Origin of the sequence: Marinicrinis lubricantis (assembly GCF_042658665.1) — a bacterium.
GTDB lineage: Bacteria > Bacillota > Bacilli > Paenibacillales > KCTC-33676 > Marinicrinis > Marinicrinis lubricantis.
The window spans coordinates 115,344-165,097 of record NZ_JBHSQV010000035.1 but is presented as its reverse complement, the minus strand read 5'-3'; the positions used below and the strand labels follow the sequence as shown (position 1 = coordinate 165,097).

59 protein-coding genes and 1 tRNA gene (1 of these 60 only partly in view) are annotated in these 49,754 nt (G+C 46.5%); 58 read left to right on the top strand and 2 right to left on the bottom strand.

Annotation, left to right across the window (positions count from 1 at the left end):
• Positions 1 to 251 precede the first annotated feature (251 nt).
• From ACFPXP_RS06770 to ACFPXP_RS06735, 8 genes are all read left to right on the top strand, one after another.
• Positions 252 to 431: a DUF2768 family protein gene (locus ACFPXP_RS06770; RefSeq protein WP_379893462.1), complete on the top strand. Its 180-nt coding sequence runs from the start codon at positions 252 to 254 to the stop codon at positions 429 to 431.
• A gap of 48 nt (positions 432 to 479) precedes the next feature.
• Complete coding sequence (locus ACFPXP_RS06765; protein WP_379893461.1) at positions 480 to 773, top strand: 2Fe-2S iron-sulfur cluster-binding protein; 294 nt, start codon at positions 480 to 482, stop codon at positions 771 to 773.
• A gap of 14 nt (positions 774 to 787) precedes the next feature.
• A complete protein-coding gene (locus ACFPXP_RS06760) occupies positions 788 to 1,423 on the top strand; it encodes a nucleotidyltransferase domain-containing protein (protein WP_379893459.1) in 636 nt (211 codons plus the stop codon).
• Positions 1,398 to 1,757: a 2Fe-2S iron-sulfur cluster-binding protein gene (locus tag ACFPXP_RS06755; protein ID WP_379893458.1), complete on the top strand. Its 360-nt coding sequence runs from the start codon at positions 1,398 to 1,400 to the stop codon at positions 1,755 to 1,757. Before ACFPXP_RS06760 ends, ACFPXP_RS06755 begins: the two co-directional genes overlap by 26 nt.
• On the top strand, positions 1,748 to 2,500 hold the full coding sequence (locus ACFPXP_RS06750; RefSeq protein WP_379893457.1) for a hypothetical protein: 753 nt from the start codon (positions 1,748 to 1,750) through the stop codon (positions 2,498 to 2,500). Before ACFPXP_RS06755 ends, ACFPXP_RS06750 begins: the two co-directional genes overlap by 10 nt.
• Before the next feature lie 315 nt (positions 2,501 to 2,815).
• The gene (gene spoIVA, locus ACFPXP_RS06745) at positions 2,816 to 4,294 is read left to right on the top strand and encodes a stage IV sporulation protein A (protein ID WP_379893456.1); all 1,479 of its coding nucleotides are present in this window, start codon (positions 2,816 to 2,818) and stop codon (positions 4,292 to 4,294) included.
• A gap of 143 nt (positions 4,295 to 4,437) precedes the next feature.
• On the top strand, positions 4,438 to 4,710 hold the full coding sequence (locus ACFPXP_RS06740) for an HU family DNA-binding protein (protein ID WP_379893455.1): 273 nt from the start codon (positions 4,438 to 4,440) through the stop codon (positions 4,708 to 4,710).
• Positions 4,711 to 4,903: 193 nt separating this feature from the next.
• A tRNA-Pro gene (locus tag ACFPXP_RS06735) sits at positions 4,904 to 4,977 on the top strand.
• A gap of 79 nt (positions 4,978 to 5,056) precedes the next feature.
• Here ACFPXP_RS06735 and ACFPXP_RS06730 read toward each other — a convergent pair.
• The gene (locus ACFPXP_RS06730; RefSeq protein WP_379893454.1) at positions 5,057 to 5,209 is read right to left on the bottom strand and encodes a hypothetical protein; all 153 of its coding nucleotides are present in this window, start codon (positions 5,207 to 5,209) and stop codon (positions 5,057 to 5,059) included.
• A 305-nt stretch (positions 5,210 to 5,514) separates the two neighbouring features.
• Here ACFPXP_RS06730 and mtrB point away from each other — a divergent pair, with 305 nt between their 5' ends.
• The 37 genes from mtrB to ACFPXP_RS06545 all read left to right on the top strand — a co-directional run bounded on the left by mtrB (position 5,515) and on the right by ACFPXP_RS06545 (position 36,663).
• Complete coding sequence (mtrB, locus tag ACFPXP_RS06725) at positions 5,515 to 5,739, top strand: trp RNA-binding attenuation protein MtrB (protein ID WP_379893453.1); 225 nt, start codon at positions 5,515 to 5,517, stop codon at positions 5,737 to 5,739.
• Between the two features lie 76 nt (positions 5,740 to 5,815).
• Positions 5,816 to 6,349, top strand: a complete 534-nt coding sequence (locus tag ACFPXP_RS06720; protein ID WP_379893452.1) for a hypothetical protein — start codon at positions 5,816 to 5,818, stop codon at positions 6,347 to 6,349.
• A gap of 123 nt (positions 6,350 to 6,472) precedes the next feature.
• Positions 6,473 to 7,300, top strand: a complete 828-nt coding sequence (locus tag ACFPXP_RS06715; protein WP_379893451.1) for a heptaprenyl diphosphate synthase component 1 — start codon at positions 6,473 to 6,475, stop codon at positions 7,298 to 7,300.
• A gap of 58 nt (positions 7,301 to 7,358) precedes the next feature.
• Positions 7,359 to 8,090, top strand: a complete 732-nt coding sequence (locus ACFPXP_RS06710; RefSeq protein WP_379893450.1) for a demethylmenaquinone methyltransferase — start codon at positions 7,359 to 7,361, stop codon at positions 8,088 to 8,090.
• A complete protein-coding gene (locus tag ACFPXP_RS06705) occupies positions 8,074 to 8,946 on the top strand; it encodes a UbiA-like polyprenyltransferase (RefSeq protein ID WP_379893449.1) in 873 nt (290 codons plus the stop codon). Before ACFPXP_RS06710 ends, ACFPXP_RS06705 begins: the two co-directional genes overlap by 17 nt.
• Entirely contained in the window at positions 8,943 to 9,566 is a 624-nt protein-coding gene (locus ACFPXP_RS06700; RefSeq protein WP_379893448.1) for a UbiX family flavin prenyltransferase, read from the top strand. The genes ACFPXP_RS06705 and ACFPXP_RS06700 overlap by 4 nt, the downstream gene beginning before the upstream one ends.
• Positions 9,550 to 10,413, top strand: coding sequence for a menaquinone biosynthetic enzyme MqnA/MqnD family protein (locus ACFPXP_RS06695; RefSeq protein ID WP_379893447.1), 864 nt, complete (start codon positions 9,550 to 9,552; stop codon positions 10,411 to 10,413). Before ACFPXP_RS06700 ends, ACFPXP_RS06695 begins: the two co-directional genes overlap by 17 nt.
• 7 nt (positions 10,414 to 10,420) lie before the next feature.
• Positions 10,421 to 11,395 (top strand): heptaprenyl diphosphate synthase component II, encoded by a 975-nt coding sequence (gene hepT / locus ACFPXP_RS06690; RefSeq protein ID WP_379893446.1) that lies wholly within the window; start codon positions 10,421 to 10,423, stop codon positions 11,393 to 11,395.
• Positions 11,396 to 11,581: 186 nt separating this feature from the next.
• Positions 11,582 to 12,025, top strand: coding sequence for a nucleoside-diphosphate kinase (ndk, locus tag ACFPXP_RS06685; protein WP_379893445.1), 444 nt, complete (start codon positions 11,582 to 11,584; stop codon positions 12,023 to 12,025).
• A gap of 73 nt (positions 12,026 to 12,098) precedes the next feature.
• Entirely contained in the window at positions 12,099 to 12,884 is a 786-nt protein-coding gene (locus tag ACFPXP_RS06680; RefSeq protein WP_379893444.1) for a CheR family methyltransferase, read from the top strand.
• Positions 12,885 to 12,937: 53 nt separating this feature from the next.
• Complete coding sequence (locus tag ACFPXP_RS06675; protein WP_379893443.1) at positions 12,938 to 13,102, top strand: hypothetical protein; 165 nt, start codon at positions 12,938 to 12,940, stop codon at positions 13,100 to 13,102.
• A gap of 173 nt (positions 13,103 to 13,275) precedes the next feature.
• On the top strand, positions 13,276 to 14,439 hold the full coding sequence (aroC, locus tag ACFPXP_RS06670; protein ID WP_379893442.1) for a chorismate synthase: 1,164 nt from the start codon (positions 13,276 to 13,278) through the stop codon (positions 14,437 to 14,439).
• Between the two features lie 2 nt (positions 14,440 to 14,441).
• Positions 14,442 to 15,542, top strand: coding sequence for a 3-dehydroquinate synthase (aroB, locus tag ACFPXP_RS06665; RefSeq protein WP_379893441.1), 1,101 nt, complete (start codon positions 14,442 to 14,444; stop codon positions 15,540 to 15,542).
• Position 15,543: 1 nt separating this feature from the next.
• Entirely contained in the window at positions 15,544 to 15,915 is a 372-nt protein-coding gene (gene aroH / locus ACFPXP_RS06660; RefSeq protein ID WP_379893440.1) for a chorismate mutase, read from the top strand.
• Positions 15,916 to 16,003: 88 nt separating this feature from the next.
• Positions 16,004 to 16,174 (top strand): hypothetical protein, encoded by a 171-nt coding sequence (locus ACFPXP_RS06655; RefSeq protein ID WP_379893439.1) that lies wholly within the window; start codon positions 16,004 to 16,006, stop codon positions 16,172 to 16,174.
• Between the two features lie 412 nt (positions 16,175 to 16,586).
• Entirely contained in the window at positions 16,587 to 18,125 is a 1,539-nt protein-coding gene (trpE, locus tag ACFPXP_RS06650; RefSeq protein ID WP_379893438.1) for an anthranilate synthase component I, read from the top strand.
• A gap of 63 nt (positions 18,126 to 18,188) precedes the next feature.
• Complete coding sequence (gene trpD / locus ACFPXP_RS06645; protein ID WP_379893437.1) at positions 18,189 to 19,229, top strand: anthranilate phosphoribosyltransferase; 1,041 nt, start codon at positions 18,189 to 18,191, stop codon at positions 19,227 to 19,229.
• Positions 19,219 to 20,028 carry an indole-3-glycerol phosphate synthase TrpC gene (gene trpC, locus ACFPXP_RS06640; RefSeq protein WP_379893436.1) on the top strand — a complete coding sequence of 270 codons (810 nt, stop codon included), beginning with the start codon at positions 19,219 to 19,221 and terminating at the stop codon, positions 20,026 to 20,028. Before trpD ends, trpC begins: the two co-directional genes overlap by 11 nt.
• Positions 20,025 to 20,693, top strand: coding sequence for a phosphoribosylanthranilate isomerase (locus tag ACFPXP_RS06635; RefSeq protein WP_379893435.1), 669 nt, complete (start codon positions 20,025 to 20,027; stop codon positions 20,691 to 20,693). Before trpC ends, ACFPXP_RS06635 begins: the two co-directional genes overlap by 4 nt.
• Complete coding sequence (gene trpB, locus ACFPXP_RS06630) at positions 20,690 to 21,883, top strand: tryptophan synthase subunit beta (RefSeq protein WP_379893434.1); 1,194 nt, start codon at positions 20,690 to 20,692, stop codon at positions 21,881 to 21,883. The genes ACFPXP_RS06635 and trpB overlap by 4 nt, the downstream gene beginning before the upstream one ends.
• Positions 21,883 to 22,689: a tryptophan synthase subunit alpha gene (gene trpA / locus ACFPXP_RS06625; protein ID WP_379893433.1), complete on the top strand. Its 807-nt coding sequence runs from the start codon at positions 21,883 to 21,885 to the stop codon at positions 22,687 to 22,689. The genes trpB and trpA overlap by 1 nt, the downstream gene beginning before the upstream one ends.
• Positions 22,690 to 22,714: 25 nt before the next feature.
• A complete protein-coding gene (gene hisC / locus ACFPXP_RS06620) occupies positions 22,715 to 23,821 on the top strand; it encodes a histidinol-phosphate transaminase (RefSeq protein ID WP_379893432.1) in 1,107 nt (368 codons plus the stop codon).
• Positions 23,822 to 23,858: 37 nt separating this feature from the next.
• Positions 23,859 to 24,950, top strand: a complete 1,092-nt coding sequence (locus ACFPXP_RS06615; RefSeq protein ID WP_379893430.1) for a prephenate dehydrogenase — start codon at positions 23,859 to 23,861, stop codon at positions 24,948 to 24,950.
• A gap of 432 nt (positions 24,951 to 25,382) precedes the next feature.
• Entirely contained in the window at positions 25,383 to 25,976 is a 594-nt protein-coding gene (locus tag ACFPXP_RS06610; protein ID WP_379893429.1) for an RNA polymerase sigma factor, read from the top strand.
• Positions 25,973 to 26,581 (top strand): hypothetical protein, encoded by a 609-nt coding sequence (locus tag ACFPXP_RS06605; RefSeq protein WP_379893428.1) that lies wholly within the window; start codon positions 25,973 to 25,975, stop codon positions 26,579 to 26,581. Before ACFPXP_RS06610 ends, ACFPXP_RS06605 begins: the two co-directional genes overlap by 4 nt.
• Positions 26,582 to 26,722: 141 nt before the next feature.
• The gene (locus tag ACFPXP_RS06600) at positions 26,723 to 27,832 is read left to right on the top strand and encodes a hypothetical protein (RefSeq protein WP_379893427.1); all 1,110 of its coding nucleotides are present in this window, start codon (positions 26,723 to 26,725) and stop codon (positions 27,830 to 27,832) included.
• A 73-nt stretch (positions 27,833 to 27,905) separates the two neighbouring features.
• Entirely contained in the window at positions 27,906 to 28,424 is a 519-nt protein-coding gene (locus ACFPXP_RS06595; RefSeq protein ID WP_379893426.1) for a gamma carbonic anhydrase family protein, read from the top strand.
• Between the two features lie 59 nt (positions 28,425 to 28,483).
• Positions 28,484 to 28,699, top strand: a complete 216-nt coding sequence (locus ACFPXP_RS06590; RefSeq protein WP_379893466.1) for an IDEAL domain-containing protein — start codon at positions 28,484 to 28,486, stop codon at positions 28,697 to 28,699.
• 132 nt (positions 28,700 to 28,831) lie between these two features.
• Positions 28,832 to 29,260, top strand: coding sequence for a DUF2487 family protein (locus ACFPXP_RS06585; protein WP_379893425.1), 429 nt, complete (start codon positions 28,832 to 28,834; stop codon positions 29,258 to 29,260).
• A gap of 215 nt (positions 29,261 to 29,475) precedes the next feature.
• A complete protein-coding gene (locus ACFPXP_RS06580) occupies positions 29,476 to 30,021 on the top strand; it encodes a ubiquinol-cytochrome c reductase iron-sulfur subunit (protein ID WP_379893424.1) in 546 nt (181 codons plus the stop codon).
• A gap of 14 nt (positions 30,022 to 30,035) precedes the next feature.
• Positions 30,036 to 30,707, top strand: a complete 672-nt coding sequence (gene qcrB, locus ACFPXP_RS06575) for a menaquinol-cytochrome c reductase cytochrome b subunit (RefSeq protein WP_379893423.1) — start codon at positions 30,036 to 30,038, stop codon at positions 30,705 to 30,707.
• 21 nt (positions 30,708 to 30,728) lie between these two features.
• A complete protein-coding gene (locus tag ACFPXP_RS06570) occupies positions 30,729 to 31,610 on the top strand; it encodes a c-type cytochrome (RefSeq protein ID WP_379893422.1) in 882 nt (293 codons plus the stop codon).
• Positions 31,611 to 31,742: 132 nt separating this feature from the next.
• On the top strand, positions 31,743 to 32,402 hold the full coding sequence (locus ACFPXP_RS06565; protein ID WP_379893421.1) for a DUF1405 domain-containing protein: 660 nt from the start codon (positions 31,743 to 31,745) through the stop codon (positions 32,400 to 32,402).
• Positions 32,403 to 32,459: 57 nt separating this feature from the next.
• Positions 32,460 to 33,332: a sporulation protein YpjB gene (locus ACFPXP_RS06560; protein WP_379893420.1), complete on the top strand. Its 873-nt coding sequence runs from the start codon at positions 32,460 to 32,462 to the stop codon at positions 33,330 to 33,332.
• A gap of 244 nt (positions 33,333 to 33,576) precedes the next feature.
• Positions 33,577 to 34,872, top strand: a complete 1,296-nt coding sequence (locus ACFPXP_RS06555) for an ABC transporter substrate-binding protein (protein WP_379893419.1) — start codon at positions 33,577 to 33,579, stop codon at positions 34,870 to 34,872.
• Positions 34,873 to 34,928: 56 nt separating this feature from the next.
• Positions 34,929 to 35,801: a carbohydrate ABC transporter permease gene (locus tag ACFPXP_RS06550; protein ID WP_379893418.1), complete on the top strand. Its 873-nt coding sequence runs from the start codon at positions 34,929 to 34,931 to the stop codon at positions 35,799 to 35,801.
• Positions 35,791 to 36,663 carry a carbohydrate ABC transporter permease gene (locus ACFPXP_RS06545; protein ID WP_379893417.1) on the top strand — a complete coding sequence of 291 codons (873 nt, stop codon included), beginning with the start codon at positions 35,791 to 35,793 and terminating at the stop codon, positions 36,661 to 36,663. The genes ACFPXP_RS06550 and ACFPXP_RS06545 overlap by 11 nt, the downstream gene beginning before the upstream one ends.
• 71 nt (positions 36,664 to 36,734) lie before the next feature.
• Here ACFPXP_RS06545 and ACFPXP_RS06540 read toward each other — a convergent pair whose 3' ends face one another.
• Positions 36,735 to 37,607, bottom strand: a complete 873-nt coding sequence (locus ACFPXP_RS06540) for a YitT family protein (RefSeq protein ID WP_379893416.1) — start codon at positions 37,605 to 37,607, stop codon at positions 36,735 to 36,737.
• Positions 37,608 to 37,834: 227 nt separating this feature from the next.
• Here ACFPXP_RS06540 and ACFPXP_RS06535 point away from each other — a divergent pair, with 227 nt between their 5' ends.
• The 13 genes from ACFPXP_RS06535 to dinG form a co-directional block, all read left to right on the top strand.
• On the top strand, positions 37,835 to 38,179 hold the full coding sequence (locus ACFPXP_RS06535; RefSeq protein WP_379893414.1) for a nucleotide pyrophosphohydrolase: 345 nt from the start codon (positions 37,835 to 37,837) through the stop codon (positions 38,177 to 38,179).
• Between the two features lie 62 nt (positions 38,180 to 38,241).
• Positions 38,242 to 38,748: a tetratricopeptide repeat protein gene (locus tag ACFPXP_RS06530; protein ID WP_379893413.1), complete on the top strand. Its 507-nt coding sequence runs from the start codon at positions 38,242 to 38,244 to the stop codon at positions 38,746 to 38,748.
• A gap of 25 nt (positions 38,749 to 38,773) precedes the next feature.
• Positions 38,774 to 39,574, top strand: a complete 801-nt coding sequence (dapB, locus tag ACFPXP_RS06525; RefSeq protein ID WP_379893411.1) for a 4-hydroxy-tetrahydrodipicolinate reductase — start codon at positions 38,774 to 38,776, stop codon at positions 39,572 to 39,574.
• 58 nt (positions 39,575 to 39,632) lie between these two features.
• The gene (locus ACFPXP_RS06520) at positions 39,633 to 40,064 is read left to right on the top strand and encodes a methylglyoxal synthase (protein ID WP_379893409.1); all 432 of its coding nucleotides are present in this window, start codon (positions 39,633 to 39,635) and stop codon (positions 40,062 to 40,064) included.
• Positions 40,057 to 40,749: a bacillithiol biosynthesis deacetylase BshB1 gene (gene bshB1 / locus ACFPXP_RS06515; protein ID WP_379893408.1), complete on the top strand. Its 693-nt coding sequence runs from the start codon at positions 40,057 to 40,059 to the stop codon at positions 40,747 to 40,749. The genes ACFPXP_RS06520 and bshB1 overlap by 8 nt, the downstream gene beginning before the upstream one ends.
• 24 nt (positions 40,750 to 40,773) lie before the next feature.
• On the top strand, positions 40,774 to 41,946 hold the full coding sequence (bshA, locus tag ACFPXP_RS06510; RefSeq protein WP_379893406.1) for an N-acetyl-alpha-D-glucosaminyl L-malate synthase BshA: 1,173 nt from the start codon (positions 40,774 to 40,776) through the stop codon (positions 41,944 to 41,946).
• Between the two features lie 63 nt (positions 41,947 to 42,009).
• Positions 42,010 to 43,314 (top strand): CCA tRNA nucleotidyltransferase, encoded by a 1,305-nt coding sequence (locus ACFPXP_RS06505; protein ID WP_379893405.1) that lies wholly within the window; start codon positions 42,010 to 42,012, stop codon positions 43,312 to 43,314.
• Complete coding sequence (locus ACFPXP_RS06500) at positions 43,314 to 44,288, top strand: biotin--[acetyl-CoA-carboxylase] ligase (RefSeq protein WP_379893404.1); 975 nt, start codon at positions 43,314 to 43,316, stop codon at positions 44,286 to 44,288. Before ACFPXP_RS06505 ends, ACFPXP_RS06500 begins: the two co-directional genes overlap by 1 nt.
• A 347-nt stretch (positions 44,289 to 44,635) precedes the next feature.
• Entirely contained in the window at positions 44,636 to 45,490 is an 855-nt protein-coding gene (gene panB, locus ACFPXP_RS06495; RefSeq protein ID WP_379893403.1) for a 3-methyl-2-oxobutanoate hydroxymethyltransferase, read from the top strand.
• 13 nt (positions 45,491 to 45,503) lie between these two features.
• The gene (gene panC / locus ACFPXP_RS06490; RefSeq protein WP_379893402.1) at positions 45,504 to 46,373 is read left to right on the top strand and encodes a pantoate--beta-alanine ligase; all 870 of its coding nucleotides are present in this window, start codon (positions 45,504 to 45,506) and stop codon (positions 46,371 to 46,373) included.
• A gap of 76 nt (positions 46,374 to 46,449) precedes the next feature.
• Positions 46,450 to 46,833 carry an aspartate 1-decarboxylase gene (gene panD / locus ACFPXP_RS06485; protein WP_379893401.1) on the top strand — a complete coding sequence of 128 codons (384 nt, stop codon included), beginning with the start codon at positions 46,450 to 46,452 and terminating at the stop codon, positions 46,831 to 46,833.
• Between the two features lie 139 nt (positions 46,834 to 46,972).
• Positions 46,973 to 47,614, top strand: coding sequence for a tetratricopeptide repeat protein (locus ACFPXP_RS06480; protein ID WP_379893400.1), 642 nt, complete (start codon positions 46,973 to 46,975; stop codon positions 47,612 to 47,614).
• A gap of 83 nt (positions 47,615 to 47,697) precedes the next feature.
• Positions 47,698 to 49,754, top strand: the 5' portion of a protein-coding gene (dinG, locus tag ACFPXP_RS06475) for an ATP-dependent DNA helicase DinG (protein ID WP_379893399.1). Its footprint extends 826 nt past the window's final position; the window shows 2,057 of its 2,883 coding nt (coding positions 1-2,057); it begins with the start codon at positions 47,698 to 47,700; its stop codon lies beyond the right edge, outside the window.

The window sequence follows — 49,754 nt, the reverse complement described above, 5'->3', positions numbered from 1 at the left end:
GAAAGCGACAAATTACACTGAGCCTGAACAATTTTATTGTCAGGCTAGCGTCTTTAGGCGCAGTTTGGCAACAGGGGGTTATACCCCCAGAGCAAACCACCCGTTGGACGGGTGGTTATGATTTTCTGTCCTTTTATTCTTAACTTGTTCAAGAAAAAGAACATAAGATCACGTATTTGAATGTCGATTTATGCTATAATATTCGTTAGTTTTATTCGAAAAATAATGATATATATTGGAGTCGTAAACGTATGGATGCAATGGATAAAATGTGGCTTTCTTTAATTGCGATCATACTGATGGTTGTTGCCTCGGTTCTCATTACTGTGGCCAGAACCAAAACGAAGGGGTGGATTCGCAGAATACTAAGCTTAGTTGCTTTTATTGTGCTTTTCTACGCTGTCGTTCTAGGTTTTATATCCATCGTATAGCGGAATAAGGGAAGGAATTATTTTTACGGTAAAGGATGAATTTCTCACATGATCGAACTGCGCGGAAGAACCAAAAACATCGTGATTGAACCGGAAACGGGAAAAAGTATATTGGAGCTCGCGATGGAGCATAACGTCGATTGGGGATTTTCCTGTACAAGGGGAACATGCGCACGCTGCCGTTGTTACGTGGAAACCGGCAGAGAGCTTCTGAGTGAGCCGACCGATGCAGAATGGGCCAGGCTGGACGAGGAAGAGCTGGAAGAAGGTTATCGATTAGGCTGCCAGGCTGTCGTGACCAAGTTAGGGACGTTGAAAGCGTTGAACAAAACTTATTTTTAGAGAGGGTGACTTTCTTGAGTGGATACCTTCTAGATGAACCGATGGAAAGTGCCCTTGTTCAAGCAGCCGAAGTATTGGAAAAGCTCCCCTTCACCTGCATGGTCGGTGGAAGCAGCGGCTTGCTGCTGCAAGGCGTGGAGCTTGAAGTAAGACCGAGGGACATCGACTTGTATGTCGATATGCGTCACGCGGACCAAGTTCACAGCCAGCTAAAACCTTATGCTACGGATGAGCCTCAGTTTAGCGAGACCGCCATGTACAGCTCGCGTCTGAGCCATTACAAGCTAAACGGTATGGTATTAGAGTTGGTCGGCGGATTTTGTGTCAAATCCGGCGGCTCCTCCTATGAAATTCGGATTGAAGGCGGTCTGGATGCTTATGGGACGGTTCAATCCGTAGGAACCCGTTCACTAATGGTCATGCCGCTGGCTCATGAATTTGTATTCAATATTTTGAGAAACAGGCCGGATCGGTACATCCCCATCGCAAAGGCGATGAATGAAGCGCCTGCGTTCCACCACGGGGCGTTAACTTGGATTGTAGAGCACAATCATTTTAATGAACAGCATATCGCGGCGATGAAAGAACTGGTTCATGCAGTTTACAACAGCGAAGGAGTTTCCCATGCCCAAAGTAGGCTTTTTACCTAATGAACGGACCGTCGATGTCAAAGCAGGCACCACATTGCTTGAGGCGTCGAGAAAAGCAGGCGTCGCCATTCGCACCCGCTGCGGGGGGAACGCCTCCTGTCTCATGTGCAAGGTTCATGTGGGCCCGGGGCAAGGGGTACTGGAGCCGTCCGCAAAGGAGAGCTATAAAATGGGGGACTGGACGAAGCATCATCAGCGATTGGCCTGCCAGACTAGAGTAATTGGCGATGCGGTGGTGACCCTGCCGGAGGATCCGTTGAAAGCTGCAGTGCGTGCGAAGTTGGAACAATTGAAGAAGGAAAAACAAGAGAAAGACAATGACCGATGGGAATGATGAAAACGATGAAACGCCGGCTCATGTCTGCAGCCGTTGCAGTTATTTTTCTATTTGCACTGACTGGGTGTTTGTATCCTGATGAACAGAGGCAGGCTCACGTCAGACCGAGTCAGGAATACATAACATTAGTACAAATTGCAGTTAATCAATTTCAGGAGAAGAGCGGGGTTCTCCCGATTAAGAACAGCACGATGGAGACACCGATCTATGAGAAATACGTCATTGATTTTAAGAAGCTGATGGAACGAAATTTATTGAATGAACCGCCGCCAAATGCATTTGAAAGCGGAGGGAACGATTATTATGTTTTAGTTCATGTCGAGGAAGAGCCTACCGTGAAGCTGATGGATATCGCGGCAATGCAGTCCGTCATTGATATTCAGCGTGCGGTCGACAGCTATCGTTCAGAGCATGGCGGACGGATCCCGGCTGCGGAGGCACTGACGCCAGGCTGGTATTCTATCGATTATGACCTGCTGAAGATGAAGCCTCTCCAGATTCCTAGTCCTTATTCCGTGCAGTCGCTTAGTTTAATGGTGAACGAAGCAACGGGAGATGTAATGATTGATTACAGTTCGGAAATGATGAAGCTGATTCAGCAGCAGGGAAAGGTTTCTTTTCCCGAAGGTGAGGATCTAAGAGAGCTTCTAGTTCAGTCTTCTCCGTACATACCTGTTCGTTCGTATCCGTACGATTGGAACGGGGAGAGGCCCGTGCCTGCACTTGAAAATCAATATTAACCGATTAAAAAACCGTCCTGAAGGGCGGTTTTTTAATTGGCGATAAAACCTGCCCCTAAACGTGGGTGCTCATCACTTAAGAAGCCTCGATAGAGGTTTTCTCATGTCATATTGGAAACACCCGTCTTTGATGGTTTATTTTACGCGGAAAACGTATCTCTCTTCTAGCGATCGCATATATTTTAGAAAATGCGGCAGACAAGGGGGGCAGCACAAACTTTCAATAATAAAAACTTGAACGGAGTCATATTCATAGTCTAGGTACATATATTTAATACTAGTCCAAATGAATGTACGAGTTAGGAGGGTTTCTCATTGGAAAAAGTGGATATTTTCAAGGATATCGCTGAACGCACCGGCGGAGACATCTATTTGGGAGTCGTTGGTGCGGTCCGTACAGGAAAATCCACCTTCATTAAACGATTTATGGAAACCGTAGTGCTTCCCAATATCGTCAATGAAGCAGACAGAGTGCGTGCCAAAGATGAACTGCCGCAAAGCGCAGCAGGCAAGACGATTATGACAACGGAACCGAAGTTCGTTCCTAATCAGGCTGTGAAAATCAGCGTTGCCGAAGGCTTGGAAGTCAATGTGCGCATGGTGGATTGTGTAGGTTATGCCGTACAAGGCGCTAAAGGATATGAAGACGAAAATGGACCGCGTATGATTAATACGCCATGGTTTGAAGAGCCGATTCCTTTTCAGGAGGCGGCAGAGATTGGAACCCGTAAAGTCATCCAAGAACACTCTACATTAGGTGTCGTTGTAACGACGGACGGATCAATCGCGGAGATTCCGAGAGAATCGTATGTAGAGTCGGAGGAGCGGGTAATCGCTGAGCTGAAGGAAGTTGGAAAGCCATTCATTCTGCTCGTGAATTCCACCAATCCGGAAGGCACCTATGCTCAGGATCTGCGCAGTCAATTGGCAGAGAAATACGACATCCCCGTCATGGCGATGAGCGTCGCGAATATGGATGAGAACGATATGATATCCGTGCTTAGAGAAGTCCTCTACGAGTTCCCGGTTCATGAAGTTAATGTAAACCTGCCTAGCTGGGTGATGGTTCTGGAGGAGAGGCATTGGCTCCGCCACAACTTCGAGGAATCGGTGCGTGAAACGGTGAAGGATATTCGCCGGCTTCGTGATGTAGATCGGATCGTGGAAAGCTTCCACGAGTATGAATTTATTGATCGAGCAGGGCTCGCGGATATGGATATGGGTCAAGGCATCGCAGAAATTGATTTGTATGCTCCAGACGAGCTGTACGATCAAATCTTAATGGAAGTCGTTGGCGTAGAAATTCGAGGCAAAGATCATCTGCTGCAGCTGATGCAGGAATTCAGCATTGCCAAGAGGGAATACGACCGTTTCTCCGAAGCATTGGAGATGGTCAAACAAACCGGATATGGTATTGCAGCACCGCCGCTTGAAGAAATGTCGCTAGACGAGCCGCAATTAATTCGTCAAGGTTCCCGCTTCGGCGTTCGCCTGAAAGCGACGGCCCCTTCAATTCATATGATCCGAGTCGATGTTGAATCCGAATTCGCTCCGATTATCGGGACGGAGAAGCAAAGCGAAGAGCTCGTTCGTTATCTGATGCAGGATTTTGAAGAAAATCCAACGAAAATATGGGAATCGGATATATTTGGGCGCTCTCTGCATTCGATTGTCAGAGAAGGAATTCAAGGCAAAATTGCGATGATGCCGGACAATGCGCGTTATAAGCTTCAGGAAACGCTTGGGCGCATCATCAACGAAGGTTCAGGAGGACTCATCGCGATTATCCTATAAGCTTACGGATGAAGAAAGCTGTCAGGGAGCCATCCCTTTCAGCTTTTTTTGTATATTTTTGTGTCATCGACGTATAATTTTGATGAATTCGGTAAAGACAGAGAATATAAGCAGTTCCTTCTTGTGGGGGGAGGTGAAGAAGAATGAATAAAACCGAATTGATCGCAAAAGTGGCGGAAACAGCAGAGCTTTCCAAAAAGGACGCAACCAAAGCGGTAGATGCGGTGTTTGATGCGATTTCCGAGGCATTGCAGAGCGGTGACAAAGTGCAGTTGGTTGGTTTTGGAAACTTTGAAGTAAGAGAGCGCTCTGCAAGAAAAGGGCGTAATCCGCAAACCGGTGAAGAAATCGACATCCCTGCAAGTAAGGTTCCCGCCTTTAAGCCCGGGAAAGCATTGAAAGACGGCATTAACTAAATGACATACTCTATCTAGATGGAAAATACGTCTGAACGTTTCGTTCAGGCGTATTTTTTGTATTCAGGGTTATGGGTGAAAACTATTGCGGGGTCTATTGTTTTTTGATACTATATTTTTTACATAGCAAGGCTGCATCCAGTCTTTTCTAATTGCAGAACAAGAATGGACTGCACCCCGATTTTATGTTTTTCGGGCCGTGGCTCAGCTTGGTAGAGCGCATCCTTGGGGTGGATGAGGTCGCAGGTTCAAATCCTGTCGGTCCGATACTTTTGTCGTACCTATGAAGAAAACGCCTCGATCTGGTTTTGTAGTCCCAATCGGAGGCGTTTTCCCCTGTGAAGACTTATTCTTCAGGTGTCTGGTCCAGAGAAAGACGAGTGACTTCCGTGTAGTCCCCTTTTTTGATCTCCTGTTTGGAAGCTTTTTCTTCTAAGGGATCATGCATGTTCATACCAGGAGCAATAGTGGGCTCTGTTGTGTCTTGTTTTTGCTGCATTGTACTTCACACCTTTCGCATCGTATACCATCGTTAGGGTGCCGTGCAGGAGCAGGATTCATGCAGATGAGAAACTGTACAGATGTGAATTTACGAATCGATTATTCGTCCCATGTCGTTTAGGATGAAGATCGTCGCTGGCGATTCGTACCAGTGGAGATCGTGATCGGTTGCAATGGTAAAGACAGGCACTATATAATGGAAGCAACCGCTGGTACCATAGATTTTGTGGCTGCAAGTATGCTTTCGCTTTGGAATATGGTAACGGTCAATTTATTATGGATAAAGGAAAGGCGGCCTTCGATATGGATTCGATGTATTCCGAGTATATGGTCATTAAAGCAAAGGAAAACGGTGTTCATGTGATCGGGTTAACGCGAGGTACGGATACCCGGTTTCATCATACGGAGAAATTGGATAAAAATGAAGTCATGATCGCACAGTTTACCGACCACACATCCGCCATTAAGATTAGGGGAAATGCGAAAATATATACAAAATACGGAATCGTCGATACAGATGAGGAATAATGGAATTGGCAGGCATAGCCTGCCTTTTTTTTATGTACAATGGTAAGGAGGGATTGTCTGATAGGGAGGAATTCCTATGAAATGGTTGAAGTTAGCTGCCTCTACTTTTCTTCCAGCGATTGCGGCAGCTGTCGTGCTGACTTTCGTCATGAATTGGGGGAGCTTCGATTTAAAGGGCTGGGGTGCAAAAGGCCAAGAAGAGCTGACAGAAGAAAATTTAGTGGACCGGATGCTTGAACTGCAGCTGGCTAATCCATTAACGAAAGTCTCATGGAATCATCATATTTTATCGATAGATTTGGAGTGGGACAGTGGGAACAGCGGGCTGCTGGAGACGCTGGGTGACTTGAAGAAGATTGCTGCCTTCTCTTTTGAGCGAACGAACAATGCTGGGCAGGTACTGGTGCGGGTGCTGCAGCGTGGCGAGCCTCCGAGACTGTTGGTCGCAATGGATGTGAAAAGAGAGCAGTGGTCTGAGCTAAATGGGTCACAGGAATCAGCGGAGCAGCTGTGGCATGAATTGGATAAGCGAACGAATCTGCTCATGACAGGGATTGGAAAGCACCATTTTATGAAGACCCAGGAAAAGGTTGAAGATTCACATTTATAAAGCAAAGTGGATGTATAAAGGGATATTTTACAAACCGTGCGCTTACGATAGGGATATGATATAATATTTTAGACATTGCAGCATGCAGGTACGTAAGTGCAGGTAAGGATCGGAGGAAAGTAAGTGAAAGCGGTACTCGACGCAGCGCAAAAATATATGAGCCATGACATGATCACAAAGCATACGGAGCTGCCCCAGTTTCCTCATTGCAGAAGTGAACTTTTGTATACTTTCTTAAAGCACGAGCTTCCTCAGCGGGAAGATATTTATACATTAGCAACTTCGCTAATTCAAATGGCTCTGGACACGCATGACTTGGTTGAGTTAGACAACGTGGAAGATATGCGGGAGCAGAGAGCCAAACAATTGAAAGTATTGGCCGGCGATTATTTCAGCAGCCGATTTTATTATTTATTATCTTATGCAGATCAAATCGAAACGGTAAAACAGCTTGCAGCTGCAATCTGCGAAGTAAACCGTTTGAAGGTTAATCTGTATATGAAATTGAAAAACTTCGCGCTTACAGCTGAAGAGTATTTGAATCAGACGGTTCAAATCAGAAGTCAGCTGTATTTATCATTTTCCAACCTGTTCCGTTCGGGGAAGGAGAAGCTGTGGCAGGATCTTTTGATTGGCTTTACCCGCTGTGAGCTGCTGCGAGATGAAATTCGCAGGACAGAGACAGAAGGTCTGCCGTATGCAGGATACGGATACTGGATGTTATTGGAACGGGCTGATACCGAAGAAACAGAACGGATTAAGCAAGAGGACAAGCCGCAAGGACTCACGGCCCTCGTTTCCAAATACAATGTGTTTGGACAAATGCAGGACATGCTTCATACGCATTGGAAAGAGTTGAGCTTTAAGCTCAAGCAGCTGGAGCCTACGGTTCTCGTGAAGGATTTGCTTAAAATGGGCGAGAAGCTCGTATATACGCCTCAAAAAATATAGCTTGCAGCTGAACGAAAGTTCGTTTATTGGCTTACATAAAAAGCGGGAGAGATGGAAATTGGCGAATCCAAATTCGAAAGAACAATTTGTTCATTCGGTGTTTGAAAAAATTGCACCCAAGTACGATTTGATGAACAGCCTGCTGAGCTTTCGCCGTCATAAGGCATGGAGAAAATTCACCATGAAAAAGATGAATGTCCAGCCGGGACAAACTGCGATCGATCTCTGCTGCGGTACATGTGATTGGACCATTAGTACGGCGAAGGCGAGCGGCAGCGGAGAGATTGTAGGATTGGATTTCAGTGGTCAAATGCTGGAAATCGGTCGGCAGAAGGTTGAACGGGCGGGGTTGAGTAAGCAAATTCGCTTGATACAAGGCAATGCGATGGAGCTGCCCTTCCCGGATAACAGCTTTGATTACGCAACGATTGGCTTCGGGCTTAGAAATGTGCCGGATTTAGTACAAGTGCTTCAAGAAATGCAGAGGGTCGTCAAGCCTGGCGGAAAAGTATTTTGTCTAGAGCTGTCTAAGCCAACTTGGCAGCCGTTTAAAGGGATTTATTATTTTTACTTCGAAAAAGTGCTGCCGCTGCTTGGAAAGTTGTTTGCAAAAAGCTATCAGCAGTACAAATGGCTGCCGGAATCGTTGGCTGCTTTTCCGGATCATAAGCAGCTTGCTGAGATTTTTAGACAAACGGGTTTAGAACAAGTGGAGGCTCATCCGTTAACCGGAGGAATAGCAGCGCTGCATATTGGGTTAAAGGGGAATGGAGATGTCTCGAAAACTTAAAATATTTTTAGAAATGATCAAGTTTGAGCATACGCTGTTTGCGATGCCATTTGCTTTTATGGGAGCGATTTTGGGGTCGATTGTGGTGGCGGACAAGCTTCCATCTTGGGAGCAGATAGGATGGGTTACATTGGCGATGGTCGGGGCAAGGAGCGCTGCGATGGGTCTGAATCGGCTCATCGACAAGGTGTTCGACGGTAAAAATCCACGGACCGCGATGCGCGCCCTTCCTGCAGGACTGCTAACCTCGATGGAAGTGGTCCTGTTCGTCGCCGTGTCGATGCTGATTTTATTTTTTGCCGCATTTAGGCTTAGTGATTTAGCTGTGAAGCTGCTGCCCGTTGCAGTTTTTTTTCTTGTTTTTTATTCTTATACGAAAAGATTTACTTGGCTCTGCCACCTTATCCTTGGACTGACGATCGGACTGGCCCCATTAGGTGGTTGGGTTGCGGTGACCGGAGAGTTTAGCTGGATTGCACTTATCTTTTATATTTCGGTCGCTTTCTGGACAGCAGGCTTCGATATCATTTATGCTTGTCAAGATATGGAATTCGATCGCTCTGAAGGTCTTCATTCTATACCAGAACGATTTGGCCTGTCCAAGTCGCTTTGGATTGCGAAAGGGTTTCATTTGATCACGGCTATTGGCTTCATCAGCATGATGATCATGACAGATTTAAGCTGGTTTTACTTGATCGGAATTGTCATCGGCATTACCTTGCTTTATTATGAACACAGTCTGGTCAAGCCTCACGATTTGTCCAAGATCAACATCGCCTTTTTTATGATGAACGGCATATTTAGTTCCGTCGTATTCATTTTTACTTTAATTGATGTGGTGGTGCTGTACGGATGACAGTACAGAACAATGATCAAAAATGGGTCATCGGTATAACGGGGGCCAGCGGAGCGATCTATGCCGTGACCCTCTGCAAGGAACTGCTGAAGCTCGGCATGCACATACATCTTGTAATTACCGATGCGGGCTGGCGGGTGCTCAAGGATGAGCTGAGCTGGCCGGTTCATAAGCGAGCGGACTGCTTGGAGGAGCACTTGGGCGGTTTGCCCGGCACGTACGAATATCATCCTATACAGGATATTGGCGCATCCATTGCCAGCGGTTCCTTTCGAACACGAGGGATGGTCGTTGTGCCTTGCTCCATGGGGACTCTTGCGGGTATTGCCCATGGATTGTCCGACAATTTGTTGAAACGCAGTGCAGACGTCATGCTCAAGGAAGGCCGGAAGCTGATCCTGGTTCCAAGAGAGACACCGCTGCATGCGATTCATCTGGAGAATATGTTAAAATGCAGTAAAGCAGGCGCCGTGATTCTTCCGGCCATGCCGGGTTTTTATCATCGACCGGCGAACATGGATGAAGTCATCCGGTTTTTAGTTGGGAAGATCATGGATGCGATGAACATTGAGCATGAAATCTACCAAAGATGGGGAGAACACCATGAACATCTCAACTAACAACATAGAATCACCGATACGAATCGGCCAAATTCGCTATACGAACGTGTGGCCGATATTTTATCATTTCCCTTTCGAATTTTTCGACGAGGAGATCGAGTTTGTAGAACAAGTACCATCCGACTTGAATCGTGCTTTAGCAGAAGGGAATATCGATTTAAGCGTTATTTCTTCATTCGCCTATGCACAGCATGCAGACAACTATGTATTATTGCCGAATGTATCGGTGAGCGCTCACTCTCAGGTAAAGTCGATTTTCCTTTTTCATAAAAAGCCGCTTGAAGAGTTGGATGGCTGCAGAATTGCACTTACGAATACGTCAGCGACCTCCGTTCATTTGCTGAAAATCATATTGGAGCGTTTTGTCGGTGTTTCGCCAGACTACTTTTATGAGCAGCCGGATTTGGATACGATGTTACAAGAGGCAGATGCAGCGCTGCTCATTGGAGACGATGCGATCAAAGCATCATGGGGCGAAACGGACATGCTGGTTACCGATTTAGGAGAGCTCTGGCACCATTACACAGGAACATCGATGACATTCGCGGTATGGGCGGTACGCAAGCAAATGGTTCAGGAACAGCCTGAGCGAATTGAACGCATTTTCCACGCTTTTCAGATGAGCAAAGAATTGAGCACACGATTCCCAGATGAGGTCGCGGATAAAGCGTTTCACCGCATAGGAGGGACGAAGGATTTTTGGCTCGATTATTTTGGCAACTTGTGTTATGATTTCGGGCCAGAGGAACAAAAGGGGTTGCTCAAGTATTACCAGTACGCATACGAGCTCGGCTTTTTAGACAAGCCGGTGGAGTTGGAGTTCTGGACTCATAAAACAACGGTATAGGTGAAGCATGAAACTGATAGATATTTATGCCCGTTTAAAATCGGATATCCAAATCATTGAAAAAGAGCTTGAAAAAAGCATTACCAGTGAGCACCGTTTGCTGCACGATGCGTCACTGCATTTGTTGAAGGCCGGCGGAAAAAGGTTAAGACCCGTATTTGTTCTGCTTGCCGGTGAATTCGGTCATTACGACATCGATCAATTAAAATACGTCGCGGTTCCCTTGGAGCTGATCCATATGGCTTCGTTAGTGCATGATGATGTTATTGACAACGCCGATACCCGCAGGGGAAAACTGACGGTAAAATCGAAGTGGGATAACCGAATTGCGATGTATACGGGAGATTACATATTTGCCAAGGCACTGCATATGGCGACAGAGCTTAAAAATCCGCTCATTCACCAAATTTTATCTAAAGCGATGGTGCAGATGAGCATTGGCGAAATGGAGCAAATCCGCTTTTTCTACAATACAGAACAGCGCATTTATGATTATTTATTGCGTATTCGTAGAAAAACGGCGCTTCTGATCGCTGTAAGCTGCCAATTGGGTGCGATTGCTTCCGGTCTTGGGCACGCGGAGATGCGAATGCTGTATGCTTATGGCTACAATGTCGGCATGGCGTTTCAAATTCGGGACGATGTCCTCGATATTTGTGGTACGGAAAAAGAGCTGGGCAAGCCGCCAGGAAGCGATATTCGCCAGGGCAACATTACACTGCCGGTCATCTATGCTCTGCAGAATGAATCGGCAAGAAGCAGCTTGCTTGATGAAATCCAAAAAATATCGGAAAATGCGAAGCGGCAGGACATCCGGACCTTTATCGATATTTTGAAGGAAACAGATGGTCTTCAGAAGGCAGAGGAGCTGTCTTCCCGATATATCGATAAAGCGATTGCGGCACTTGACGACTTACCGAAATCAAAAACGAAGAAGAATTTGATCGATATCGCTTATTTCGTAGGAAATCGATCACATTAATGGAATGAAATTTATGCTAGGATCAAAGAATAACAGATCACTTCGTTATTTGAAGATTCAGCGACCGGCCGATCCATTCAGATTGCTGCGAATACAACTCAGAATGAAACTTCAGGCGCGTGGATCCCGTTGGACTTGGATGATAACGGACTTTTATTAATCCAAATTGGAGGAGGAGTTCTGACGATGGAAAGAACGTTTCTGATGGTGAAACCGGATGGAGTACAAAGAGGACTGATGGGAGAAGTTATTCGCCGCTTCGAAAGAAAAGGGTTTCAAATGATTGGCTGCAAGTTTCTCCTTCCTACGGTAGAACAGGCCAAATTTCATTATGCAGAGCATGAAGAGAAGCCGTTTTTCGGAGATTTGGTAGACTTTATCACTTCCGGTCCCGTGCTTGCAATGGTATGGCAGGGGGATCAAATCATTGAATTATCCCGTATGGTCATTGGAAAGACGAAAATCACTGAAGCTCTGCCGGGGACGCTGCGCGGCGACTTCGCACTGCATACGAACCGAAACGTCATTCATGGATCAGACTCTCCGGAAAGTGCGGAACGGGAGATCCATAATTTCTTCAAGGAAGAAGAGCTCGTTTCCTATCGCAAGCTGATTCACGAATGGATGTAAGTAGAAGCAGGATTTTGGCGTTTTTTGTAGAATTGTAGAAAAGGTATATTCATGATGATCAGGAGTGTGCACCATGGAGGATATGGACTTTTCTGCGTTCGTTAAAAATATGAAGTCATTAACGAATATCGATTTATCCCAATATAAAGAAGCACAGATGAAAAGACGATTGACGACGCTTCGATTAAAGAGAGGCTATCCTTCCTTCAAGGCATATTTTGATGCATTGAAGCAGAGTACGGAGCTCATGGATGAATTTCTAGATCGAATGACGATCAATGTGTCTGAATTTTGGCGCAATCCGAATCGCTGGAACGTGCTGGCAGATGTATTTCTGCCTTCCTTGTTGAAGGAAAACCCTCGGCTCAATTGTTGGAGCGCTGCATGTTCTACAGGTGAAGAACCATATACCCTGGCAATGATTTTGTCTGAGCTCGGCGCATTGAAGCAAGCTAAGATTACGGCGTCGGATTTGGACAATGTTGTGCTGAACAAAGCGAAGGAAGGGCTGTATTTAGACCGCGCTATTCGGGATGTGCCTCCGGACTACTTGAAGAAGTATTTTGAGAAGTCTGGGATCATGTACAAAATCTCTGAGCAGTTAAAGTCATACATACGATATGAAAGAATGAATTTACTTTACGACTCATACGGCAGCAATTACGACTTGATTATTTGTCGCAATGTGATGATTTATTTTACCGAAGAAGCGAAGCACGAGATGTATATGAAGTTCTCTAGAGCGCTTAGACCCGGAGGGATTTTGTTCGTGGGGAGCACGGAACAAATCTTTAATCCGGGAAGTTACGGATTTGAATCGGCGGAAACATTTTTTTATCGCAAAGTCCAGAGTGTATAAAAACTTCCATTTTCTGCAATACTGAGGGTAACAGCAAAGATGGAGGTCATACCATGGATAAGCGGCAAGTCATATACGCTTACAGACGAGGACTGATCACGATTCAGGAGTGTGCTCAGATCTTAGGGATTCAGAGTACTCAGTTGATGGGAATCGTGAGTGAAGCTTCTGATGAAGCGAAGTCGCTGAGTAAACAGCAGCAATCCGTTAACAGCTGATGACGTAAATGTGACGAGATGAAAAGGGTTCTACGCCGATCGATGAGGATCGGCGTTTTTCATTTTGACATGCGGCGCGATGCTGTACTATAATTAGCACAGAAGAATCGGCGCATCAAAGCGTTAAAGCGTAAAATTGATGGTAAGGCGATTGGATGGAGGGGAAATTTGAAATGAGATATTTAACAGCGGGTGAAACGCATGGTCCGCAGCTGACAGCGATTATTGAAGGAATGCCAAGTAACGTGACCATTGATTTTAATGAACTGAATGTGCAGCTGCAGCGCAGACAAAAAGGCTATGGCCGCGGTCGCAGAATGCAAATTGAACAGGACGCCGCACAAATTGTAGGCGGAGTTCGTCATGGCAAGACGACAGGGGCACCCATTGCGCTTGTGGTTGAAAATAAAGACTGGAAGCATTGGACGAAAATTATGAATGTGGAGCCGATGGAAGGTACCGATGAGGAACGCCGTCGTGTTCACCGCCCAAGACCGGGGCATGCTGATCTCAATGGAGGTCTGAAATATAACCAGAAGGATTTGCGCAATATTTTGGAGCGTTCCAGTGCTAGAGAGACAGCCGCAAGAGTCGCAGTCGGTGCAGTGGCAAGACAATTGCTGGCCGAATTCGGTATTAAAGTGGCTGGACAAGTATTGCGAATTGGGGAAGTTGAGGCGAAAAGAATCGATCTGCCGATCGATGAGCTGATTCGAGTAACAGAGGAATCGCCTGTACGTGTGGTCGATAAAGAAGCGGAAGCCAAAATGATCGCCCATATCGATCAAGTGAAGCAGGAAGGCGATTCAATCGGAGGCATCGTGGAGTGCATTATTGAAGGCGTGCCGACAGGTCTCGGCAGCCATGTGCAGTGGGACCGCAAGCTTGATGGACGCATTGCACAAGCGGTCGTTTCGATCAACGCATTCAAAGGCTGCGAGATTGGCATCGGCTTTGAAGCAGCGGGACTCCGCGGCTCCCAAGTGCATGATGAAATTTTATATACGGAAGAAAAAGGGTTTCACCGAGCAACGAACAATGCCGGCGGATTTGAAGGCGGTATGACGACAGGCGAGCCGATTGTTGTTCGCGGTGTAATGAAGCCGATCCCTACCTTATACAAACCGCTCCGCAGTGTAGATATCGATACGAAGGAGCAGTTCACTGCCCAAGTAGAACGTTCGGACGCATGTGCTGTACCTGCGGCCAGCGTCGTATTGGAGCACGTGGTCGCTTGGGAGGTTGCATGTGCATTTCTAGAGAAGTTCGGCGGTGATTCCTTAGAGGAAACTCGTAGAAACTATGAACAATATTTAGAGCAAGTTGCGAGGTATTGAGGATGAGGCAGCTTATCGTAGATTTGGGTGAACGCTCCTATCCGATTTACATCGGCGAAGGCTTACTGGAACAGGCGGCACAGTTGTTTGGCAAGCATGCTATCCCTGTCAAATCGCCCATCATGATTGTCACGGATGAAAGTATTGCTCCGCTATATTTGGGCAAGCTGCAGTCGGTTTTGGAAGGTGCAGGCTATACGGTTCATTCCTTTTCCGTACCTTCCGGAGAGACCTCCAAGTCGCTGGAAATGTATGAGCGAGTGATGACCGCGGCGATACAAGCCGGACTTGACCGTCATTCCAGTATCATTGCGCTTGGCGGCGGTGTTACAGGTGACCTTGCTGGATTCGTAGCTGCAACGTATATGAGGGGCATTCGATTCATTCAGTGTCCAACAACCATTTTGGCGCATGACAGCAGTGTCGGAGGTAAAGTTGCTGTCAATCACAAGCTGGCCAAAAACATGATCGGCGCTTTTCATCAGCCGGAGATGGTCATCTACGATACGTTGACTTTAAAGACGCTTCCCATGCGCGAAGTGCGATCCGGCTTGTCTGAAGTGATCAAGCACGGTCTCATCTGGGATCGCGGCTTTGTCGATTGGTGCAGAGAGCATGCGGAACAGCTGCTGCATTTGGATTCAGAGGCGCTTGCTTACGCGCTCTATGAAGGATGCAAGGTGAAGTCCTATGTTGTATCCCAGGATGAAAGAGAGTCTGGTTTAAGGGCGATCTTGAATTTGGGACATACGATTGGTCATGCATTAGAGGCTGTAGCGGGTTATAACGAGCTGGTTCACGGTGAAGCGATCGCGATTGGCATGGTAGGCTCGGCACTTCTAAGTCAGCGCTTTGGTTATGAATCCGAGATTCATCGGATCACGAAGCAGTTGTTTGAGCGCTTTGGCTTGCCGGTGCAGATCCCTGCCCATATGGAGACGGATGCTATACTAGAGGCCATGATGCACGACAAGAAGTTTAAAGAAGGACAGATGGTGTTTGTCATTCCTGTACATATCGGTAAAGTTGAGATTCGTTCCGATGTGAAGGTTGAATGGGTGCGGGAAGTCATTGAACAGCTTAAGGGAAAGGAGCGGGCGTAACATGTACATGAGAGGCATTCGCGGAGCTACGACCGTTGAGCATAATGAAGAATCGGAGATATTACAAGCGACGATCCAACTGTTGCAGCAAATCGTAACGGCGAATGACATAAAGCCTGAAGATATCGGCAGTGTCATTATTACCGTAACACAGGATTTGGATGCGGTCTTTCCTGCGAAAGCAATTCGCCAAATGAAAGGCTGGGAGCTTGTTCCGCTGATGTGTGCACTGGAGATCAATGTAGAAGGCAGTCTCAGCCGCTGCATTCGCTTTATGGTGCATGTCAATACGGAGAAAAAACAGGACGAGATCGTTCACGTTTATTTGAATGGGGCGACCGCCTTGAGGCCGGATTTATCGACACAATCATAAATTTTATAAATGTAATAGACGAGAGCTGGGCCAGGTTAAGCCGACAGCTCTTTTTTTCGCCGAGTTAATGGGCTAGGAGGGTAAGAAAATGAATAACACGCTAATCATCTCGATTATTGTCATTATCTATTTCACTTACCTGCAGCTGCGGATTATTAGAAACAAAGAAGCACCGAGAAATAATTTGATCTTAGCTTGGTGCTTATACGGAATGGCTGTGATCGCGATCGTTGTAGTTAATATCCTTTTCACTGCGTAATGTGATGTGATGTATCTAGCAGATCTCCATATGATTTGAAAAACCTCGTATTTGAGAATTCATTTGTTGACGATCGGTATGTATTCTTGTATAGTTAGATCAAAGTTATTTCACAGCAAGAGTTAGCTGAAGCCCAACGGGTTTAGATGAGTGAGCATTTAGTGAGTTAGAGCGTAGACGAGTAGAGCAGAACAGTCGAGATGAGCTGAGATTAGAATAAGATGTGAGATAGGAACAGTTGCGGTTCGGACGATCGGATCAGTCACCAGAAGTGGGATGACCGGGTTCGTTTTGGCTTATTTTCCTATTCACGTTCTTCTTTGAATTACAGTCTATCAGCCTCTGCCTTCTCGGCGGAGGCTTTTTAATTTCAAGCGCAAACGGCACATCATGCTGTAAAGGAGAATGTCGAATGGTTTCACCTGGATTAGACAAAGTATTGGAGTTGTCGGAAACGTATAATTTGGTTCCCGTGTCGAAAAGCATCTTGGCGGATACGGAAACACCGATTCGGTTGTTTCATCATTTCCATGAGGAGGAATACTGCTTTCTGCTGGAAAGTGTAGAGGGCGGAGTGAATTGGGCGAGATATTCATTTATCGGTACGGAGCCTTTCCTTATTGTCAGAGGCAAGAACGGACACGTTGTGATGGAGAAAGATGGCGAGGTTCTTACGGCGAGCGAGAAACCGCTTGAAGCGTTGAAAGGACTGCTTGCCAAGTACCGCAGTCCGAATCTCGATGAGCTGCCGCGGTTCTCTGGAGGAGCTGTAGGCTTTTTCGGATATGACTTGCTGCAGTATTATGAGAAGCTGCCTGCTCACCGACACGATGATTTGCAAATGGACGATATGCAGTTTATGTTTTGCGATCAGGTGATCGTCTTTGACCACTTGAAACAGCAGATTAAGGTTGTCGCCAATGTACATGTTCCAGAAGGAGCGAGCCGCAGCGATGTGGAGAGAGCGTACCAAGCAGCTGTCGATAAAATCGACACGCTGCTGTATAAACTCCAGCAGCCGGTTCAGGCGGAGGCAATGAATCGGAAAGCGGATCAGCAGGTGCGTTTGGGTGAATTGAAATCGAATTTGACACCGGACCAGTATAAGCAAAATGTCGTTCGCGCCAAAGAATATATCAGATCGGGCGATATTTTCCAAGTTGTTCTGTCCCAGCGTTTTGAAATGGAAACGGAAGCTTCTCCGCTGCATGTGTACAGGGTACTGAGATCGGTCAACCCATCGCCGTATATGTATTATTTGAAAATGAAGGAAGAGGTGCTTGTCGGTTCATCGCCAGAGCTGCTGGTCCGTGTGGAGGATGGCAGAGTGCAGACGAGGCCGATTGCAGGAACACGTCCGAGAGGGAAAACCGATGAAGAGGATCAAGCGCTGGAGAAAGAGCTGCTGGCGGATCAGAAGGAATTGGCAGAGCATCTCATGCTGGTTGATCTTGGGCGTAATGATATCGGCCGGGTATCCAAGTACGGTACGGTGAGCTGCGACAGCTTTATGGATATAGAGCGATATTCGCACGTGATGCATATCGTATCCAACGTTTCCGGGGAACTGAGAGAGGATAAAGATTTCTTCGATGCGTTTATCTCTTGTCTTCCTGCAGGCACCGTCTCAGGAGCGCCGAAAATCCGGGCGATGGAAATTATAGCGGAGTTGGAAAACGAAGCGAGAGGCGCTTACGCAGGGGCGATAGGATACCTTGGTTTCTCGGGGAACCTCGATACCTGTATTACGATCCGCACGATTATTTTTAAGAATGGTAAAGCATATGTTCAGGCTGGAGCCGGCATTGTGTGGGATTCGGATCCTCAGAAGGAATACGAGGAAACGGTCAACAAGGCGAAGGCGCTGCTGACCTCCATCCGGCTGGCGGAAGAATGGTTTCCCGCCCAAGGACGCTCGAAAGCGGCCATTACGAACCAAGACTATTATTGATTGAGCGGTTAGCTTTGATTTTAGTGCGAGTACCTATTAATATGAATAAGGAGAGAATTGGTGATGGATAGGCAATTAACGATGCAAGTCGCTTTAAACAAATTGATTCAAGGGAACAATTTGTCGAGAGACGAAGCGAGACAAGTGATGACACTCATTATGGAAGGCGAAGCGACCCCTGCTCAGATCGGAAGCGTCGTGACGATTTTAAGAATGAAGGGTGAAAGCATCGACGAAATTACGGGTTTCGCGGAAGTGATGAGGCAAAAGGCCAGAAAAGTAACGACAGAACAAAAAAATCTGCTGGATACTTGCGGAACCGGCGGTGATGGAGCGAATACATTCAATATTTCCACAGCTTCCTCTGTCGTCGCGGCAGCAGGTGGAGTGAAGGTCGCTAAGCATGGTAATCGGGCGATGTCCAGCAAGAGCGGCAGTGCGGATGTTTTGGAAGCGCTCGGCGTGAATATCCAATTGGATGAACACCAAGCGAAGCGGTGCTTGGAGGAAGTCGGTATCTGTTTCATGTTTGCACAAAATTATCATCAATCGATGAAATATGCGGCAGGTCCGAGAAAGGAAATCGGCTTCCGTACGGTATTCAATATGTTGGGACCGCTCACGAATCCCGCGGGGGCGGATTATCAGCTAATGGGCGTCTACGATCGGAATAAGACGGAGATTCTTTCCTTCGTATTAAGAGAACTTGGCCTGAAAAGAGCGTTGGTCGTTGCAAGTCATGACGGCTTGGATGAAATCAGTATTTCCGCTCCAACGCAAATTACGGAACTGGATGAAGGAACGATCTCTACGTATCAAATCGATCCGGAAAAGCTTGGTCTTCGTACGTATTCGCTGCAAGAGGTTGTAGGCGGAGATGCTGCGGAAAATGCGGAAATTATTAGATCTATTTTTAAAGGGGCGCAGGGTGCCTATAGAGATGTTGTGTTGGCCAATGCAGGGGCTTGCTTCTACGTTACAGGCAGGTCGGCTTCCTTGCAGGAAGGGGTCAAGCATGCTGCTTCGGTGATTGACACCGGATTAGCTATGGAGAAGCTGGAGCAATTGATTAGTCTTACAAAGGAGCTTAGCTATGTATCTTGATCGAATCGTCGCTCAGAAAAAGAAAGAAGTTGAACTTCTAAGTCAACAAACAAATGTCGCAGAACTGGAACGGCAAATTGCAGATATGCCTCCCGCTCTCGGGTTTGAAAAGGCGCTGAGCATGGGCAGAAAGAGGGAGATGGGCCTGATCGCCGAGGTGAAAAAGGCGTCTCCTTCGAAGGGATTGATCCGTCCTGACTTTCATCCCGTGGAGTTGGCTCGAACATATGAGCAGGCGGGTACAGATTGTATTTCGGTATTGACGGATGTACCGTTTTTCCAAGGCTCTAATGATTATTTACGCGAAATTAGAGCAGCCGTCGATGTGCCGTTATTAAGAAAAGACTTTCTCATTCATCCGCTTCAGGTCTATGAGGCCAGAGCGATTGGCGCGGACGCGGTGCTCTTGATCGCAGCCATATTAACGCCGCAGGAGCTGAAGGAACTGTATGGGCTTTCCAAGGATCTTGGCATGGACGTCCTTGTGGAAGTACATGATCAAGAGGAGCTGGAGCATGCGCTGTATTCCGATGCCAGCCTGATCGGCATTAACAACCGCAATTTGAAAACGTTCGTAACGGATTTGAAGAAGACCGGAGAACTGATTTCGGTGATCCCTTCCGGGAAAACGATCGTGAGCGAGAGCGGCATTTCATCGCAGGAAGATGTTAGAACGCTTCAACAGATGGGAGCGCACGCACTGTTGATTGGAGAATATTTCATGCGTCACGCGGATGTAGGCGCGGCGGTGTTGGATTTAATGGGCGTAAGCGCAATAAGGGAGAGTCATTCGCAATGACGACAGCCGTAAAAATATGCGGGCTCCAATCCGCGGATCAGATTCGTCAAATCAAAAATCTTTCCATTGATTATGTCGGCTTTGTATTTGCTCCAAGCAAACGGCAAGTGACGCCAACGCAAACAGCGGAGGCCATCCAAGAGTTGAGTGTGGAGGGAATCCGCTGCTTTCAGGCGGCTGGAGTCTTCGTGAACCCATCCTTAGTTGAGCTTCGCGAGGTACTTGCCGAAGCCGCTCTGGATGTCGTTCAGCTGCATGGAGCGGAACAGCCGGCTTTTTGCGCTGAGGTAAAGGAGCAGTTCGGGGTTAAAGTGTTCAAAGCTTTTTCTTTGAATGAACAGCTGTGGACGAATGAACAGGTGAAATCGGTACTTGCCCCGTATCAAGGAACGATCGATGCCGCGCTGCTCGATACATACGATCCGGTATACGGCGGCGGCAGCGGCAAGACCTTTCGTTGGGAAGTGATCCCGGTCTGGAAGAAGGCAGCTCGTGAACTAGGCATTCCTTTGTTTGTAGCCGGCGGGCTCCATGAAGGGAATATAGCTGATTTGATAGATAAATATGAGCCTGACGGAGTTGACGTTTCCAGCGGTGTAGAGACTGATGGAGTGAAAGATATCAAGAAGATTCGAATATTCGTAGAAAGGGTGAAGAACCGATGAATCAAGTACCGGACGAACACGGCCGCTTTGGTCCTTTTGGCGGACGCTACGTACCTGAAACATTGATGAACGCATTAATGGAGCTGGAGGAAGCGTATAAGCACTACAGTCAAGATCCTTCCTTTCAGGAAGAAATTCGTTTTTTACTGAAGCAGTATTCCGGACGGCCTACGACACTCTATTATGCGGAGAGACTGACGGAACATTTAGGCGGAGCGAAAATTTATTTGAAGCGTGAAGATTTGAACCATACGGGTGCCCATAAGATTAATAATGCGATTGGACAAGCGGTGCTGGCGAAAAGAATGGGCAAGAAAAAGGTGATTGCCGAAACCGGAGCTGGTCAGCATGGCGTAGCATCGGCGACCGTTGCCGCTCTTTTAGGATTAGAATGCAAGGTGTTTATGGGAGAAGAAGATACGATACGTCAGAAGCTGAATGTATTCCGTATGAATCTATTAGGGGCCGAAGTGGTACCTGTCATGTCTGGAACGAGGACCTTAAAGGACGCGTGCAACGAAACGCTTCGTTATTGGGTCAGCAACGTGCATGACACATATTACATTCTAGGGTCCGCTACAGGTCCTCATCCTTACCCGATGATGGTTAGAGATTTTCAGCGTATTATTGGCGACGAGGCTCGGAAGCAAATCCTTGAGCAGGAAGGTCGTTTGCCGGATACGGTGATTGCTTGTGTCGGCGGAGGAAGCAACGCAATAGGGATTTTTTATCCTTTCGTGCAGGATGAGGGCGTGCGCTTGATTGGCGTTGAAGCGGCAGGAAAAGGTGTTGATACGGAGGAGCACGCGGCGACCATGACGAAAGGAAGCCACGGGGTATTCCAAGGCTCGATGAGCTATTTGCTGCAGGATGAGAACGGTCAAGTGCTGCCGGCACATTCGATTTCCGCTGGTTTGGATTATCCAGGGATTGGACCTGAGCATTCGTATCTTAAGGATACGAATCGAGCGGAATATGTACCAGCTACCGATCAAGAGGCGCTCGAGGCACTGCAGCTGTTGAGCCGTAAGGAAGGCATTATTCCTGCGCTGGAAAGTGCGCACGCCATTGCTTACACGATGAAGCTTGCACCGACGATGGATAAGGATCAGATCATCGTCGTCAGCTTGTCCGGACGGGGAGACAAGGATGTCGAATCGATTATGCAGTACATGGGAGGGGAAGCGTAATGAATCGGATTGATCAAAAATTTGCTGAGCTGAAGGCGTCAGGCCAAACCGCATATATCCCTTTCATTTCGATCGGCGATCCTAGCCTTGAGACGTCCTTGGAAATCATCGCTGAGCTGGAGAAGGCAGGGGCGGATATGGTTGAGCTGGGCGTACCGTATTCGGACCCGCTGGCAGACGGCCCTGTCATTCAACGGGCATCGGAGAGAGCCCTGCAGAACCGCGTAACCTTGATGGACTGCATTCAAGTTGGACGGAAGGCAAGAGATAACGGTGTACAGCTTCCATTTATACTCTTTACGTACTACAATCCTGTGCTTCAATTCGGACTTGAGCATTTCTTTGATACGATCAAAGAAAATGAAATCAGCGGCCTGATTATTCCGGATCTTCCGCTGGAGGAAGACAGTGAGGTACGCCAATTGGCCGAGAAGTACGATATTCATCTCATCCCACTCGTCGCGCCTACATCGAAGGAACGCGTGGAGCGGATCGCTTCAAAGGCGAAAGGGTTCGTATATTGCGTTTCATCGTTGGGTGTTACCGGAGAGCGGAGCAGCTTTTCAGAAGAAATCGATACTTTCATTCGAACTGTAAAGGAAGCGGCCAACGTGCCTGTGGCGGTAGGGTTCGGGATTTCGAGCAGAGAGCAGTTTGAATTCTTCTCCCGCATGTGCGACGGAGTGATTATCGGCAGTGCCATTGTCCGATCGATTGAATCGAATGTGGAATTGCTAAAAAAAGCGGAGACAAAAGAGCAGGGACTCTTGCAAATTCGTGAATTTGTGTCATCATTAAAAGCATAAACTTTCATTTGAGGTGATACCGGGTATGAAACCAAAATCAAATATCGTCCACCTTCCGGTCTATCAACCGGGAAAACCTATTGAAGAAGTCAAGAGAGAGCTGGGACTTTCACATGTCATTAAGCTGGCCTCAAATGAAAATCCTTTCGGATGCTCACCGAGAGCGAAGGAAGCGATCGTTCGCGAGCTGGACAACTCCAGCTTGTATCCCGATGGAGCCAGCATGGAGCTTCGTCAGGCGCTTGCAGATCATTTGAACGTGGAGCCGGATCAGCTGATTTTCGGAGCGGGCTCTGACGAAATCATTTTGATGCTGGCACGGGCGTATCTCGTTCCTGGCGACGAAACGATCATGGCAACCCATACATTCCCGCAATATAAGCATAATGCTGAAATTGAAGGTGCCGTATGTATCGAGGTTCCGCTTAAGGATGGTGTTCATGACCTGGAAGGAATGCTGTCCAAAGTGACGGATAAAACGAAAATCGTTTGGATCTGCAATCCGAACAATCCGACGGGTACAATTGTCAGCCACGAACAGGTCGCTGATTTTATGAAACGTGTACCAGAGCATGTTCTCGTTGTATTGGATGAGGCCTATTGCGAATATGTAGATGATGCGTCCTATCCAGATGCATTCAGCCTGCTCAAACAGTATCGTAATCTCATTTCTCTGCGCACATTCTCCAAAATTTATGGTTTGGCCTCCTTGCGAGTCGGTTACGGCATCGGGCATCCGGATGTCATTCATACGATTAATCAAGTAAGAGAGCCATTTAATACGTCGAGATACGGTCAAAGCGCTGCACTTGCGGCCATCGGGGATCAAGAATTCATCAACCAGTGCAAGCAGCAAAATGAACAAGGAATCCGTTACATTACGGAACAGCTCGAACGGTTGAAGTGCGCTTATTATCCGGCATACGGAAACTTTATTATGATCAATACTTATCGTCCGGCACAGGATATGTTTGACAGCCTGATGCGGAAAGGAATTATCGTCCGCAGCGGACAGAGCTTGGGATTCCCGACTTCCATTCGGGTAACTGTAGGAAGCCAAGAGCAGAATGAAGCATTTATCAACGCGCTGGAGACCGCCTTGAGCGAAATTGAGGCTATGCAAGGCGTATAACGAACAGTACCTTATTCTTAAACAAATGAGTGATAAAATGATCAAGGTTGCAATATGCGGTGTCGGTTTGATCGGTGGTTCTTTGGCTCTCTGCTTGAAAGATAGGCCGGGGTATCACGTGATCGGACATTCTCCTAATCCGGCTTCCGTGCAAAAGTATTTAGAGCGGGAAGTCGTGGACGAAGCGACAACCTCTCTCCAAGAGGCTGTGCAGGATGCAGATTATATCTTTCTTTGCGTTCCTGTCGGCAAGTTGGAATCCTATCTACAACAGCTGAAGGAGCTAAGTCTCAAGAAAGGCTGTGTCATTACGGATGTGGGCAGCACGAAGCAGTCAGTTATGCAAAGTGCGGAAGCTTTGGCGATAGAAGATGTCTATTTCATCGGCGGACATCCAATGGCGGGTTCAGAACGTTCCGGTGTAGAAGCGGCGTCATCTCATTTATTCGAAAATGCTTTCTATGTTCTTACTCCTTCGGCGAATACACCCGAAGAGGTATTTGCTGGACTAAAGCAGCTGCTCGAGCTGACTCGAGCGAAAATCATCCGTGTCGATTCGGCGCTCCACGATGATATCGTCGGCGCAATCAGCCATCTGCCTCACATTATTGCGGTTGCATTAGTGAATCAAGTGGCAAGCTATCATGAACAAAATGATTTATATGGCAGACTCGCTGCGGGCGGCTTCCGTGACATTACCAGAATTGCATCCAGCGATCCGGTAATTTGGAGAGACATTTTGACCAATAACAAGGAAGTCCTGCTGCATTTGCTGAAGGACTGGCAGGCAGAGATCGATCGTTTCGTCAAGATGCTTGAGAACGGAGACGGTGAAGCGATTTCCGCTGAGTTTGAAAGAGCGAATCGATTCCGCAGCGGACTGCCTGAACGAAGAAAGGGCATGATCACATCTTTATTCGATGTTTATGTCGATGTGCCCGATCATCCGGGTGTCATCGGTCATATCGCTTCGGAACTGGGAACGCAGCAAATCAGCTTAAGCAACATTCAGGTTATTGAAAGCAGAGAGGATGTGCCGGGCGTACTGCGGCTGTCCTTTAGAAACGAAAATGATTTGGAAAGGGCTGTTCAAGTATTGAAGCAGCTTTCCTACCGTGTTCATTTCTAGAATAGACGAAGAGCGTCGTAAGACGTTCTTTTTTTTATAAAAAAAGAAAATGAAAGCCCTTTAAAAAAAAACGTTGACAATATGAAAACGTATACATATAATAAAAGTACAGTATGGTTTCTCTCCACTCCTATCCGAAAATAATGAGCACACAGAATGAGTGCAGCCGCCTTCTAGATAAGGCGGTCTTTTTTTTGTTTCCAAACATAAAATGTGGAAAATGTTGTAACAAGAAGGAGTTTTCATTCCGGCAAAGAACTATAAGTAAGATGCGGACATCTTCAAATCAATCACTTGCAAGACATACATATCGACCCAAATAATCGATGTTCATCCAATAGACGCAACTTTTTTCCTTCAGCAGGGTAATAATTAATATCATGTAAAAGCTCTGCTGGGGGGAGTCAGTACATAGCAAGGAGGCACGCGGTAATGACGGATTCCCAGCTCATACGTGAAATTAAAAACGGAAACGTGGAATTGTACGCTGAATTAATTCATCGTTATGAGCGTAAAATCCTTGCGTTTATTTTTCATATGTTGAGGAGCGCCAAGCTGGAGATGGTCGCCGAGGATTTATGCCAGGAGACCTTTTATAAAGCCTACCGCAGCTTGGATACGTTTCGAGAGGTAGAGGCATCATTCTCTACTTGGTTATATACCATTGCCAGAAATACAGTCCTCAGTGAATTGCGAAAACAAAAAAAGACCAAAGTGCCGCTTGAAGACAGCGAAGCGATTCAGGAACATGCGCAGGACAAACTGCCGGAACAGGCCATTCTGCGAACCGAAAGAGTGGATTTGGTCAGGAAAGCGATTAACAATTTACCTGAAAAGCAAAGATCAGCCTTAATTTTGCGTGAATACGATCAATTGGATTATCAGGAGATCGCTCAAATATTAGGTCAGACGGTAAGCTCTGTGAAGTCACTGCTCTTTCGCGCCAGGTCAAGTGTGAAGAACCAATTAGAGCCGTACATTACAGAGCAGAGATTGGATGAATTTGAAAGGATGAAGCAGCGATGAAATGTGATGCCGCCTTGGAAAATATCTATATTTATTGGGATTTGCCGGAGAATGACCTGCGGCGTCTCCAGGTGGATCATCATCTGAAGCATTGCTCCTCCTGCATGCAGGAGTTTACGTTATGGGAAGCAAGCCGCAGCTGGATTGAACAAACGAATGATTCGGAGAAGGTCATTCCTAGTGAAGGCTTTGCAGATAAAGTAATGAATCAAATATATCAAACGGAGCCTTGGAAGGTTTCCATTACGGAACGGCTGATCGCTTTTACGAAAAGGCAGAAGTTCTTGTACACGGCATGCATCGCTTTCTTACTTGCTGTATTTTCTATCAGCCTGCTCGTTTTCGCCCTGCCGCAAGAAGAACAGCAAACGACGTTTGCCGCTGAATGGAACGGTCTTCCCGTGGTCAGCTCAGATCAGACCGTCGAATTTCCTTCGAGGCAGGGTATCCAGCTTGAAGGAATTACAGTGGCCAGTGTGGGTGATCCATACTTGCTGTCCATGGACGGTCTGCAGAACAATCCGAACTATTACATGATATTTGCGATCGGCGGTATTATTGTGGCTCTTCTGTTAATGAATTGGCTCAGCCGTACGAGATCGTGAACCGAAAAAGTCCTCAGCGGAATACACGCTGGGGACTTTTTTTGTTTGAATAAATATAGGAAAATATGAAAAGAGAAGTATGAAACGTTCTAATTCATCCCATAATGATCGTAAGAGACTATGAAACGCGGGGGGATGAATGTGAGACTGGCCGATATGTTAGTATATTCGGACATTGGACAGCTTCATCAAATCGCGAACAGCTACCAATGCCAATGCAAAACCCATTCCAAAAATGAATTAATTCAAGCGATATTGTCCGCCTTCAGCAGAAGGGAACGATTCGAGCAGATGGTTCAAGAATTGGAGCTGGAGGATTTGCGATTCATCAATTCCCTCATGTTTGATAAGAAGCAAGCTTTCAGCATCGAAGAATTAACGGCCAAAGCAAGTCAAGCCGCTTTTGAAAAGCGTGAACAAATGCCGAGCCCCAGGGAGCGGATTTCAAAGCTAAAAAAGTATGGCTGGTTGTTTAACGGATATTCGATGCAGACCCGCTATTTGTTTTCGATTCCAGAGGATATCAAAAAAAGCTTTGGCGATGTGCTGAAAAGACACTTTATGCAGCATATTCAAGCTTTGGATGAGCCGCCAGTCTACCGTGAAGAACAGCAGCTTTTGCAAGAAGATGTACTGAAGTTTTTGCAGTATGTTCGCCATGAACCCATTCAGCTGTCAGTTGATGGATTTATATATAAAAAGCAGCTCAACTCGATTCTCGAGAAAATGTCCGTCGAGGAGTCGCCTGTGGCGAAAGGAGAATGGAGGTTTGGCTATGGAAGAAGAGTGAAGGAATATCCAAACCGCTTTTCTTTTATCTATGATTATTGCTTTTACAACGGTCTGATCGCCGAAGAACAGCAGCTTACGCTCACGGAAAAAGGTGAACGTACCGTGCTTGATGTTGCATATCCATCTCCGATGGAGCTGTATCGTTTCTATTTAAAACTGTATAAAAGCCCGATCAAAAATCTTGAAGCCCTTGTTCACTGGACGTGCATGTTAACAGAGCGCTGGGTAACATTCGACTCGCTGCGGGCTGCCCTGCTCCCCTATGTGAAGCCGTTTTACTATGACACTTCGGAGAATATCATTGAGAAAAGGCTGGTTCACATGCTGATGCATCTGGGCTTGTTGAAAATCGGTGAGCATCCGGAAGCAGGGATCGTTCTTCGTCAAAGTGCTTCCGCTGCGAAAATCATACAAGGGCATTTCATAGAGGAGAAGGAAGTCATCGTCATCGATCATTGACAGCAGCGAAGAGATGTTGATACAATCACCCCATTCATAATGAGACGAAACGTACGAAGGGTGGAGTGAGTCTATGTTGATTTCCTATCAAGGGATCATGCCCCAAGCTGCAAAAGGTGTATTTATTGCAGAAGGTGCGAAGCTGATCGGTGATGTCATTTTACAGGCGAACTGTTCCGTGTGGTTTAATGCCGTGCTGAGAGGGGATTTAGCCCCGATCCGTATCGGTGAAGGATGCAATTTGCAGGATGGGGTGATTGGTCATGTGAATACGAATACGCCGCTGATTTTAGATGATCGGGTTTCGGTAGGACACGGTGCTATTATTCACGGCTGCAGGATAGGTAAAGGCACATTAATCGGGATGGGGGCCGTCGTCTTGAACGGAGCGGATATTGGTGAATATGCTTTAGTAGGAGCCGGCTCTGTCGTCACGGAAAATACGGTTATTCCACCCTATACATTATGTGTGGGAACACCAGCAAAGGTCGTTCGTGAGTTGAGAGAACAAGATCTGGAGCGGATGAGGGTCACCACTGATAGTTATATTGAACGCGGGCGAGAGTATTTACAGGCCCAAAAAAAAGCATAAGCTTCATTTACTAGAGGACCATTTCGTAAGATGGATTGGAGGGATGTTCGGTGGAAAAAATGAGTATTATCTATGATGCACTCTTGAGTCTCCACGCGGAAATGTTTCTAGACAGAGCAGTGGCACAATTTCGTTTGGAAAAGATAAAAGAGGAGATTGACGAAGCTTTGAAGAACGGAGATCAGGACGCATTCTACACACTGACATCAGAGCTGAACTCAATCCGTGGTCAGATCGAGAACAGTCCGAGTTCCAACCAGAAAAAATACGCATAATCCGTCAAAAGTGAAAGCAAATGAATGAATATTCGTTCATTTGCTTTTTTATCTTGGCTGCAAATGGACTGATGACTATATGAAGATATGATACAATGGACGCATCAGATGAGCGGAGGGGAATCGAACATCATGAAATTTAGTGAAATTAAACGAGAAGAGTGGGCAGAACTTAAGCCGTATTTGGATACTTGCCTGCTCCCTGTGACAGGCTTATCGGGCAAAGAGGATCCCGTAGAGGCGGCTGACCGGCTTGAACAGCTTAGGGACTTGATGGATAACATAGAAGGGCCGTTTCGTGGAAGAATTGTGACTGTACCGGCGGTACAATATGTGATGGGATCAGACGAGAGCTTTGTCTCCGGACTGAACTTATTGTGCAGCCACTTAAAGAGCACGGGATATACATATGTGATCGTTGTGTCGCTTCTTGATCGGCCAAGCTTGGAACATCCGCAAGGACCGGATTTATGGATCTCGCCGCGAATAGAAGGAAATGAAATCCGTTCACAAGAAATTTCAGGTATGATTCAGCGTCTCTGGTCGAACAATAAATCATAAAAGCAATAAATTGAAAAGGAACAGCAGAGCCTATCTAAAAAAGTGTGACAAATTCATTACATTTTTTTGCGAGTCAATTCTTGGGAGTCGAATTCCCGCTTCCAATTCTTGACGCGTTATAGGTCGTGGGCTATTATAAGTAATGTCCTAGTGTGAGATGTGTGTCTGAAATGTGAATAAATTGGAGTCTTAGGAAAAAGGGGGTAAAAAACGACATGACCGAAGAACAAAAGGATTTGCAGCATCCTCAGCGAAAAACTGCACGACGAGAAATGTCTCGACGGCAATTCCTTTCTTATACCCTCGGCGGAACCGGAGCTTTCATGGTTGGTGTTCCGATTCTGTATAACCTGCGCTTTGCCGTAGATCCGCTGCTTCAAAAGAAAGAAGGCGGAGAATGGCACAAGGTGATTGAAGCCAATAAGGTAACCGAAGAGCCTCAATCCATAAAGTTTAAAGTGCATGTTGTGGACGGTTGGTATGAAAGTGAACAGCAAATGGAAGCGTGGATTGCAAAGGATGCGAACGGGAACATATTCGCTCTGTCTCCAGTCTGCAAGCATTTGGGCTGTACGGTAAACTGGAATGGAAATCCGGATTACCAAAATCAATACTACTGCCCTTGCCACGGAGCGCACTATACGGTGGACGGCAAACAATTGGCCGTTGCTTCTGCGCCGCTCGACGAGTATACCGTTAGAGTAGACGAAAATGGTTGGGTGTATCTCGGCGATATTAAGCCTAACACAAGGGTGAAATAAGGAGGCGTATCTAGATGTTAAAGAATGTTTACAACTGGATCGATGAACGTCTTGATATTACGCCGATGTGGAGAGATATCGCGGACCATGAAGTGCCGGAGCACGTCAACCCTGCTCATCACTTTTCCGCTTTCGTCTATTGTTTCGGCGGATTAACGTTTTTCATCACCATTATCCAGATTTTGTCGGGTATGTTTTTGACGATGTATTATGTTCCCGACATTATTAATGCTTATGCCAGTGTTGACTATCTGCAGCACAAAGTGGCTTTTGGTGTCATCGTTAGAGGGATGCATCACTGGGGAGCCAGCTTGGTTATTGTCATGATGCTTCTACATACCTTGAGGGTCTTCTTTACAGGCTCTTATAAAGCGCCTAGAGAAATGAACTGGATCGTAGGTATGTTGATCTTTTTCGTAATGCTGGGTCTTGGATTTACTGGTTACCTTCTGCCATGGGATAACAAGGCATACTTTGCGACGAAGGTCGGCATTCAGATTGCCGCATCAGTTCCTTTTATTGGCGGATATATTCAGGAATTCCTGCAGGGCGGGGATGTCGTAGGCGCTCAGACCATTACTCGATTCTTTGCGCTTCACGTGTTCTTCCTGCCGGGTGCGCTGCTTGGTTTGCTGGCCGCACACTTCTTCATGATTCGTAAGCAAGGAATATCCGGCCCGCTATAATATTGAAAGGAGGAACTGCCAGTGGCTCACGGACATCAATCGAAAGATAAAGTCGTCTACGTTGGCGACTCTCGTATTGTTAAAAGAAATCACCCGAATATTCCGCGGGATTACTCCGCATATCCGGGAAAATCCGAAGCCTTTATCCCCAACTTCCTGCTTAAAGAATGGATGGTTGGAGCTGTTGTATTAGTCGGATTTTTGGCTTTGGTTATCGCTGAGCATCCGCCTTTAGGCTATCCTGCGGATCCAACGAATACGTCTTTTATTCCAATGCCGGACTGGTACTTCTTGTTCCTGTATCAGTTCCTGAAGTATGATTACGTTTCCGGCGACTACGTCGTATGGGGGACGATCGTATTTCCGGGACTGCTGTTCGGAGGATTGTTTCTTGCTCCATTCCTTGATAAAGGAAAGGAAAGAAGATTTTACCGCAGACCGATTGCTTCTTCTCTAATGGGGCTGTCTCTGATCGCTTGTATTTACCTGACTTGGGTGTCTTGGGATCACTATACGCATGAGATGGAATCCAAAGGCATGCTTCCAGAGCACATTCAAAGAGAGTTGGATATGGAAGCTGGCAAAGAAATGCCTAAGCCTGGGGCAGAAAAAGAAGAAATTGCGATCGTGGAACAGGATTCAGAAGGCTACAGCATTTATCAAAAATCGTCCTGCGTGGCTTGCCATGCTACGGACTTAACCGGTACGGACGGATTTGCTCCGCAGCTTCGCGGTGTGGGTGATATTCATACGAAGGAAGAGATCATCCAGATCATGAAAGAAGGAACCGAATCCGGGAAGATGGGGCCTCAGTGGGAGGACAACATCAACAATAAAGGTCTAACCGAAGAAGAGTTAGACAAATTAGCAGAATGGCTTTCGGCCCAAAAGAAAGCATCCTAATGTCATTAGAGCCTGACCTGAGAAGGTCAGGTCTTTTTGTTCATAATAAAAGAAAGCGCGATTCGCCCAGGTTCGATTAATTTTGAGAACCATGGATGAGGAGGTGCTTTTCAGCAAAGGAGTGATCAACGAGTGTCTAAGCTAGCGTACCTGTTCAGCACATCGTTCTTACTGAACAGGTCCTTTCTTTGGATCTTATTTTGGGTGAACGCCTTGGGTACGGTATACGGATTTGAGTGGTATCGCAACCAATTGGTCATGACCTATGAAGAAATCAGCAAATGGTTCGTCATTTTTGTTCCGGACAGCCCTACAGCCAGCTTGTTCTTTACACTTTCACTCCTTATTTTGCTGTCTCGCCAAAAGAAACAGGCGAAGCTTGCAAATACAGAACGGATGTCGATGCATCCATACGGATTGATCGAGGCCTTTGCAGTCATTACGTCGATAAAATATGGCATCTGGGCCGTGCTGATGATTATAGCCGGTGCTTGGCAAGGGGATCATGTGACGTGGCAACAGTACATGCTCATCTGTTCGCATCTTGGAATGGCTGCTGAAGCGGCCATCTTCGCAAGGTATTTTCGTTATCATTACGTGCACGTGTTGGTTATTGCGTGCTGGACGTTGTTTAATGATGCGATGGATTACTCTCAAGAGATTTTCCCTTGGCTGCCCGGACCGCTGTACGATGATGTAAGAGCGGTGCAGTGGACGACCGTGCTGCTCAGCTGCTTATGTATTGCGGCGGCTGTGATGCTCGCCAAAAAGCGGGACAAGATCTTGGTCTAAATGTGGACATCCCCCCATATGCTTTGATAGAAGCATGTTTACAGGGGGAGAGTTATCATGGCCAAGCTGTTTCATAGGCGGTATAAAGTATTTTTTGGATGTTGGTTCATGATTAGTTTCTTGATGTTGTATACGGCTGCCTGCGGACAAGCAGGACAGAGCAATAGTGTCGATCGGATTGCATCTGTGGAGCCGGAGCAGCTCATGCAGCTGGATCAATCGGCTGACAGCTTCTACAGGCTTGCACGGAACGGCGATCTGGAGAAGGCAGTCGTTCACTTAAACCAGCTGCGTAGACATTTGGAGCAGCTCCCAATGAATGGAGCCACATCCGTGGAAGGAAAAAGTGAAGTGCTTCATTCAGTGATTCGGGCGGGAAAGCATATCGAGCGTGTCAGCCCTGATTTAAAGGCGATTCAATTTTCTGCTGCACAGATTCGGTTAGCCATTGACAGCTTGACTCATCCGGAAGCGCCAATGTGGATAAGCTTTGAAGACGATTTGAAGGGTGACGTTGAGCAGCTCAGGGTGCAGATACGCGATCGAAATATGGAGCAAGCCGTCACGTCTTTTCGAAAGCTGAATGAGACGTTTCAGATGATTCGTCCGGCAGTTTATATTCAGAAGGAAGCATGGCTCGTGGAAAAAGGGAATTCCTTCCTTGTATTTTTTGCGACGGAGCTGGGTAAACCATCGATGAATCAATCGGTATTTATGCATACGTTGGATGAATTTGAGCTTTATTTGGATGAACTGTTTGGCGACAGTGAAAGCACAACTACGCTGCCGGTTACAGGCTCCGAACGCCCGTGGCTGTGGTCGTTTGGAATCGGTTCATTCATTTTGGCTGTCCTATCGTATTATGCATACCAGCGAATTCAGTATGAGCGGAAAAATGGTGTTCCACCCAGAAGAGGCTCTCCTGTTTAGCCTTAGATAAAAAAACTAATAGAAAAAATGAACTAGAACCGCTTTAGCATCAGTTGTATACACTGATGCTAAAGCGGTTCTTGTTTGTTCGTAGGCCAAATAACGAACAAAAATGAGAGCGCTTTATCTCCAGGGGGTGATCAATGCAAGGAATAAGGCCTAAACGAAATATCCCCATACCTTGAAAATGACAGCTGGACGTGATGCCGGTATGCTAACTTTTGAACACATGGGAGGGATCATCATGGAAAGATTAGCTTATCTTACAGTGCTTATCCTGCTTTTATTTTCTTTGCTTTTATCCGCTTGCGGTGGTAACCATCGAGAGAATACAGATGATGGAGAAGTCCAATTAACGATGTCCGCATGGGGAAACCCGGCAGAAATTAAAGTATACCAAAAGGCACTGGATGCATTTATGGCTGATAATCCTGAAATAAAAGTGGAGTTAGTGCCTATTCCGAACGACGGCTATCAGGACAAAATCATGACACAGCTGTCAGGCGGAAAAGCTCCGGATATATTTTATGTTGGAAGCGAATGGATTTCGAAAATTGTGGAGACAGGAAAAGTGGTTGATTTATCCGACTTTTTAAGCAGTGATGAAAGCTATGTAAAGCCGGATGAATTTGCGGAAGGACTATGGGGAGCGGCTAAGATCAATAATCAAATCTATGGCCTCGCAGTAGATTGCAATCCTTTTGTGCTCTATTACAACAAAAAGGTGCTGGAAGAAGCAGGAGTAAAATCTCCGCAAGAATACTACGATGAAGGAAAATGGAACTGGGATACGTTTGCGGAGGTAACTGCGCAAATCAAAGAGAGCGGAAAAAAAGGCTTTATCTTGGATGGTTGGTCAGGACCGCTGTTTACATGGATATGGACGAATGGCGGTGAAATGTATGACGAGGATGGTCACATCATTTTAAGCGAAAATGAAGAGGCTCAAGAGGCTTTTAAATATATTTCGGATATGCTGCAACAAGGAAATTTCACTTATTCTGGTTCCCTGCCTCAAGGACAAGGCGGTGATGCCATGTTCATGTCAAACCAAGTAGGATTCGTGGGAGCCGGTCGTTGGTATACGCCCATGTTCAGTGAAAACAAGGCGCTGGAGTTTGATTATATTCCGTATCCAACAAACACGGGAGAACAGCAAGGAACGGTGTCCATTGCAACGGCCTATATGGTGGTCAATAAAGATTCCAAACATTTGGATGCTGCGATGAAATTCGCTTCCTTCTACACATCGCCAGAAGGGCAAAAAGCACGTCTTGAAGGGAATGGCAATGCGGTGCCATCAGTATTAGGAGCGGATGAAATCATTACGGAGGCTGAATTCCCTGAGCACGCCGGCTATTTGCTGGATGCAAGAAATAAAGGACGTGTAGATGACAAGCAATCGGTCGTTCCGGGCATGGATAAAGAAATTATGGATATCATCGATTTGATGTATCTCGGAGAGCAAAGTGCAGAGCAGACGATACAGGCTGTAACGAAGAAGGCGACAGAGATGATTGATGAATACCGAAACCAATGAACGGGCTCTTCCTCGAATGTCTTAGGTACAGTTTTTCTCAAAGAAGGTGATGTCGATTGCAGCATAAGAAAAATATGTTGTGGGCTTTATTTTTTATCGGTCCTCAGCTTATAGGGTTGCTGGCATTTTCACTATTTCCTCTCGGATTTGCGCTGATGCTCAGCTTTATGCAATGGGATGGCTTTGGTTCGAAATCTTTTGTCGGCTTCGATAATTTTGTTTACCAATTAGGGGATCCGGATTTTTGGAAAGCGATGATGAACACCGCCTATTATAGTTTGCTCACGATACCTACGAGTATTGCGCTTGGATTGATGCTTGCGCTCGCCTTGAATCGGATCATCGGTAAAGAGTTTTATCGTGTCATTTTCTTTATGCCTGTAGTTACCAGCTCGGTATCCATTGGCGTCATATGGATGTGGATTTTTAATGGCGACTTCGGCATTTTGAATCAATTGCTAAGCTACGTCGGAATCGACGGGCCCCATTGGCTTACAGACCGGAAATGGGTTATTCCATCCATCGCGATATTAAGCGTCTGGTGGGGACTCGGTTACAATATGGTGATATTTCTCGCGGGTCTTCAAGGAATTCCCAAAAGTTACTACGAAGCGGCGGAGATGGATGGAGCGAGCAAGGTGCAGCGGTTTTGGCACATTACGCTGCCGCTGCTCTCGCCAACGACTTTTTTCTTGACGATCATGGCGGTGATCGGATCTTTTCAGGTGTTCGATCAGGCGTATGTGATGACAGGCGGCGGTCCGGCTAAAGCCAGCTATACTCTCGTCTACCATATTTACGAGCAGGCATTTGTTGATTTCACGATGGGAAGGAGCTCTGTTGCGGCCGTCATCCTGTTTGTGATCATTATGATTTTCACATTAATTCAGTTTAAGTTTTCAAGAAGGTGGGTTCATTATGAGGACTGAGCGAATCGTAGGGGGCGGCAGAGCATCCAAGAATAAAGCGATCACGCGATTCCGAAGGAGCCTGCTGCATATCGTCTTGCTGGCCGGATCGGTCATTATGGTGTTTCCATTCTTTTGGACGATTACGAGCTCATTGAAGGATATTTCGCAGATTTTTCTAGTTCCTCCCAAGTGGATTCCTAACCCGATCGTGTGGTCCAATTATCCGGATTCATTAAGTGTCATGCCGTTCGGAAGAGCGTATTGGAACAGCTTCTACATTACGATTGTTGTTGTCACGATTCAGCTATTAACGGCATCGATGGCCGCATACGCTTTTGCTAAGCTTCGTTTCTGGGGATCCGGATTTCTATTTATACTGTTTTTGGGAACGATGATGATTCCGAAGCAGGTCACTATGATTCCGCTGTATATGGTCATGGAGAATATTGGCTGGCTGGATACCCATCTGTCCTTGATTGTTCCAAGTGCACTGTTCAACGCTTTCGCTGTGTTTTTGCTGAGACAATTTATTCGCGGTATTCCGCGTGAGCTGGAGGAAGCTGCGTTCTTGGATGGTGCAAATCTGTTCATGATATACCGAAGCATCATTCTTCCATTAGTTCGGCCGGCGTTGGCAGCTGTAGGAATATTTATATTCAAGGATAACTGGAACAATTTCCTGGACCCGCTCATTTATTTAAGTACCCCGGAACAATTTACGGTACCGATTCTGCTCAATTATTTTAAAGGACTGTACATTACAGATTGGGCGTTATTAATGGCTGGGTCAACGATATCCGTCATTCCCGTGATCATCATTTATATTGTAGCGCAGAAGCAAATTATTGAAGGTGTGACTTTAACGGGTATCAAGGGTTAATTGAAGCCTTTTTGGTTATGAAGAATGGGAGGATTTCTCGTCAAAGAAAAATCCTCTCTATTTTTAACATATCAATCTTCCACCCGAAATCCTTCTCCGAGCACATCATGTACATCGCTGATAATCATGAACGCCCTTGGATCTACTTGTCTTACGATGCTTTTGAGACGACGTACCTCCTGACGGGATACTACACAGTATACAACTTCTTTTGGCATGCGTGAGTATCCGCCCTTCGCACTGAGAAATGTCATGCCCCGATCCATCTCGTCGCTAATTCTTTGGGAGATCTCCACCGGTTTGTCGCTGATAATCGTAAATGCCTTAGCCGCATAGGCGCCTTCCTGAATGAAGTCGATCATTTTTGCTGCGATGAACACAACAACGAGTGTATAAAAAATTTTCTCAATCGGAATATAGAAAGCGGAAGTGCCGATGACAATTGCATCGATAAACAGAATCACCTGCCCCATACTCCAACCCATCTTTTTGTTGCAGATACGGGCAATAATATCTGACCCGCCGGTTGTTCCGCCAAACCGGAATACAAGTCCTAGGCCGGCCCCCAGCGTAACCCCTGCGTATAGTGCAGCCAATAAATAGTCCTCTTCGTAACGGAAAGGAGTTACCCAGCCCTTGTGCATTAAGAATTCAATGACCCATAAGAAGAACGATAGCGACAGCGTACCAAGAATCGTATAGTACATGGGCTGCTTTCCCACATATTTCCATCCTACATAAAATAAAGGTACATTGATGATTAAAGTAGTGTAGGAAGGCGGGATGTTGAGCGCATATTTGAGCAGCAGGGAAATCCCTGTTACTCCTCCTTCCATCAGCTCATTCGGAATCACAAAAAAATGAAGTCCGAACGCATAAATAGCTGTACCTAACAGAATCGGAAAAATCTGTTGAACGGCAGGCTTCCAGTTAGTTTTGAACATTCTTCTTTCCTCCTAAACAAGTTCAGCCGCATATTTGAGTAAGCGGTTTAGCTTGTCACCTCATTCATTTATGTAAGGGTCAATATTTTTAGCTCATTGGACGATATAAGAAAAAAGAACGTTAGGAAATTGAATGTAGTATATGAAAAAGCATTTGTTTTCAATCCTTCTTTAAGATAACATGTTAGTAGATTGAAACGAAAGATGCTTTGCAGAAAGGGATGGCTATGAAACCAGAGTGGAAAGATAAATCGCTGAAGGAGATTCAGCGGGAAGTGGATGAATATATCTCGCAGTTTAAAGAGGGTTATTTCAGTCCATTGGCGCTTGTCGCGCGGATCGCGGAAGAAGTCGGCGAATTGGCGCGAGAGGTGAACCACACCTATGGAGAGAAGCCGAAAAAGCCTACGGAGGAAAGCAATTCGGTAGAGCTGGAACTCGGCGATATTTTGTTCATCTTAGCCTGCTTTGCGAATTCGCTCGATATTGATTTAACCGATGCATTCGATCAGGTGATGCAGAAGTTTAATACGCGGGATAAGGACAGATGGACTAAAATTAACACCGATTAAAATGACGTGTCATATGCTGTACCAATCCTTATTTGGAAGGAGGGAGGGGAGGGAGGTATGGCGTGGACGGAAAAGATTTGATCAAAAAAGCATATGAGGCTATATTTCAGTCCGACTTTGAGCAGGCGATCTATTGGTTTGAAGAAGCGATAAAAAAAGAACCAGTCGCTGCCGATTATCATTATAAGCTGTCCATTACGTGCGCCAGAAGCGACAAGCTGCAGAAGGCTATCATCCATGCCGAGACCGCATGCTTGCTCAATAAAGAGCATGAAGAATACAGGTATCACCTTCATACGCTGCAATCCCGGAACTGGATCGAGAAAGCGGAAAATGCATTAAGGGATCATGGTACGGACCCCTCTGTTCCCATCACGATGTTAAAAGAGGCGCTCAAGCTGGATCCGCTATCTGCAAAGGCGTACGTATTGCTTGGCATTGCATATGCTGCTCAAGGTCATAACGAACAGGCTGCGGAATGCATACGGGAAGCGCTCAAACTAGATCCGCAAAATGAAAATGCATTAAAATGGATGGAAGAACTCCAAAGAGAACTTCCGGAAACTTGAGATACAGAAAGGAACGAGTTAGAACATGAGTGAACAGATCAAAGTAGCAGTTTCCGGTGCGACGGGAAGAATGGGCCGGGAAGTTGTAAAGATGGTGCTTCAGGACTCTAGTCTAAAGCTTGTCGCTGCAGTGAGCGGCAAAGAGGGAGGAGATGCAGGAACAGCCGTGGGCGAGCAGCCGTGCGGTGTGATGATCCGATCGGACCTCGAGCTGGCTTTAGTGGAGACAAAGCCTGATGTGCTTGTTGACTTTACCACTCCACAGCTTTCCGTGCGCCATACTCAGCTGTCGATCGAGCATGGAGTTAGGCCAGTGATCGGTACAACCGGATTCAAACCGGAGGATGTTGAAGCGCTGGACAAGCTTTGCCGTGAAAAAGGTATCGGCGGTTTAATTGCACCTAATTTCTCGATCGGTGCGATCCTGATGATGAAGTTTGCCGCGCAGGCGTCAAAATATTTGCCACATGTCGAGATTATTGAATACCACGGGGATCAGAAGCTGGATGCGCCTTCGGGAACCTCGGTGAAAACAGCTGAAATGATCGCCAGCGTCAGAGAAGAGCTGAAGCAGGGTAATCCGAATGAGGAAGAAACGCTGGAAGGTGCGCGTGGAGCCTATTATAATGGATTTAGAATACATAGCGTTAGGCTTCCGGGTGTGTTTGCTCAGCAGGAGGTTATCTTTGGCGGTCACGGACAGACCTTGAAAATCCGTCATGATTCTTATGATCGTGCAGGATACATGCCGGGAGTGAACGTTGCGATTAAAAAAGTCATGGAAGTCGATCATCTAGTTTATGGATTTGAGCATTTCTTAGATTAGAGAAATCGCCCGGACAGGAGTATACATTTCATTATGAACTGGAGAGGAGTGGTCCATATTGACAGCCCTAAATATTGCTTTAATCGCTCATGACCGCAAAAAAGAGGAGATGGTAAACTTCGTCATTGCCTACGAAAAAGTGTTAAGCCATCACCGCTTATATGCCACGGGTACAACAGGTACTCGCATCATGGAAAATACGAAGCTGCAGGTACACCGCTTTATGTCCGGTCCGCTGGGCGGAGATCAGCAGATCGGTGCCTTGGTTGCCCAAAATGAAATGGATATGGTGATTTTCCTCAGAGATCCATTAATGGCGCAGCCTCACGAGCCTGATATTATCGCACTGCTTCGTTTGTGCGATGTTCAAGGTATTCCCCTCGCAACAAATATTGCCACGGGGGAAATTTTAGTCAAGGCATTAGACCGCGGGGATTTACAGTGGAGGCAAGTTCTTCACCAGCACAAGAAGGAAGATTCGCATGAGTGAAACTTATGATTTGCTCGTATTTGCCGCCCATCCCGATGATGCAGAAATCGGGATGGGCGGAACGATAGCCAAATATACCGATGCTGGTCATAAGGTTGCGATTTGTGATTTAACGTTGGCCGAGATGTCATCTAATGGAACGGTTGAGATTAGACAGAAGGAAGCGGCTAGAGCGTCTGAAGTGCTGAAACTAGCCGATCGGATCAATTTGCGCTTGCCGGACAGAGGTTTAACCGGCTCTGAGGAGCAAATTCGTGCGATGGTGCAAGTCATTCGGAGGTATCGTCCAAGGCTCGTATTTGCTCCATATTGGAAAGACCGCCATCCGGACCACATCAGCTGCAGCCAAATGAGCGATCAGGCCGTTTTTAACGCGAAATTGAGAAATTATGCGCCGGAGTGGCCGGCTTGGACTGTGGAGCAGCACTATTACTATTTCATCAATGATACCGACGAGCCGAACTTTCTGATCGATGTGAGTCAGTACCACGATAAGAAAATGGAGAGCTTGGCAGCCTACAGGTCACAATTTATGAAATTAGATGTGGACAGTGTGGCAACTCCACTCACGGAGGGGTATTTGGAAAGAGTTAAAGCTAGGGATTATCTAGCTGGACAAAGGGTGAGGACGCTCTACGCCGAGGGATTCGTAAGCAGACAGCCGCTGCTTTTGAACTGGATTTAAGTGAGAGCTCAGGGGGCAGACAATATGTTGAAAATTGGGATCACCTGCTATCCTACGTTGGGCGGCTCCGGAGTCGTAGCTACCGAACTAGGGAAAATGATGGCGGAACGAGGCCATCAAGTTCATTTTATAACCCATAGTCTTCCTTTTCGATTAGGAAGATACGATAAAAATATTTTTTACCACGAAGTAGAAGTCAGTGATTATTATGTATTCAAATATCCGCCGTACGATTTGTCCTTGGCTAGTAAAATGGCACAAGTCGTGGAAATGCAAAAGCTTGACGTGTTGCATGTCCATTACGCCTTGCCGCATGCGGTCTGTGCTTTTCTCGCGAAACAAATGGTTGGGGACCAGCTGAAGGTTGTGACGACGCTGCACGGCACGGATATTACGATATTGGCGCAGGAAGAATCGTTGAAGGAATTAATACGGCTCGGAATCAATCGCAGCGATGCGGTTACGGCCGTTTCACAGGATTTAATTGATGAAACGCGCAAGCTGCTTGATATTGATAGACACATCGACCTTGCCTACAATTTTGTCGATAAACGAATATATTATCCTCGGGCATGCAAACAATTAAGATCAGATTATGCGGATCCGAATGAAAAAATTTTGATGCATATTTCTAATTTCAGGCCGGTGAAACGCATCCTCGATGTCGTGGATGTGTTTGCGAAGGTGAGCAAATCCGTTCCATCCAAGCTGCTGCTCGTCGGTGAAGGTCCCGACCTTCCTAAGGCTCAGTGTAAAGTAAAGGAATATGGCCTTGAGGACAAAGTTGTTTTTCTAGGCAAACAGGATGATGTCGCCGAAGTGATCTCAATGGCCGATCTGCTTCTGCTGCCTTCAGAGAAGGAGAGCTTTGGATTAGTCGCATTGGAAGCGATGGCTTGCGGAGTACCCACAATCGGTTCAAATGCAGGCGGCATTCCTGAATTGATCACGCATGGGGAAACGGGATATTTGGCGCCGATTGGCGATACAGATACCATGACTCGGTACGCGATCGACCTGCTTCGAAACGAAGTGAAGTATGAACAGTTCAGGGAAGCCTGCTTGCATCGTGCAAGGAATGTATTCTGCAACGATCTGATCGCCGATCAATATGAGGAAATCTATTATCGGGTCCTCGGAAAGAGCAAGCCGGTAAAGGTCCCTGTATGCGAAGTATCGAGTGCGGATAGGATGTAGTAATATGGAACGGACACATGGAGTCCAGGGCATAAAGACAATTCAACGTTAGAAGTGATGACAATGAGCAAAACATTATCTCTTATGGAGCAGGAAGCGGTTCAAGTGCTGGAGAAATTGGAGCAGCATGGCTATCTTGCTTTTTTTGTGGGCGGATATGTGAGGGACAGTTTGCTCGGCAGACCGATTCATGATATTGATTTGACAACCAATGCACTGCCGGAACAAGTTCTTCACATATTTCCTCATTGTATACCGACTGGACTAAAGCATGGTACCGTGACCGTTATGATGGAACATCACAGCTTTGAGGTTACGACCTTTCGTACGGAATCGGAGTATGAACAGTATCGCAGACCGAAGAAGGTTGAGTATGTTTCCAGGCTGGAGGACGATTTGCGGCGAAGGGACTTTACGATGAACGCGATGGCCATGAACCGGCACTTGGAGCTGATTGATCCTTTCGGCGGGAAAAAGGATATAGAAGACCGGCTCATCCGCTCTGTCGGTAATCCGGCGGAACGGTTTCAAGAAGATGCGCTAAGGCTGATCCGCTGCGTTCGATTTTCTGCCAATTACGGGTTTGATATTGAGCAGCGAACAGAGCAGGCGTTAGAACAATGCAGCACGCTGTTAAAATATATAGCGATGGAGCGTGTTCAAGCGGAATGGGAACGTATGATGGCCGGTCCTAGGCCTTGGGTTGGACTCCGGCATTTGCTGCGGCACGGATTTATCCGGAACCTGAAAGAGGAGCTGCCGATAAGCCCTGAAATGTGGGAGGCTGTTCTTCATCCGGGACTGGAACAGTGGCTTCGCCGATTGAGTGGATCTCAGGCAAGATGGTGCGCTGTGTTGTGGACGTTGAATTGTGATCCGATGATCGCCTCGGAAGCGCTCAAGATACTCAAGTATCCGAATCGCTTTGTAGAAGAGACGGCTGCTGTGTTACATGTGCTGGAGCAGTGGAAAACATGGGATGGTGCTCATGAAGATGGAATAAAGCCGTTCATTCGCTGGTCGGTTCGCTATGGACGTGAACCTGTTCTGCACGCACTCAGCTTGCTGGAACAAGCTCCTCTCGTGTTTCAACGAAAGGCTTCCGACAGTTTTGTTCAGCTTTTACATACTTATGGCGCAAAAGTTCAAGAGAGGTTAATGGCTGTTCCCGTTCAATCTGCAGCCGATCTGAATGTAACGGGCAAAGATTTAATTACGGCAGGGATCCGTCCCGGCCCCCGAATGGGTGAAATATTGAAAACCCTGCTGCTTCAGTGCGCATTGGGAGACCTGCCGAATGAGCGCGAAGTACTGCTTCAGGCAGCGGGAAAATGGCAAGAGCAAGGGATGCAAGGAGGTATCGATTAATGCTGGATCAAATACTGCAGCTGTTTGCAAAGCATCCGGGACAATTTCTATCCGGCGAGGAAATCAGCAATCAATTAAACTGCAGCCGCACGGCGGTGTGGAAGCATATTCGTCAACTACGCAAAGAAGGCTATTTGATCGAGGCGCAGCCGCGGAACGGCTATCGTTTTATCCGTGAGCCAGAACGAATTCTCCCCAGCCGAATCGCCAGTATGCTGCGGACGAAGCGATTGGGTCATGAGCTCAAAGTGTATGAATCCCTTCCGTCAACACAGCAAAAAGCGTTCGAAATCGCAGCAAAGGAAGAAGGGGCGCAAGAAGGTCTATTGATCGTGGCTGAAACACAAACTGCAGGCAAAGGACGGATGGGCAGAAGCTGGCTGTCTCCATCCGGCAAGGGGTTATGGGTCAGTTTGGTGTTAAAACCAAGCGTCACTCTTCAATTTACTCCGCAGTTAACTTTGCTGATTGCAGTCGCCGTATGCAGGGTGATGAATCGTATGGAGATCCCAGCTTCCATCAAGTGGCCTAATGATCTATTAATTCATGGGAAAAAGTGTGCCGGTATTTTGCTTGAAACGTCAGCGGAGGACGAACGGGTAAAACTAGCCGTTGCGGGGATCGGTATTAATGTAAACTTGGACACAGACGATTTTGATGAAGCTTCGGTACAGCGCTCGACATCATTAAAAATCGCGGCAGGAAGACATATTGACAGGGAGTCATTGCTCTGCGATATTTTGTATGAATTGGAGCAGTTGTACGATTTGTATTTGCAGAAAGGCTTTGAGCCAATCAAATCCTTATGGGAAGCGCTTAGCTCCACACTGCAGCAGACCGTTACGGTGGAGACGCTCAGTGGTAAGATTACAGGAAAAGCTGTAGGAATTAATCCATGGGGCGCCTTGATTGTGGAAACATCGCCTGGAGAATGTACTCCCCTTTACTCCGGCGATTTGAAATCTCCTTTTTAAAAGATGGTTATCTCTTTTGTGAGGCTGAGATATTTGATATAATAATCCAGCGAGGCAGTATCGGATGAACTGCACTTGCGTGACGAATGCTAAGAATGTGTCGTGTTTTGTTTTTTGTTTGGTTTCTGCTCTGAGCCGAAAGGACCGAGACAGAGGGATTCAAAATAGGATCTTTTTGCGTACAGGTGCTTTTTGTTCTCGGAGAGAGCGGAAAAGCGCTTTTTTTATTTATTTATAAGACAGTTTTTATCAGGAACTGAACGGCTTTTGACATCAATAATCTGAAAGCATGCTGATAGGAATTACAGCGCTTTTTCGTTCACAATCTCTTGGGAGGTGCACTGTGAATGGATGAAAAAAGAAAAATGTTGAGCGTTACCGATTTCAGGAAAATGAAAAAGGAAGGCAGCAAAATTGCGATGGTGACCGCATACGATTATCCTGCCGCGAAGCTGTCTGAAAAAGCGGGTGCGGATATGCTTTTGGTCGGAGATTCGCTTGGGATGGTCGTGTTGGGGTACGAATCTACGATTCCCGTCACGATCGAAGATATGCTGCATCATACGAAGGCGGTAACGAGGGGGGCACCCAATACCTTTGTCGTCACGGATATGCCTTTTCTCAGCTACCATGGAAATATAGATACGACGATGAAAAACGCTGCACGATTGATGCAGGAAGGCCTTTGCCGGGCGCTTAAGCTGGAAGGAGGAGCGGAAATCGCTTCCACGGTTTCGGCATTAGTGAAGGCAGGGATCCCGATCGTCGGACATATTGGATTAACACCGCAAGCTGTCCACCAATTAGGCGGATACCGCGTACAAGGGAAAGATACGGCACAGGCGGAAAAGCTGCTTTCGGATGCAGTGAGTTTAGAACAAGCTGGTGCTTTTGCCGTTGTACTGGAGATGGTACCTGAGGAACTGGCACAGTGGATTTCCTCCCGCATCAGCATTCCTACGATTGGGATTGGAGCTGGAAGATACTGCGATGGTCAGGTCCTCGTTTACCATGATTTGCTGCAATATGCTAGTCCGCTCAAGCCCAAATTTGTAAAATCTTATGCTGAGTTGGGGCAGCATGTGACAGAGGCTGTTCATTCCTATGTTACCGAAGTGAAAGCAGGTCAATTTCCTGCCGAGGAACATGTGTTTCATTTGAACGAAACGGTTAGCGCCGATTTAAAACATAAATTAAAGTAAAGCAGGTAGAACAATGGAAGTCATTCGAACCATACATGAGATGAGAAAAGCAGTGAAGCTGTGGAAAGAGCAGGGAAAAACCATCGGATTCGTACCGACGATGGGGTATTTACATGAAGGTCATCAAAGCCTGATGCAAGCTGCAAAGAAACAGACGGACATCAGGGTGCTCAGTATTTTTGTTAATCCGATTCAATTTGGACCGAATGAGGATTACGAGACGTATCCGCGGGATGAGGAAAGGGATCTGTCCATTGCGCGTAATGAGCAAGTAGATTGCGTCTTTATGCCTTCCGTAAAGGAGATGTACCCGCAGCCTATTCGTACGAAGGTTCAGGTGGCGGAGGTAACTGATAAGCTGTGCGGCGCTTCGAGACCTGGACACTTTGACGGCGTTTCGACCGTGGTCTCAAAGCTGTTTCATATTATTCAACCGAATAAAGCATTCTTTGGTTTGAAGGACGCCCAGCAAGTGGCGGTCATTGAACAAATGGCGGGCGATTTGAATATGGATATTGACATCGTTCCTTGTCCGATCGTCCGCGAAGCCGACGGTTTGGCGCTTAGTTCAAGAAATAAATATTTGAATGCGGAGGAACGAAAACAAGCGGTTGTACTGTCGCAATCCTTATCAGCATTGAATGATTGGCTGCAAGAGCGCACTCTGACCTTAGAGCAGATTCGAAACCGGCTTACCGAGCAAATATCGAAAGCGCCCCTGGCACATATTGATTATGTCGAGATATTGAAATATCCAGAGCTGGAACCGCCTGAAGAAGGTCAGATGCTCGCTCAAATGACAGGGAAATATATTGCCGCCTTAGCTGTGAAATTTGGCGCCACCCGTTTGATCGATAACCATATTTTCACGCTGCAGCCGTAATGCTTGTGATTGAAAACATACGACCAACATACAGGACATCATCATGTGAGACATGAACATAAAAGGGGGACTACCCATGTATTTGACGATGATGAAATCGAAAATTCACCGAGCAACCGTGACTGAAGCGAATTTGAACTATATTGGCAGCATTACGATTGATCAGGACTTAATGGAAGCCACTGACATTTTGCCGAATGAGAAAGTGCAAATCGTGAACAACTACAATGGAGCGCGATTGGAGACTTATGTCATTCCAGGTCCTCGCGGTTCAGGCGTCATCTGCCTAAACGGTGCTGCTGCACGACTTGTGCAGCCGGGCGACACGGTCATTATCATCTCATATGAATGGATGACAAAGGAAGAAGCGCGGAATCATCAGCCTAAGGTTGCTTTTGTCAATGAGCGCAATCAGGTGGAGAGACTTGTTCAGGAGGAACCTCATTCCACGACAGTTTAAGTGTTGAAACACATGTCAATGTTCCCTTAGGCGGCGGTGTAAGATGGATGAATGAAAAACAGTCCCAGAGCAAAGACTGATTACACGGGCTGCTAAAAGGGCAGTACTGAGCTCAGTCTCGTTCTAAGGGGGCACAGTCATGTTTAAGCAGTTATTCGCAGCGATGAATGAGGTATTAGAGGAGATTGCCAGCCAGTATGCCTCCGCAAGTCAGGAGAAAAGGCAGGAACTGGACGAGAAATTAGCGGTTCTTCGTTCGATGAGCGATGTTTGTATCGAAGAATGGCTTGATTTTGAGGAAAAAATATCGAAGCTCAACCCGCTTAAAATGGCATCACCCTCCACGTTGTATGTCCCTGTAACTAATGACATGATGTTTCCGCTGCAGGAGGCCTCAAGAACTCATTATGAGCGAGGACAAGGTTATTTTGAACTGATGATGTACCGTCATGCCATAGGGGAGATGGAGCAGGTTCTATCGATGCAGCCGGATTTTTTGCCGGCCAGACTGTTTCTGGGACTAAGCTGTCTGCATGAAGGACAGCTAAACGACGCCTATCGCCATTTTCAATTAATTACATCGGTTGCTGAAGAACCTTCAATTAAAGCCATTTCGTTCAATGCCATGGGCTGTATTCATGCACAAAAAGCCAATGCAGAACAGGCGCAGCAGTTTTTTTCGATGGCGGAACAGCTGGACCCATCCTTAAAAGAACCGATCACCGATATTGATTTGAATTTGCCGCAAAAGGTTTTGTATAATTCAGGACTTATCCAATAATTTTGTATTTCCACAGCCGTCCATTCTTTGGTATCCTTATATAGAAATGTTGTGGTGTAAGCTGAAAGGAATGGACCCGAAACATGAAATATGCAGTTATGGATTTTGAAACAACAGGTCCTCTGCAGCAGGACGAAATTATACAAATCGGTCTTGTCGTTGTAGAACAGGATCAAATTATAGATAAATACAATACATTCGTGAAACCGAAGGCATCTATACCGGAATCCGTTACCCAATTAACCGGGATTACGGATGACATGGTGAAGGATGCGCCATCGATCGAGGATGCGATAGCAGATATGCTGCCGTATCTTGAACAATCGATTTTCGTCGCACATCATGCCGCATTTGATCTGGGATTTTTGCAAAGAGCCCTTGATCAATGCGGTTATTCTCCATTCTCTGGCCTTGTGCTGGATACGATGGATCTGCTTCGCTTCTTATATCCTGATCTTCCAAGCCTTCAATTGTCGATGGTTTCTTCTGCGCTGGGGGTGCCTCATCTTGAACCGCATAAAGCGGACAGTGACGCAGAAGCGACTGCGCTGATCTTCATACAATGTATACAGAAGCTGAATCAGCTGCCCTATTTGACCGTTCAGAGACTTTCTTATCTTTTTGACGAGCCCGCCGCTCAGCTCTCTGACTTGAAGTGGTGGATCGATCAGCTGCTGTTTCTAAAGGAAACTCAGGGTGACTTGGAAGAATCGACATTAAGTTACCGGCAGTTCGCTTTAAATGTCGAGGATTGGGCAGATGAAATGCCTGAGAGCACGGCAGAGCCCATCGAGGAAACGTTCGAAGCGTTCTACGAACAAATGAGAGACAATCTGAAGCAAAAATTTGCGAAATATGAAGAGCGGGAAGCGCAGACGGAAATGATCCGGCAGGTGATGGAAGCTTTCGCCGAAGAAAAGCATCTCATCGTTGAAGCAGGAACAGGTACCGGCAAATCATTAGGTTACTTAATCCCATCCATCTATTACAGCCTGAAAAATCAAGAGAAAGTGGCTATCAGTACGCATACCATCAATTTGCAGGAGCAAATTAAGCAAAGAGATCTTCCGCTGCTGCACGAAATTTCTCCACACCCTTTCCACGCCGCTGTATTAAAAGGCAGATCCCATTATCTATGCTTAAGAAAGTTTGAGCAGAAAATAAATCTAAAGGATTATGATGCAAATAGGGAGCAGGTGCTGTTAGCGGCTCAAATGATCGTCTGGCTTGGAGAGACGAAGATTGGGGATGAAGAAGAAATTCACCTGGGGCAAAGAGGCGCCGATTTCTGGCAAAGCGTGGCAAGCGACACAGATTCATGTTTGAACCGTTCTTGTCCTTGGTTCCGCAAATGCTTCTACCATCGAGCCCGCAATGATGCACAAAAGGCCGATGTTGTGATTACGAATCATTCGCTGCTTTTCACCGATCAGAAAGCGGATCATCGAATTTTACCAGCCTATCAGTCGTTAATTATTGATGAGGCGCATCAGTTTGACGAGACGGCAGGTAAGCATCTGGGTATCCAAATCAATTATTTTTCGTTATCGCATGCCTTGAACTGGCTGTATAAGGATGCTTACCAGGGAAAGCTGATCACCTTAAAAAGCTTGTTAGAGAATAACGGTCACGAGAAGTCGGAGACATGGGTCGATTTGATCGAACAATCGATACAGCGAATTGAGAAAATCAAGGAGCATTGGGAAGAGTTCCATCACATGTTATATCAGCATTGGGTATCTCCTCAGGAAACAGCTGCCGCACAGGAAACGGGGCAAATCGTAGTTCGTTTTAAACCGTCGGAGCCTCCGAAGGAGTGGGAACTCCTTCGGACCATCGAAGATAATATCCATGCGGACAGCGGTGAATTGATCAAGTCGCTCCAGCGTTTGATGGAGGAACTGAAGGAAGAAGCAGGGGATTTTGAGCTTCAAAGCTTAATTACGGATTTGAACGGATCATATAAGGATATTGTACGGTGCAGGGACGACCTTCGATTTTTCGTTAAGATGAAAAATACGAATGATGTATATTGGCTCGAGGCAAATGTGCAGTATCGGCATAAGTCGATTCAATTGTACACGGTCCCTGTCGATGTCAGCATGATGCTGAAGGAAATGTTTTTTGATGCGAAGGACAG

Bases quoted from the DNA above. Each gene is read 5' to 3' on its own strand.
- ACFPXP_RS06480 (WP_379893400.1), top strand. From the start codon at position 46,973: ATGTTTAAGCAGTTATTCGCAGCGATGAATGAGGTATTAGAGGAGATT.
- ACFPXP_RS06705 (WP_379893449.1), top strand. From the start codon at position 8,074: ATGTCTCGAAAACTTAAAATATTTTTAGAAATGATCAAGTTTGAGCAT.
- trpA (WP_379893433.1), top strand. From the start codon at position 21,883: ATGAATCGGATTGATCAAAAATTTGCTGAGCTGAAGGCGTCAGGCCAA.
- ACFPXP_RS06535 (WP_379893414.1), top strand. From the start codon at position 37,835: ATGAAACCAGAGTGGAAAGATAAATCGCTGAAGGAGATTCAGCGGGAA.
- ACFPXP_RS06560 (WP_379893420.1), top strand. From the start codon at position 32,460: ATGGCCAAGCTGTTTCATAGGCGGTATAAAGTATTTTTTGGATGTTGG.
- ACFPXP_RS06750 (WP_379893457.1), top strand. From the start codon at position 1,748: ATGGGAATGATGAAAACGATGAAACGCCGGCTCATGTCTGCAGCCGTT.
- ACFPXP_RS06765 (WP_379893461.1), top strand. From the start codon at position 480: ATGATCGAACTGCGCGGAAGAACCAAAAACATCGTGATTGAACCGGAA.
- aroC (WP_379893442.1), top strand. From the start codon at position 13,276: ATGAGATATTTAACAGCGGGTGAAACGCATGGTCCGCAGCTGACAGCG.
- dapB (WP_379893411.1), top strand. From the start codon at position 38,774: ATGAGTGAACAGATCAAAGTAGCAGTTTCCGGTGCGACGGGAAGAATG.
- trpC (WP_379893436.1), top strand. From the start codon at position 19,219: ATGTATCTTGATCGAATCGTCGCTCAGAAAAAGAAAGAAGTTGAACTT.
- ACFPXP_RS06500 (WP_379893404.1), top strand. From the start codon at position 43,314: ATGCTGGATCAAATACTGCAGCTGTTTGCAAAGCATCCGGGACAATTT.
- ACFPXP_RS06655 (WP_379893439.1), top strand. From the start codon at position 16,004: ATGAATAACACGCTAATCATCTCGATTATTGTCATTATCTATTTCACT.
- ACFPXP_RS06695 (WP_379893447.1), top strand. From the start codon at position 9,550: ATGAACATCTCAACTAACAACATAGAATCACCGATACGAATCGGCCAA.
- hepT (WP_379893446.1), top strand. From the start codon at position 10,421: ATGAAACTGATAGATATTTATGCCCGTTTAAAATCGGATATCCAAATC.
- ACFPXP_RS06700 (WP_379893448.1), top strand. From the start codon at position 8,943: ATGACAGTACAGAACAATGATCAAAAATGGGTCATCGGTATAACGGGG.
- hisC (WP_379893432.1), top strand. From the start codon at position 22,715: ATGAAACCAAAATCAAATATCGTCCACCTTCCGGTCTATCAACCGGGA.
- aroB (WP_379893441.1), top strand. From the start codon at position 14,442: ATGAGGCAGCTTATCGTAGATTTGGGTGAACGCTCCTATCCGATTTAC.
- ACFPXP_RS06545 (WP_379893417.1), top strand. From the start codon at position 35,791: ATGAGGACTGAGCGAATCGTAGGGGGCGGCAGAGCATCCAAGAATAAA.
- trpD (WP_379893437.1), top strand. From the start codon at position 18,189: ATGGATAGGCAATTAACGATGCAAGTCGCTTTAAACAAATTGATTCAA.
- ACFPXP_RS06615 (WP_379893430.1), top strand. From the start codon at position 23,859: ATGATCAAGGTTGCAATATGCGGTGTCGGTTTGATCGGTGGTTCTTTG.
- ACFPXP_RS06770 (WP_379893462.1), top strand. From the start codon at position 252: ATGGATGCAATGGATAAAATGTGGCTTTCTTTAATTGCGATCATACTG.
- ACFPXP_RS06595 (WP_379893426.1), top strand. From the start codon at position 27,906: ATGTTGATTTCCTATCAAGGGATCATGCCCCAAGCTGCAAAAGGTGTA.
- ACFPXP_RS06675 (WP_379893443.1), top strand. From the start codon at position 12,938: ATGGATAAGCGGCAAGTCATATACGCTTACAGACGAGGACTGATCACG.
- ACFPXP_RS06610 (WP_379893429.1), top strand. From the start codon at position 25,383: ATGACGGATTCCCAGCTCATACGTGAAATTAAAAACGGAAACGTGGAA.
- ndk (WP_379893445.1), top strand. From the start codon at position 11,582: ATGGAAAGAACGTTTCTGATGGTGAAACCGGATGGAGTACAAAGAGGA.
- bshA (WP_379893406.1), top strand. From the start codon at position 40,774: ATGTTGAAAATTGGGATCACCTGCTATCCTACGTTGGGCGGCTCCGGA.
- panC (WP_379893402.1), top strand. From the start codon at position 45,504: ATGGAAGTCATTCGAACCATACATGAGATGAGAAAAGCAGTGAAGCTG.
- trpB (WP_379893434.1), top strand. From the start codon at position 20,690: ATGAATCAAGTACCGGACGAACACGGCCGCTTTGGTCCTTTTGGCGGA.
- ACFPXP_RS06720 (WP_379893452.1), top strand. From the start codon at position 5,816: ATGAAATGGTTGAAGTTAGCTGCCTCTACTTTTCTTCCAGCGATTGCG.
- ACFPXP_RS06590 (WP_379893466.1), top strand. From the start codon at position 28,484: ATGAGTATTATCTATGATGCACTCTTGAGTCTCCACGCGGAAATGTTT.
- ACFPXP_RS06585 (WP_379893425.1), top strand. From the start codon at position 28,832: ATGAAATTTAGTGAAATTAAACGAGAAGAGTGGGCAGAACTTAAGCCG.
- qcrB (WP_379893423.1), top strand. From the start codon at position 30,036: ATGTTAAAGAATGTTTACAACTGGATCGATGAACGTCTTGATATTACG.
- panB (WP_379893403.1), top strand. From the start codon at position 44,636: ATGGATGAAAAAAGAAAAATGTTGAGCGTTACCGATTTCAGGAAAATG.
- bshB1 (WP_379893408.1), top strand. From the start codon at position 40,057: ATGAGTGAAACTTATGATTTGCTCGTATTTGCCGCCCATCCCGATGAT.
- ACFPXP_RS06505 (WP_379893405.1), top strand. From the start codon at position 42,010: ATGAGCAAAACATTATCTCTTATGGAGCAGGAAGCGGTTCAAGTGCTG.
- ACFPXP_RS06555 (WP_379893419.1), top strand. From the start codon at position 33,577: ATGGAAAGATTAGCTTATCTTACAGTGCTTATCCTGCTTTTATTTTCT.
- ACFPXP_RS06755 (WP_379893458.1), top strand. From the start codon at position 1,398: ATGCCCAAAGTAGGCTTTTTACCTAATGAACGGACCGTCGATGTCAAA.
- ACFPXP_RS06540 (WP_379893416.1), bottom strand. From the start codon at position 37,607: ATGTTCAAAACTAACTGGAAGCCTGCCGTTCAACAGATTTTTCCGATT.
- ACFPXP_RS06730 (WP_379893454.1), bottom strand. From the start codon at position 5,209: ATGCAGCAAAAACAAGACACAACAGAGCCCACTATTGCTCCTGGTATG.
- ACFPXP_RS06680 (WP_379893444.1), top strand. From the start codon at position 12,099: ATGGAGGATATGGACTTTTCTGCGTTCGTTAAAAATATGAAGTCATTA.
- ACFPXP_RS06740 (WP_379893455.1), top strand. From the start codon at position 4,438: ATGAATAAAACCGAATTGATCGCAAAAGTGGCGGAAACAGCAGAGCTT.
- trpE (WP_379893438.1), top strand. From the start codon at position 16,587: ATGGTTTCACCTGGATTAGACAAAGTATTGGAGTTGTCGGAAACGTAT.
- ACFPXP_RS06605 (WP_379893428.1), top strand. From the start codon at position 25,973: ATGAAATGTGATGCCGCCTTGGAAAATATCTATATTTATTGGGATTTG.
- ACFPXP_RS06635 (WP_379893435.1), top strand. From the start codon at position 20,025: ATGACGACAGCCGTAAAAATATGCGGGCTCCAATCCGCGGATCAGATT.
- panD (WP_379893401.1), top strand. From the start codon at position 46,450: ATGTATTTGACGATGATGAAATCGAAAATTCACCGAGCAACCGTGACT.
- ACFPXP_RS06580 (WP_379893424.1), top strand. From the start codon at position 29,476: ATGACCGAAGAACAAAAGGATTTGCAGCATCCTCAGCGAAAAACTGCA.
- aroH (WP_379893440.1), top strand. From the start codon at position 15,544: ATGTACATGAGAGGCATTCGCGGAGCTACGACCGTTGAGCATAATGAA.
- mtrB (WP_379893453.1), top strand. From the start codon at position 5,515: ATGGATTCGATGTATTCCGAGTATATGGTCATTAAAGCAAAGGAAAAC.